The organism is Microbacterium sp. A20 (genome assembly GCF_004794515.1).
Taxonomy (GTDB): Bacteria; Actinomycetota; Actinomycetes; order Actinomycetales; family Microbacteriaceae; genus Microbacterium.
Window position 1 is genome coordinate 113,344 of the sequence record NZ_SSDF01000084.1, and the last position, 55,561, is coordinate 168,904.

Genomic DNA, 55,561 nt, shown 5'->3' on the forward strand with positions numbered 1-55,561 from the left:
CGCGACTTCGCGGGCCCGCGCGAGGAGAGCCTGGCCGCCATGGTCCGCGCCTTCGCCCGCCGCGAGGGATACCGCGGATGGATACCGGCCCTGAACGTGCCGGGACCGCAGATGGCGGGGATGCGCGCGGGGCATGCTCTGCCCGGGCCCGATGCGGACCTGGGCGTCCAGACGTTCGCCGAGTGGCTCGCCGAAGGGCAGCGGCCCTGAGCACCGTGGGAACAGTGCCGTGACCGCTGCTGTTGCACCACAGAGATCCGACGCCGATCCGAGGAGGTGCGCATGGAACTGACCCTGATCTCATCGTCCTTCTGCGGCGCGTGCGCTCGGACCAGGTCCGTGTTGGCCGACGCTGCTCGGTTCCTTCCGGATGCCACGATCACGGAGATCGATGTGGCCCGCGATCCCGATGCCGCCGAGGCGCTCGACATCGGCTTCACCCCGACCGTGATCATCCGCGATGCATCAGAAGTCGAGGTGTTCCGCGCGGAGGGCGTGCCGACGGTCCCCCAGGTGCTGACCGCCGCGGTCAAGGCACTCCCGGACTGAGGCGATTCCATCCTCGTCGGCCCCTTGCGAACGCAGGTTTCCGGGCGCAGACTGAGCGTCAGCGATGCCGTCACTTCACTCACACCTTCTGGAGTCCGCATGCCTGCTCTCAACCCGTATCTCTCGTTCCGCACCGAAGCCCGCGAGGCGATGGAGTTCTATCAGAGCGTGCTCGGTGGTGAGCTCGTGATCAGCACCTTCGGAGAGTTCCCCGACATGGTGCAGGATCCGAGCCAGAAGGACCTCGTCATGCATGCCCAGCTCGATGCCCCCGGCGGACTCGTGCTCATGGCGTCCGACTCTCCCGACGGCATGCCCTATGAGAAGCCGCAGGGGTTCTCGGTCTCGCTGAGCGGCAACTCGCAGGACGCCACCCGGACGGTGTGGGAGAAACTGGCCGAGGGGGCGACGATCACGATGCCCCTGGACGTGCCGCCGTGGGGCGGACTCTTCGGCATGCTCATCGACCGCTTCGGCATCCCGTGGATGCTGCACGGCGACCCGGAGGACTGAGCGGGAAGACTGAGCACGCTGCTCAGCGCGGCTGCACGGCGCGACACGCGAGGTGCAGGGCGAGCCTCGCCTCGGGATCGGTCATGTCGATGCCGAGGAGTTCCTGCACGCGCCGGATCCGGACCATGACCGTGTTGCGGTGCAGGCCGAGCGCCTGCGCCGTCGCTGCGATGCCCGACTCGTGGTCGAGGTACGCCGAGAGCGTGGTGAGCAGCTCCCCGCCCCCGACGCGCAACGGCGCCAACAGTGATTCCGCCGCCGGGACGAAGGTGTCGTTCCCGGTCCAGGCGAGAAGCAGCTGCTCCAGGCCGAGGCTGTCGACCCGCACGAACCATCCCGTCGCGGAGCGCGATGCCGCGATACGCGCCGCGTCGCCGGCCTCGTCCAGAGTCGTGGCGAGGCCTTCCGCCCCGGCCTGCAACGAGCCCACACCGGTCGCCACGGTGAAGTCGCGCAGGACTCCCAGGTGCAGCGCGCGCAGAGCGGCCACGGCGCGCTCCACCCGATCCGGGTCCGGGGCCTCCGGGAACGACAGCCATCCACTGAGCCCGCGGCCGGCCGTCGTCGCATGCGCTTCTCCGTCGATCGCCGAGAGAGCAGCGCTGACCGAACGCAGCAGCGAGAACGAATCGAGCCGTCCCCTCGCCACCACCCGGAAGCCGATGTGATACCCGCCCGTGCGCCAACCGCGCTCCGCCATGCGGCGCTCGACATCGGCATCGGCCGCCCCGTGCAGGTCGACGAAGTCGCGAAGGAGACCCGAAGACACGGCGACGTCGTTCACGGCCGCGACCTCGTCGATCAGGATGCGCGCCGCGACGGCCGGCATCGCGATCTCGGCGGCGACCGAGAGGGACTGCACCTGCGCCTCGCCGAGCCCGCGCCCGAAGAGCACGAGCCGCAGACCGCTGCGCCCCGGGCTGTCGACGCGCACGGACGCCGCCGCTGAACCGTCCGCGCTCGCCTGATCGAGCCAGGAGTCGAAGCCGATCGCGGCATGCAGGCGTTCGTCGAGATGGGCACCCGCCTCCTGCAGCACACCGGACGAGTCGATCAGCGCGGCCCCGACACCGAGGTTCGCCGCGATGTGCCCCAGCAGGTCGGCGAGGTCGTCGGCGGCGTACTCGAAGGACTGGGCGACCTTTCGCACCTGGCTGAGCGTCAGCGCATCGCGGGCCTCGATCAGCATCCAGCAGGCCTTCGCGAGCTGCACCGGTCGCTCGACGTCGAGCAGGCACAGACCGATGCGGTCCGCGAGCCGGAACGCGCCCGCGTCGAAGCCGACCGCACCGGGGATCGCGAGTCCCGTGAAACCGCGGTCGCGCAATCGACGCAGCAGCGCGTCCTGCTGCCAGGTCGCGCTCGGGGCAGCCGATGTGACGATCGCCAGCCGGTCTGCACCGCTCTCGGTCAGCTCCGCCTCTCCCGCCCCGACGGCGACCGCCTCCCACGCGGCATCCGAGGGGCCGGCGACTCTCCGCAGCCCGCCGTTCTCTGCATGGGCGAGCAGGGCAGGCAACCGCAGCCGCTCGATCACGCCGCATCCAGATCGTCGAGGCCGTAGGCCGACGGCAGCACCTTGGCTCGCCGATCCGACCGCGCGTTCCACCATGCCGGCGCGGGGACGGCGAAGACCGCCACGTTCCGGGCGAGACCCAGCTCGGTGGCCTCGAGGATCTCCCGGGACACCGCGTCGACGATCACGATGATCGTCGGGGCCGAGGCGACGAGGAGTCCGTCGGTGAGCACGGCAAGCGCCTCGGATCGGGTGACGACCCGGTGCACCGCACCACCGAGTCCGCTGATCTCGACCGCGTTCACGTGCGGGTCCTGGAGCGAGGGCACGACCGAGACGATGCGTCCTTCGGCGAGCAGTTCGGCCCCCAGGGCGTCGGCGAGGAGCGGCAGCGGCGCAGAGGCGTACTCGAGATAGGCCCTGCCGAGTTCGAGCGCGTGCGCGAGGTGGCCGCCGATCGCGTGCTCCCGCAGGTCGCCGACGGTGAAGCCGCCGAGCACCGCGCACCCGACGCCGCCGGCCTGGACGATCGCCGAGCGCACGACCCGTTCGGCATCGATGGCCCGATGCGCCTCCACGAGCGCGACTCCGTCGGCACCGGTGTCGCACGCGAACACGAGCCCCGGCACGCTGTCGACGAAGAGCGACATCTGATCCAGCCCGGGCACCGCGCGACCGGTGCAGTCCGCATCGACCACGACGTGCGATCCGGCGAGCGTCAGCGGCGCGAGCCCGTTCATGCCCCCGCCCTCGAGCGAGCAGACCGCGGGGATCGGATGCCCGACCCACCGCTCGACCGCGGCGAGGAGCCGGGCGAACGGCTCTTCCGCCGGAAGCCGCTCGCCGAGCAGCATCGTCGAGCCGACGAACGCGACCCCGAGGCAGGGCGTGTCCGGGTCGAGCGATGAGATCGGCGACACCTCGATCGGCCAGTCTCCGGCGCGCGCGAGCATGAGTTCGAGCATGGTCGTGGAGCCGCCGCCGCCCGAGCCGAGCAGCGCATACCCGCGGGCGAGTGCCGTGAGGTCGTCGCGCTGCAGCATCATGCGCTCCAGCCTAGGGAGAAACGCCCTCGCCTGCGGACAGGGCCTCGACCGGGACGAACTCCGCCGAGAGCCCGAATGCCGACGGGCCGAAGGCGGCGAGCGCATCGGGGGTGCGCATCATCTCGGGGGTCGAGATGCCCAGCACTCGCACGCGCTGTCCGTACCGGAGCCCCTCGGTCGTGATCGGCTCCGCCGTCTCGTGGTCGACCACGCAGATGAGGTCGGGCACGATCGCCACGAGGGTCTCTCCGCGATGCGCGATGAGGTTCTCGTTCTGGAACGCGATCTCGAACGTGTCGCCCTCCTCCGCCCCGAGCGGTGCGATGACCGCCCGCCCCTTGGCGAAGCCCTCGGTCGTGCGCCGCTCGACGTCGATGACCTTGCCCACGCAGAGCTCGCGCAGGTGCGGGTAGAGCGTCGTCGCGAGCGTGTCGGCGATCGCCTCGAACGGGGAGCGGTGGTCCTCGCGGGCGATCCGGATGGCGCGGCCCAGCGCGAGGGCCATCGAGATCGTGCGCGGCACCGCCGTCCGCCGCACGTCGGCTCCGGTCATCGCATACTCCGCGATGTGACCGACGCCGCCGAGGCGGATCGTGATGCCGCGGGCGAGCCACTCCATCTGCCGGTCGTCGTCGCCGGTGTCGATCACGACCTTCTCCCCGCGTTCCCCGGCGAGCGCCAACGGCGACCCGTGCACGCCGTAGACGGCGAAGGTCTCCATCGAGAGCTCGGGGAATGCGCGGCCCATGCCGTCGGCATCCACCACCGGGAGCCCGGTCTCGGCCGCGACGATGAGCGGGATCATGGAGTTGATGCCGCCGCACTCGATCGGCATGGTGGCATCCGCCTTCCGGCCGAGGTGCTCCTCGAGGGTCCGCAACGCGAGGGTGGGCTCGGTGCCGGCCGGGATCTTCTCGATCATCACGGTCGGCGCGCCCATCTGCGCGGTCGGGATCACGAACAGGTCGTCGGCGAGCTCGTCCGGGTCGAGGATCGTGATGCTCCCCTCCCCCAGCACCCGCTCGACGAGCATCTTGCCGATGTAGGGGTCGCCGCCACCGCCGGTACCGAGCAGCGTCGCGCCGCGGGCGAGGTCGGGGAGGTCCGCGGCGGTGAGCTGCCAGCTCATGCCGCGACTCCCGCCGATGGCGTTCCGGCGGAGATGCTGCCGTCGTAACGGTGCGCCGCCATGTCGTAGCCGAAGTAGCCGGGCCCGACCATGGCGAGAGCGGCCTCCGAGTGCCAGCGCTCGTCGGCCGGGGCCGCGATCACCCGCACGCGCTGGCCGTACCGCAGGCCCTCGGTCGTGATCGGCTCGCCGGACTCGCCGTCGAGCACCATGATCAGATCGGGGGTGGTCGCGAGCACCACCCCGTCGGCCTCGGCGACGAGATGCTCGTTCTGGAACTGCAGGGTCAGCGTGGTGCCGGCGTCCCCGTCGATGCGCGCGCGACCCCGGGCGAATCCGGTGGTCGTGGCGCGGTGCACGTCGACGACCTTGCCGTCGAAGAGCTCGCGCCCGCCGAGCAGGTCGACGACCGCGTCCACCGGGTCGGTCTTCTCGTCACGCGCGATGGCGATGCGCTGCCCGATCTCGATGCAGCGCGACAGCGAGCCCGAGACGAGCGACTCCCGCGCGGCTGTGCCCGACATGGAGAACCCGGAGATCATGACCGAGCAGCCCATCTCGACGCAGGCCACGCGGGCGATGCGCTCGGTCCAGGAGTTGTCGGCCGTCTGCAGCACGCCGGTGTTGCCCTTCTCGTCGCTGAACGCGAGGGGCGATGCGGTCACGCCGTACAGCGTCGGGAGCACCATCTGCAGCTCGGGGAACGCACGCCCCATGCCGTCGGCGTCGACCAGTGGCAGTCCGAGCGCGGCAGCGGCGGCGATCGGGATGGTCGAGTTCACGCCGCCCACCTCGGCACAGGCGATATGCGTGATCGGACGGCCGAGATGGACGCTGAGGGCCTTGACCGGTTCGATGACCTCGGCGAGGCTCGGCAGCTTCTCGACCATGACGGTCGGGGCACCCATCATGGCGACGAAGAGCGCGAGGGCGTCGTCGGGCACCTCTTCGAGGCCGACGACCGTGACATCACCGGAGGCGAGTGCCTGACGGGCGAGGAGGGCACCGATGTACGGGTCTCCTCCACCGCCGGTCCCGAGCACGGCGGCGCCGCGGGCGAGTCCGTCGATGTGGGCGGGGGTGATGGTCCAGCTCATGTCACGCCCCCATGTCGAGGTCGCCGACGGCCTTGACGCGGATGCGCGTGGCGTTGCCGGGGAGATAGGGAATGGGCACCTCGTCGAAGTCGATGATCGAGACGGTCGAGGGCCTCGCACCGGCGGCGATGGCTTTGTCGACGGCCTCGGCCCGTACCTCGGCGAGCGTCTCCTCACGGCGGCCGGGTTCGATCGCGTAGACCTTGTCGATCTCGCCGCCGACCTGCGCGATGGAGGCGCCGATGGCGTTCGCGACCGCGTAGTTCTCGGGGCGGTGCACGGTGCCGAACAGCGGCAGCTCATCGGGGAGCAGGATGGATCCACCGCCGACCGCGACCACCGCGATGGGCTCGGGCGAGGTGCGCATGCGGTCCACGGCCTCGGACACGCGCTCGGCGATGCGCGCCAGCACCCGTTCGACGAACGCGGGGTCGAGGTGGGCGACCTTGCTCGCATCGCCCACTTCGGCGCGACCGGCCGCCACGGCGATGTCGGTGGCCGTCAGGGTCGAGCCGCCGAAGACCAGGGCTTCCGTCGTCAGCTTGTATCCGACGGAGGCCGGACCGACCTCGGCCGTCTCCTCGTCGACGATGCTGCCGCCGCCGATGCCGAGCGAGAGCACGTCGGGCATCCGGAAGTTGGTCCGGATGCCCGCGACCTTGACCTCGTTCGCCGTCTCGCGCGGGAATCCGTTGATCAGCAGACCGATGTCGGCGGTGGTGCCGCCCACGTCGATCACCGCGCAGTCGTCGAGCCCGCTGGTCGCCGCGGCACCGCGCATCGAGTTGGTCGGGCCGGAGGCGAAGGTCGCGACCGGATAGCGGCGCACGTACTCCTCGTCCATGAGCGTGCCGTCGTTCTGGCTGAGGAAGATCGGCGCTTCGATGCCCTGGGCGCGCACGGCCGAGGTGAGACCGTCGACGATCTCGGAGGCGAGCTCGCGCAGCGCGGCGTTGATGATCGTCGAGTTCTCGCGCTCGAGCAGACCGATCCGCCCGATCTCGTGCGACAGTGAGATGGCGGCATCGGCACCGAGCACGTCGGCGACGATCTCGGCCGCCCGCACCTCGAGATCGTGGTTGACCGGGCTGAACACCGAGGAGATGGCCACCGAGCGGATGCCGTGCGCTTTCATGTCCTCGGCGTGCGCCCGGATCTCGTCGGGGTCGAGCGGTGAGATCGGTCGGCCGTCGAATTCGTAGCCACCGTGCGCGAGGTAGCTGCGGGCCTGAGTCGCCTCGACCAGCACCTCGGGCCAGTCGATCAGCGGCGGCAGCGCCCGCGTGGCCGGAAGCCCGAGCCGGAGCGCTGCGACCGGAGCCAGACGGCTGGCCTGCACGAGCGCGTTGATGAAGTGCGTCGTGCCGATCATGACGGCGTCGATGTCGGTGCCCTCGAAGGCGTGTCCGGCGCGCAGGTCCTCGATCGCCTGGATGATGCCGCTGGTGACATCGGGGGTGGTCGAGTGCTTCACCCCCGCCAGTGTCCGGGTGCCGTCCATGAGGACTGCGTCGGTGTTGGTGCCGCCGACGTCGATGCCGATGTGCATGATTCTCGCTTTCCTGTGAGGGGTGTCTGTCTCTGGTGGCTCAGGCCGCTGCGGTCTCTTCGACCGGTGCGGCCTGGCGGGTGGTCGCGACGCCGACGCCGCGGACCCAGCCGAGCTTGCCCGCCACGATGTACAGCGCCATCGAGAGGAAGAGGCTGAGCAGCGACGGGATGCCCCACGTGACGAAGTAGCCGACGAGAGCGGAGACCAGCCACACGACGATCGTCGCGGGGACGATGCGCGGCGCCGTCGTCGGGAGGGTGCCCGCCTCGCGCGTCGCGTCGAGGTCGGGACGCCAGCGGCGCACCACGTAGTACTCGGCGACCATGATGCCGGCGATCGGCGGGAAGGCGACGCTCAGCACGATCAGGAACTCGGTGAACTGACCGAGGATGCCGACCGCGGCGAGGACGGATCCCACGACACCCAGGACGATCGTCGTCGTCACGCGGTGCAGGTTCTTGCCGAACGCGGTGGAGATGAAGTTCACCAGCCCCAGCGTCGAGGAGTACAGGTTCCAGTCGTTGATCTTCAGGGTGCCCGTGAGCACGATGAACAGGCCGATGAAGCCGACCGACGAGGTCACGATCGCGACGATGTCACCCGTGGCGGCGGCATGGGCCAGCAGCACTCCGGCGAGGCCGATCACGAACTCGCCGAGCGAGACGCCCAGCACGGTCTGCTTGATGACGTCCGCGCGTGAGCGGTTGAAGCGGGTCATGTCGCCGGTGATGATCGCGCCGACGATGAGGCCACCGGCGACGATGCCGGTTCCCGCCCAGACGCTCATGCTCGGTCCGGGGGCGGGGCCCGTGAGCAGCTCGCCGATGTCGTGACGGCTCAGCTCGGTGATGACCGACCAGCCGACGAGGATCAGGAACAGCGGCACGGTGATGTTCGCGAGCCACTGCATCCCGACGAACCCGAAGGCCACGATCGCGGTGACGGCGAGTCCGAAGATGAGGCTCCATGCCCACACCGGCAGTGCGCCGGGCATGAGGGCGTCGAGGGACTGCGCGGAGATGGCCGACTGGATGCCGAACCAGCCGATCAGGCTGATGCCGATGGCGAGCCCGACCAGCGATGCGCCGATCTCACCGAAGCCGGTCCAGCGGGCCAGGAGTGCCGTGTTGAGGCCCTCGCGCTGGCCGATGAAGCCGACCACGCACATGATCACCTCGAGGATGAGCGAGCCGAAGAGGAAGGCGAGGACGGCCTCGCCGAAGGTCATGCTGTATCCGAGGGTCGCGCCGAGGAGGAACTGCGAGAGGGCCGAGACCTGTCCGAATCGCTGCACTGCGATGCCGAACCAGGGTTTGCGGGCCTCGGGAGTCACTCGGGAGAGCGCGAAGTCGTCTGCGTGCGCCGTGCGTGCCATGAGGGTCCTTCGGGGGGAGGGAACGGGTTGTGGGCCACAGTAGCCACGCCCTCCGGCCCGAGGATATGTGCACATCGCACGAGAATCACGTCGGTATGTGCGCATTGCACGAGACTCTCGCGCGGCGCTCGCGCCCGGGAGCCTCCCGCCGAGACCCCGACGAAACGCCGAGACCCCCTCCTGCCGACAGCGACAGGAGGGGGTCTCGGCGGGAAAGCGGGGCTTCGACGACCGCCCCGACGATCAGTGCAGCGCGTTCGTCTCGATGAAGGCGCGAAGAGCCTGCTCGTCGTCGGCCATCTCGGTCACGTGCTGGGGTGCGTCGAGCATCTCCTGCAGCTCCGGCGCGTAGCCGAGCTCGACGCCGATGGCCTCGTGGATCGTCTCGGCGAACTTCTCCGGCTTGGCCGTCTCGAGCACGAGCATCGGAACGCCCGGCTCCACATACTCGCGCGCGACCTTGACGCCGTCGGCCGTGTGCGGGTCGATGACCTCACCCGTGGTCTCGTACACCGAGCGGATCGTGGCCAGCCGGTCGGCGTGCGTCGAGGTTCCGCTGACGATGCCGAACTCCTCGAGGAAGCGCTCCTGCTCGGCCGAGAAGTCGAAGTACCCCTGCGCTTCGAGGTCGTCCCACGCCCCCACGACGCGGGCGGGGTCGCGGCCGACGAGCTCGAAGATGAAGCGCTCGAGGTTCGACGCCTTGGAGATGTCCATCGAGGGGCTGGAGGTCGCGAGCGTCTGCGCGGCGCTGCGCGGGCGGTAGACGCCGGATCGGAAGAACTCGTCGAGCACGTTGTTCTCGTTCGCGGCGAGCACCAGGCGGCGGATCGGCAGTCCCATCTGCTTCGCGAAGAAGCCGGAGAGGATGTTGCCGAAGTTGCCCGAGGGCACAGTGAAGGAAAGCTCGGTCCAGCCGCCGGCATCCGTCGCCCGCAGCCACGCCCAGAAGTAGTAGACGGTCTGCGCGGTGATGCGCGCGAGGTTGATCGAGTTCACCGCTCCCAAGTGCTGCGCGCGCTTGAAGTCGAGGTCGCCGGCGAGCTTCTTCACGAGGTTCTGGCAGTCGTCGAAGACGCCCTCGACCGCGATGTTGTGCACGTTCGCGTCGTCGAGCGAGAACATCTGCGCCCGCTGGAACGCGCTCATGCGCCCCTGCGGCGACAGCATGAACACCGCGACGCGCTCCTTGCCGCGGAGGGCGTGCTCGGCCGCGGAGCCGGTGTCACCCGAGGTCGCGCCGAGGATGTTGAGCACGGCGTCGTTGCGCTCGAGCGTGTACTCGAGCACCTGCCCGAGGAACTGCATCGCCATGTCCTTGAACGCGAGCGTGGGGCCCTCGGAGAGCCCGACGAGCGTCAGTTCGTCGTCGATCGCGCGCAGCGGCACGACACCGTCGGGGAAGTCGGCGTAGGCCGCGTCGGTCATCCGCGCCAGGTCGGCGCGCGGGATGTCGGTCGCGAACAGGCTCAGCACCTCGGTTGCGAGCTGCGGGTAGGTCAGTGCACGCCAACGCTCGAGCGTCTCGCCGTCGACGGTGGGCATGACCTCCGGCACCGCCAGTCCGCCGTCGGGCGCGAGGCCCTCCAACAGCGTCTCGCTGAACGACTGCGGCTGCATGCCGCCGCGGGTGGAGATGAACTGCACGTTGGCTCCTCGGCTCGGGACTCGGCACGTCCATTCTCGCAGGGTGTTCGCCGGCGAGATGACGGGATGACGGATGCCGCCGCTTCTGCTCAGAACAGGGAGGTCGGCAGCGCCCCCTCGTGCTCCAGCAGCCAGCGCTTGGTCTCGAGCCCGCGACCTTCGTCGCCGCCCGAGTATCCGCCGAGGCCGTCGCCGGCCACGACCCGATGGCAGGGCACGATCAGCGGGACGGGGTTCGCCCCCATGATCGACCCGATGCCCCTGGCCGGGACGTCGGTGCCGCTGCGCGCGGCGAGGCCGCCGTACGTGATCGTCTCGCCATGCCCGACCGTCCCGTGCAGAGCCGTGAGCACTGCTCTGGTCGCCGCGGTCTGCACGCCGAGGTCGACGGGAACGTCGAATCGGCGCAGCGTGCCCGCGAAGTAGGCGGCCAGCTGCGCGAGCGCCTCCGCGAGCAGCGCATCGGACTGTGCGGTGGCGTCTTCGGGCGGAGCGGACCGCCACGTGACCCGGGTGATCGCCACGCCGTCGCTGACGATGCCGACGACACCGACCGGGGTCTCGAGCGTTCCGAAAGCGGACATGCGTCGAGGTTACCCGGGTGCTCCGACTTCGGGCTCGACACGAGCGGGCCGGACCGTCGCGCGCGGGGTGTGCGGGACGGCCCGGTCATCTCACCCGCGGGAGACGTGGCGCCAGAGCGCCGCCCAGTGCTCGGGGCGGAGATCGCGGGGAAGACGCCGGTCCTCGGCGCCGGCCGCCGCGACCGCCTGCCGACCCCGGGACAGGGGTGTGCGCGCCGCCGTGGCCACCACCGCAGCGAGGTTCGAGCCTCGGCCCGTGAACATCGCCCCCACGAACGCCTCGTACGCCCGGCGATCGGATACCGGGACGAGCGGTGAGCCGCGGCGGCTGATGGCGAGGACCCCGCCGTCGACGCTCGGCTGCGGCGAGAACCCCCATGCCGGGACGCGGCCCTCCAGAGAGAACTCGAACCAGGGCGCGGACTGCGCGGTCATCATCGTGCCGCCGCCGACGCCGGCCCGCTTGCGCGCCACCTCCCACTGCGTCAGCAGGACCGCGTGGTCCCACCCACGGCTCGAGAGCAACCGCCGCAGGATGGGCGTGGTCACATGAAACGGGATGTTGCCGACGACGACGTCCGCGTCGAGCGGATGGCGGGTCGCATCCGCGACCTCGATGCGCACGCCGGGCAGTGCCCTTCGGAGCCGATGCACCCGGTGCTCGTCGATGTCGATCGCCGCGAGGGGTCTGCCGAGGGTCGTGAGCGAGCGGGTGAGTGCGCCATCACCGCACCCGAGCTCGAGGATCGAGCCGGAGGTGCGCCCGACGAGGTCGGTGATGCGGGCGAGGGTCGGACGATGGGTGAGGAAGTTCTGGCCGAGTTCGTGACGGCCACCATGGATTGAACGAGGCATGAGTGCGCTCCAGAAGAAGAATCGGAGCACCTCGAAGGAGGGGAGGACGCGAAGAGGCGTCGGTGAGGACTGCCCGTCCCGAGGTGCGATGACATCTCGGTGGACGGCGCGCAGATGCGTGCGAAGAGCGAGCGCGCCGTCAGGCGCGGCGGTCGCGGAACACGAGGTTGCGCCCCATCACGGGCGCGGCGCATATTGTTCCCATGCCGGACAGCATATCGGCCATCAGATCCAGCCGCGATCCTCGGCGATGAGCACGGCCTGCTGCCGCGTGCCGACGGACAGCTTCCCGAGGATGACCGAGATGTGGTTGCGCACAGTCCCCGGGGCAAGAGAGAGCGCCCGGGCGATCTGCCCCGTTGTCTCGCCACGACGACCGGCGCGCAGCACGTCGAGTTCACGGTCTGTGAGCGGCGAGCGCTCGTCGCTCAGAGCGTCGGCGGCGATCTCGGGATCCACGTAGCGGGCGCCGGCGGCGACCCGGCGGATGACGGCGGCGACCTCGTCGGCGCCGCGGGACTTCGGCAGGAAGCCCGAGACCCCCGAGGCCAGAGCGCGACGGAGCACGCCCGGGCGCGCATGACGGGTGACGACCACGCACCGCGTCGCGATCGCCCTGTTCAGCTTCTCGGCGACCTGCACGCCGTCGAGGCCCGGCATCTCGAGGTCCAGCAGGCACACGTCCGGCTGCAGGCGCAGGGCTTCCGCGACGGCCTGCTCGCCGTCGGCACATTCGGCGATGACCTCGATGTCCTCCTCCAGCCGCAGCAGGGCGGCAAGGGCAGAGCGGATCATGCCTTCGTCATCGGCGAGCAGCACGCGGATCATCGAGCATCCTCCCCCTGCGTCGGCACGGCCACGACGACCACGAACTCGTCAGAGTCGCGCCGTACCTCGAGGGTGCCGTGCGCCTCCTCGATCCTGCGGCGCACACCCTCCAACCCGGAGCCGTCATGCTCGACCTCGGCCCCCGCGATCACATCGTTCGCGATCTCGTACCGCCAGGCATCGCCGGTTCGGGCCAGCAGGAGACGCGCATGGCGCCCGCCGCCGTGTCGCAGGACGTTCGTCGTCGTCTCCCTGATCACGGGGCCCAGAGCGGATGCCGGAGCCGAATCGGCATCCGCATCGATGACGGACTCCACGTCCAGCCCCGCCGCCGTCAGCAGGTCGCGGGCATTGGCGAGCTCGTCCCGCAGCGGCACCGAGCGGAAGCGGGTCGCGAGGTCCCTGGTGCCCTGGCGTGCCTCGTCGACGCTCACCCGCGCTGCGCGGAGCTGCTCCATCCCCGCGTCGGCGTCGGTCGGCAGCAGACGCTCCGCGAGTTCCAACTGCAGGGCGATGACCTGGAGGTGATGACCCTGCAGATCATGCACATCGGTGGCGACCCGCAGCCGTTCCTGCGTGGCGGCGAGCCTCGCCTCGGATGCGCGGGCGCGATCCAGCGTGATCAGCACGTCCCACCACCACAGCGAGGTCACGGTCATCACGGGCAGGAACACCGTGTAGACGACGGGAACCAGGAGCGGGATCTCGTCCGAGACGTCGAGCGTGGAATCGACGACGGCGACGGCGGCGAGGACGATCGTGGCGGCGATGACCACCTTGTACCGCACTCCGCGCTGCCAATTGAGCAGCACGAGCGACTGCACGATCGGCATCAGGGCGAGCTGCCAGCTGCCGACCACCGCTCCGGCGGCGACTCCGTAGACCACGGCGACGAGGAACGGCACGGCCAGACGCAGCCATCGCACGCCCGGCTCGGCGTCGAGTCGGTGCCGATAATCGGCCAGCAGCGGGAGCGTGGAAGCACTCCAGAGCAGTCCGCCCCCGCCGACGACCAGAGCGGAGAAGCCCTGACGGTCGATCGCGAGCGTCACGAGCGTCCACGCGGCCACCAGGGCGAGCTCGAACATGACCACGGCGCTCGCCGTGTACCACCACGTGGCCGTCACGCCACGGGACAGCTGTCGCGCCCCCGGACTCGGCTCGACGGGGGCGAGGGGCTCGGCGCGGCTGCTCACGCTCCCACGATAGGGCCGTGACAGTTGTCACGGATGCGTCATGCGATCCACCCGGGAAGCGGTGACGGCCCGACACTGCCGCGGTGACCGCCTGTCGAGTGGACTGGAGTCATCGCAGCGGAGACACCGCTGGCACCGACACCAGGGAGCACCCCATGAACCTCATCGAGACCTTCCAGAACCTGGTCGCCCAGGTTCCCGAGCTCGTGCAGCCGCTCATCGTCGCCCTCGCCGGCGCGATCCCCTTCATCGAGGGCGAGGGCGCGGTGAGCATCGGCATCATCGGCGGCATCCCGCCCGTGGTCGCCGCGATCGCCGCGATCGTGGGCAACTTCCTCTGCGTCCTGGTCGTGGTGCTGGTGAGTTCCGGAGCACGACAGGCCGTCGTGAATCGCTCGCGGGCCAGGGCGGTCGCACTCGCCGGCGGCGGCACGGCAGACGAGGTGCCGGCGGACACGGCCGATACCGGGCGCGGTACTGCGCGTCGGGAGAAGTTCCAGCGCGCGTTCGAGCGCTACGGCGTTCCCGGAGTCAGCCTGCTCGGCCCGCTCCTCCTGCCGACCCAGTTCACCGCGACGATGCTCGCAGCGTCCGGCATCGGCAAAGCCCGCATCCTCTTCTGGCAGGCGCTGGCGATCATCGGCTGGACGACCATCGTGGCCGTCATCGTCGGCAGCGCCGTGTACGCGATCCGCTGAGCTTCCTGAGGCGGGGGTGCGACGAGCCCGTCGCCCCCCCGCCTCATGTCCATCATTTCCTGAATTCATGATTTTCTGTACAGTGGGTTCGTGACCACCGCGCTCGCCTCCTCCCCCACGCACACGGCCGCCGTCGCCCGTCTCGGACACGCACTCTCCGATCCCACCCGCGCCGGCGTGCTGCTCGCGCTGAGAGAGTCCCCGCGCTATCCCGCCGACCTCGCCGAAGCGCTCGGCGTCTCACGCCAGGCCATGTCGAACCATCTCGCGTGTCTGCGCGGATGCGGCCTCGTCGAGAGCGTGCCCGACGGCCGCCGCAGCAGCTATCGTCTGGCGGACCGGCACCTCGCACCCGCGCTCGACATGCTCATGCGGGTGACACTCATCGTGGAGCCGGACTGCTGCTCCGGCGAAGGCTGCACCTGCTGATGACCGCCACACTCACCCTCACCCGCCGCGAGACCCTGCATCGCCGCATCCGCCTCATCGTCGGCATCACGATCGCCTACAACCTGATCGAGGCGGTCGTCGCGATCGCCGCGGGATCCGTCTCCTCCTCGGCGGCGCTCATCGGGTTCGGCCTGGACTCCACGATCGAGGTCCTGTCTGCGGCCGCTGTCGCCTGGCAGTTCACCCGCCGTGATCCGGAGCGCTGGGAGAAGCCGACCCTGCGCGTCATCGCGGTCTCCTTCTTCGCCCTCGCCGCCTACGTCACCGCGACCTCGGTGGCGGCGCTGGTCATGGCCGAGCGTCCGGAGCACAGCACCGTCGGCATCGTGCTCACCGCCGTCAGCGTCGCCGTCATGCCCTTCCTGTCGTTCGCCGAGCGCCGTGCGGGTCGCGAGCTCGGCTCCGCCACGGCCGTCGCCGACTCGAAGCAGACGCTCATCTGCACGTACCTCTCTACCGCGGTGCTGATCGGACTGGTCGCGAACTCGCTGCTCGGGTGGTGGTGGGCGGATGCCGTCGCCGGACTGGTCATCGCGGCCTTCGCCGTGCGCGAGGGCGTCGAGGCGTGGAAGGGCGATGCCTGCGCGACGTCGGTCGGCATGCTCCTCGAGGATGAGCACGACGAGCACCATCACTGAGCGGGGAGCATCCGCGCGGCCTAGGTTGGGGGAATGGATTCCGCCAACCTAGGCCGCGACCTGCTCGGACGCACGATGCTCGTCACCGGCGCGAACGCCGGGATCGGGTACTGGTGCGCGGAGCAGCTCGCCGCGCGGGGTGCGCGGGTGCTGCTCGGATGCCGCTCCCCCGAACGCGCGGCGACGGCGGTGACGGCGATCCGCACGCAGGTGCCGGACGCCGACCTCCGGATACTGCCCCTCGACCTCGGCTCCCTCGACAGCGTGCGCGGCGCTGCGACGGGAATCGGCGAACGGATCGACGCAGTGATCTGCAACGCCGGAGTCAAGGCGGCCGACCGCTCGGCCCGCACCAGCGACGGTCTCGACCTCATGGTCGGCACGAACTTCCTCGGACACTTCGCGCTCGCGGCGCAGCTCGAGCCCGCCCTCGCCCCGGACGCCCGCGTCGTCGCCGTCGGCTCGATCGCCCACCGTTTCGCGACGCTGGATCCGGCAGCCCTCGACGCCCCGTGGACCGGTTCCTCGCTCCGGCAGTACGGACGGTCGAAGGCCGCGCTGATGTCCTTCACCTTCGAGCTGTCCCGACGCTGGTCGGGCTCCTCCCGAATGGCTGTCTGCGCACATCCGGGCTATGCGGTCGACCCGCTCACCCCAGCGCGTCCGGGTCTCGCCGAAGTCTCGGGCTTCGTCCGCGCCCTTTCCGCGCCGACCCGCCTGCTCGTGCAGGGAAAGGACGGCGGCGCGCTGCCCGTCGTCCATGCGGCCACGGCCGCAGAGGTGAGGAACGGCGACTACTGGGGACCCGGCGGTCTGCTCGAGTTCCGTGGAGCACCGGCACGGGTGGCAGCGTCGGACGAGGTGCGCTCCGCGGAGATCGGGCCGGCGCTGTGGGCAGCGGCGGAGAGCATCACCGGGGTGCGCTTCCCGGCCTGATCCCCGCGCGAATGTCCGACCCCCGGGGCAGGATGCAGGCATGATCACGCTGCTGTCGGCTCCCTCGAACCTCGGCCTCCGTCCCCCCGAGCCGGGCAGCGTCCCCGGCGCTGCGAAGGCTCCGGAGGCACTGCGCGAAGCCGGGCTTTTCGCACGGTTCGCCGAGCTCGGCGCCACCGACTCCGGCGTCGTCCTGGCCGGCCGTTACGTCGACGACGACGCCACGAGAGCGTCGGGGCGCGTGCGCAACGAAAGCGCGAGCATCGACCATTCGCGGCGCCTGGCCGCACGCATCGGCGCCGCCTTCGACAGGGGCGAGGCGCCGCTCGTGATCGGAGGCGACTGCGCGATCCTGCTCGGTGCGGGTCTCGCGACCGTGCGCCGCGGCGGCATCGGACTGGTGCACGTCGACGGCCACACCGACTTCCGCCATCCCGGCAACAGCGACGAATGCGCGAGCGTGGCCGGAGAGGCTCTCGCCGCGGCGATCGGCAGACACTGGCCGGCCGTCGCCGACATCGACGGGCTCGGTCCCTCCTTCGCGGCCGAGCGCACCGCGCACATCGGCCACCGCGACGATGACGAAGACCTGCCGGAGGTGCGCGGCGCCCTGGGCGGTGTCTTCTCCTCCGCCGACGTCCTCTCCCGCGGCGCCGCCCATGTCGGGGCCGCGGCCGCCGCCGTGGCGGGCTCTGCATACTGGCTCCAGGTCGACGTCGACGTGCTCGATGCGGCGATCATGCCCGCCGTCGACAGCCCCGACCCCGGCGGGATCGGGCCGGCCGAGCTCACCGCGCTGCTGCGCGAACTCGCCCCGCACGCGGTCGGTGCCTCGATCACGGTCTTCGATCCCGACCTCGACCCCGACGGGCGCTACGCCCGCCTGCTGGTCGAGATCCTGGCTGAGGGCCTCCGCGACCTGGGTAGCCGCGTACCTCAGCCCTGACCGCCCGCCGACCGCGCGATCAGGCCTGGGGCTCCACGACCTGCGCGGGGGTGACTCGAACACGCGAGATCCGTCGACGATCCAGCTCCGCGACCTGGATCGTCGCGCCCGGCACCTCGACCGTGTCGCCGACGACGGCGAGTCGGCCCAGCTGCTCGGTCACGAACCCGGCGATCGTGTCGGACGAGCCGCGCGGCATGGCGAGCCCCGTCGCCTCCTCGAAGTCCTGCAGGTTGAGGCGCCCGTCGAGTCCGTCGTCGGCGGAGAAGAACACCTCGGCGTCGTATTCGTCGAAGATCTCGCCGACGACCTCCTCCACGAGGTCTTCCAGGGTGACCAGGCCGTCGGTGCCGCCGTATTCGTCGACGACGACGGCGATGTGGTGCCCCTCCGCGCGCATCCGGGTCAGGGTCGGCAGTACCCGGGCGGACGACGGGATGTAGGGGATCTCGCGCATGAGCGCGCTCAGCGGACGGGTCGGGTCGTCGGATGCGGCCTCGAACAGGTCGCGGACATGCACGAATCCGGTGATGTCGTCGATCGAGGTCTCCGAGACGGGGTAGCGCGAGTACGGAAGGTCTCGCACCTGGGCCAGCACCTCGCCGACTCTCGCCGCCTCGTCGAGGGCGACGACCTCGGGGCGCGGTCGCATGACCTCGCTGACCTGCCGGCCCCGCAAGGAGAGCACGTCGTCGAGGATCCGTCGCTCGTCGTCCGGCAGACCCTGATGGCTGGCCACGATGTCGCGCACCTCCTCGTCGGTCATCTCGTCGCTGGTCTTATGCGGGTCGCCGCCGAGCAGACGCACGAGGGCGTTCGTCGACACCGAGAGCAGCCAGATCACGGGACGCATGACCGTGGCGAAGCCGTTGAGGGCGGGCGCGACCGCGTAGGCGAACTGCGCGTTGCGCTGGATCGCGAGGCGCTTGGGCACGAGTTCTCCGAGCACCAGCGAGAGGTAGGCGATCACGAGCGTGAGCACGAGGGTCGCGATCGTGAGCGCGATCGCGGGGGCCAGACCCCACGACTCGAGCACAGGCGCCAGCGACGGCGCGATCGAGGTCGCACCGTACGCGGCCGAGGCGAACCCGGCCACGGTCACACCGATCTGCACGGCCGAGAGGAAGGTGTTGGGGTTGCGCGCGAGGTCCGCGACCTTCGCCCCTCGGCGTCCGCGTTGGCCGATCGCGTTGATCTGGCTCTCGCGCAGCGTGACCAGTGCCATCTCCGTGGCGGCGAAGACACCGCCGATGAGCACGAACGCGAAGACGAGGGCGATGTTCCAGAGCAGGTCGCCCATCAGCGGGCCGCCTCGTCTGTGGTGGGGTGAGCGCCCGGGATGAACCGGGCGCTCGTACTGTCAGAGTCCGAAGAGTCAGAACAGCGCTGCGCGCTCAAGAGTGCTCCTTCTGCGTGATGGTGGGGGTGGTGTCGGTGGAAGCGGTGACGGCGCCCGGCGTGCGACGGGTCTTGATGAGACTCGCCGCGGTGGCCACCGCGATGGTGGCGCCGATGAACAGCAGCGAGAACCAGATCGGGATTTCCGGCGCCCACTCGACGCCCTGGCCGCCGTTGATGAACGGCAGCTCGTTGACGTGCAGCGCGTGCAGGACGAGCTTGACGCCGATGAACCCGAGGATGACCGCGAGGCCCTGGGCCAGGTAGACGAGCCGCTCGAGCAGTCCGCCGATGAGGAAGTAGAGCTGGCGCAGACCCATGAGCGCGAAGGCGTTGGCGGTGAAGACGATGTACGCCTGGTCGGTGAGACCGTAGATGGCGGGGATCGAGTCGACGGCGAACACCAGGTCGATGAACCCGATCGCGATGATCGTCAACAGCATCGGCGTGACGAAGCGCTTGCCGTTCTTGACGACGGTCAGCCTGTCGCGGTTGTACTCGTCGCTGACGGGCAGGTGTCGGCGGACGAACGTCATGAAGCGGCCGTTCGCCGGGTTGCTCTCGTGGTTGCTGAACGCCTGACGGTAGGCGAGCACGAGCAGCAGAGCGCCGAACAGGTAGAAGATCCAGGAGAAGTTCTCGATGAGCGTCGCGCCGACGGCGATGAAGATGCCGCGCAGGATCAGCGCGATCACGATGCCGATCATCAGCACCTTCTGCTGATAGATCTTCGGCACCGCGAAGCCGGTCATCACGATGAGGAAGACGAACAGGTTGTCGATCGACAGCGCCTTCTCGGTCAGGTAGCCGGCGAAGTACTCGCCGCCGAACGTCCAGCCGGAGAAGATGCCGATGCCGACGCCGAACAGCAGGGCGAGGCTGATGTAGAAGATCGACCAGCGCGCCGATTCGGCGATCGTCGGTTCGTGAGGCGTGCGCACGTGCGCGAAGAACTCGTAGACGAAGAAGGCGATCGTGACCGCGATCGTGATGATCCAGATCAGGGGGGTGATATCCAAACGGGTACTCCAGACTCGGGGCGCGAAAGCGCCGCCAAAGTCTTCTCCATTCCTGAACAGGAACCGGTGGCCCGGGATGCGACGTGCATCCGTAATGACGACCCGACCGTATCGGAGTACTCCCCTTGGTTTCTCCAGGCTAAGAGACGACCCTTTGCGGTTCCTGTGGGTTCGCCTGGAACGGCGTGGCTCGGTCGAGTGGGGCTCCTCCGCGGGCGCGCCGGTTCAGCGCGCCCGCACAGGCCGCCGTCAGTTCAGAGTGAACGTGACCGTCGTCGTGTTGCCCGCAACGTCCCTGACCACCATCGTGTTCAGTCCGGCTACCGCACCGAACACCCCGGGCTTCAGGAAGTTCACGTCGGACCAATGGTTGTCGACGAGGTCCTTCATGACGCCGTTGATCGTGACGGACGCGACCTTGCCCGCGTCGAAGAGCTTGTAGCTCACCCGGTCGTACGCGCCGTCGGCACCCACCGTGAAGGAGGCGCCTTCCTTGATCGTCGCGGTCGGCGCGGTCGTGTCCCCGGGTGCTGCCGCCTGGCCCAGTGCGACCCGGTCGACGACCCAGAATGCGCTGTTGGTGCCGGTGTAGTGGAAGCGGAACTGCGCGGTGCGCGCCCCGGCCGGAACGTCGAACGCGAGCTGCTCGTTCGCGTTCGTGTTCGCGGTGTACGCCTTCAGCGACTGCGGCTGGCCGCCGTCGAAGCTCACGAGCACCTCTGCTGACTGCGGGCCGTCGATGAAGTAGTTCGTGGCGTACGACAGGGTCGCCGTCTTCGCGCCGGTGAGCGGGAATGCCGGGCTCACGAGCGTCGAGTCGAACGCCCCGGCGGAGTGCGCCTTGTCGTCCCACTCGTCGGAGTCGGCCACCGCGAAGACGTCGCGAGCACGCACCGAGGTCTCCCGACGTTGGCCGAGTTCGACATTCGTCCAGAAGTCGTCGGTCGCGAAGGACCAGCCGGACCACTCCTTCACACCACCCGCCGGCATGCGCGAGTTGTCGATGCTCCACCCCTCGGGCGCCGCATGGGTCCAGCCGAGCACGTCCGCCCCCGGGCGCGTCTCGTCGGCGCGCGTCTGCAGCGAAGGCCGCAGCGAGTCGAAGGCATCGGGTTTGAGCGACGGTACGGCCGTACCGTCGAGCTTCCACGTCGGGTCGGCGGCGATGCCGACCGCGGAGAGCACGGTAGGCGCGATATCGGAGATCTTCACATCGTGACGCACACCGGGCTCGATCCCGGGTCCTGCGGCGACCACGAACACCTCGCGCTCCGCCGGGCTGCTGCCGCCGTGTCCGCCCGTCGGGGTGTGGCCGTGGTCGGCAGTCACGACGACCAGCCATTCCTCGCCGTCCGGCCGGGCCTCGACGGCGGCGAGGATCTGCCCGAGCTCCCCGTCTGCCTTCGCCAGTGCGCGTCCGTATGCGGCGGCATTCGTTCCTCCGCTGTGGCCGGCACCGTCGACCTCGTCGAGGTGCACGAACACGTCGTCCGCCCCTGCGGCGATCGTCTCGACGGCCTTGGCCGTCGTGCCGACATCGCTGCCACCCTGGACACGCGAGTCCACGGCTGAACCGAACACCGTGGTCGCGATCGGAGCCCAGGTGGCGACGACGGCCGTGGAGCGCGCCGGTCGGGAAGCCTCGATGCGTGTGAGGTAGTCGGGGTACAGGTCGTATCGCGGCGAGGAGAAGTTGTTGTCGACCACGTTGTGCTTGTCGGGCCAGACACCCGTCGCGATGGTCGACCAGCCGGGCCCGGAGATGGTTCCGGCCATCGGCGTTCCGTACAGGTTGCTCGACGAGACCATGCCGCGCGCCATGAAAGCGTCGAGGTTCGGCATGTCCGCATCGTCGAGGAAGTCGAACGCAGCACCGTCGATGCCGACGACCAGCGTCTTGACGGGCGGGGCGTCGGCGGCAACAGCGGCGGGCACGACTGAGAGGGAGGACACGAGACAGGCGGCTGCAGTTGTCACGACAACCGCTCGCGTGCGGAACGAGGACATTTGATCTCCGAGACTGTGGGGTTCACCGGCATGGGGAGGTCCATGCCCGGAGCCCAGTCTCGAACGTCGATCGCCGGCGCTCGCCCTTTCAGACGAAGGTGTCAATACAAGTTGGCACGCCGTTCACTCACGTGTGCCGACGGAGGTACTCATCTTCGTGAACGCCCGGAGATGGCGGCGCTCTCGTGGGACCTCAGTCCTCGTCGATCCCGGGGAAGCCTGCGGCTTCCGCGCGGTCGATCGTGGCGAGGAGCACGTCGTCGAAAAGCGTGACGAGCACCGCACGGGTCTGGACCGCGTCGCGCGCATTCATCGCCTCACGGAGGGCGACCGCGAACGCCTCGATCTTGTCCCACTCGAATGCGTCCCGCGAGTGCTCGCCGAAGCGTCGGATCTGCGGCCCGAGCCGCTCGATGACGACTGCTCGTGCGGAGTTGCCCTCGATGCGAGCGAATCCGGTGGCGATGGCACGCAGAGCGACACCGAAGCCCGCGACGTCGCGGGACTTGACCGCCCTCGCCATGTCGTCCGCGAGGTCGGTGAGGTAAGCGACGTCGTCATCCTGGATCACGGGCATGACGTGGCGCACGGAGCCGATCCAGATGTCGCCGAAGAGGTCGACGGCGTTGCGGACACGATCGAGATCGATCGGCGCCACCCGCGTGTAGCGGTTGCGCTGCATCTCGACCAGGCCGTGATCGGCCAAGCGGTCGAGCGCGTGACGGATCGGCGTCTTCGACGTGCCCAGTCGCTCGGCGAGTTCGTAGTCCCGCAGACGCTCGCCCGGACGCAGCTCGCCGCTGATGATCGCGTCCTGCAAACGGGCGTACGCCTCGTCACTCATCGACCTGCGCTCGAGGGGTCCGCCTGAGAGTGCCAATTTCCTCCACTGAGCTTGCAGCGACGTAGAGCCTGAAGTTCTACCTACCATGCAATGTATCGCATCCAGAGCAATGTCCCGTGTAAAACCCTCGTTCGATTGTGCGCCGATAGCTGAGAGCGCACGCAGGTTCGCGGCGTAGCCTGACGCTGAACCCACCAGCGAGGGCCGCTTTCGACGACGACCGGGAATCGCTGAGGATCGGTTCGCACAACGGTGCCGCCGTCGAGGTCGGCGCCGGAGAAGAGGTCATCATGGACGGCATCCGTCCGACCATCCGCACTCGCCCGCGTGACAGCGCATCGCGTGCATCGAGCGCCTTCACCGAGTTGGCGCAGCAGGTCCGCAGTCGCGGGCTGCTGCGCCGTCGGTACGGCTACTACTGGACCAAGCTCATCGCCGCCCCCGTGCTCCTGGGCGCCTGTCTCCTCGCCTTCGTCTGGATCGGCGACACCTGGTGGCAGCTGTTCACGGCCGCCGTTCTGGCGATCGTGTTCACGCAGATCGCTTTCCTCGGGCACGATGCCGCGCACCGGCAGATCTTCGTGTCGGGTCGCTGGAACGACTGGATCAGCCTGATCCTCGGCGACCTCCTCGTCGGAATGAGCTACGGCTGGTGGCAGCACAAGCACACCCGCCACCACGCGAACCCGAACAAGCTGGGCTCCGATCCCGACATCGAACTCCCGGTGATCGCCGTCTCCGCCGAGGCCGCGGCCCGGCACCATGGCCCGGTCATCACCTGGCTGCGCGGACATCAGGGAGTGGCGTTCTTCCCGATCCTGCTCCTCGAGGGCCTGTCGCTGCACGCATCGAGCGTGCGGCGCATGTTCGCGCGCGGGCGGCTGGAACGCCGGTGGGCGGAGATCGCCTTCCTCAGCATCCGCATGATCGGCTACCTGGTGCTGGTGTTCATCGTGCTCTCCCCCGGCGTCGCGTTCGTCTTCCTCGCGGTGCAGCTGGGACTGTTCGGCTTCTACATGGGCATCGCCTTCGCCCCGAACCACAAGGGGATGCCGGTGGTGCCGAGGGAGATGACCCTCGACTTCCTCCGCCGGCAGGTGCTGATGAGTCGCAACGTCCGTGGGAGTCGCTTCCTCGACATCGCGATGGGCGGCCTCAACTATCAGGTCGAACACCACCTGTTCCCTTCGATGCCGCGTCCGCACCTGCGCCGCGCCTCGCCTCTGATCGCCGACTACTGCCGGGCCCACGGGGTGGCCTATACCCAGGTCGGCTTGTTCGCCTCGTACGCGATCGTCGTGCGCTACATCAACCGCGTCGGACTCGGCGAGCGCGACGTGTTCGCCTGCCCGCTCGCGGAGCAGCGGCTCACGATCGGGGTGCCGCTCCGATCCTGAGATTTCCGTGACCAAACCGTTGCATTCGTTATCTCGCCGTTATACAGTGATCACACGGTGAATGTTTGCTGTGGCATACACCGCATGTGATTGCAGGACACTCTTGGTGCAAGGGACAAGGGCCGGTCGGGAGCCTCTCCGACCGGCCCTTTACTGTTCCCACTATCCTGTGAGGATGACCGATCGCAAGCTCGCCCTGGAGGCCTGGGAGAGCCTGTTCCGCGCGCAGCACGAGCTGTTCACCGAGATGATGACGGACTTCGAGCACAGCGACCTGGCTCAGGCCGAGTACGACGTCCTGCTGACCGTGACCCGCTCCCCCGGCATGACCGCGCGGCTGCGAGACATCACCGCGAACATGCTGATCAGCCAGCCGAGCGTCTCGCGCCTGGTCGACCGTATGGTCACGCGCGGGCTCGTGGCGAAGTGCGCCGACCCCGACGACGGCCGCGGCGCCCTGATCCGCGCGACGGATGAAGGTGCACGGGCGTTCCGCTCGCTCGCCACCGTGCACGGACGCTCGATCGCCGACCGGATGTCGCGCCTCGACGACGACGAGCTGCGTGCGCTGCGTGACCTCGCGGAGAAGCTCCGCACCCGCTGACGCACTGCTACGACGCTCCGGCTCGTCCCCGTCGGGAGGAGATCTCGGCGTCGGGCGGAACTATTGCTGCGGAATCTCCCCCTCATCGCGAGTTCTCCGCCCATCAGGAGGCCGCGGGAACGACCCGCTTCCGTTTCTGGCAGGGTGGGGGCGTACGCCTGCACCGCCGCGGGCACGTCAGACCGCCCCCTCGGGGGGAACCAGGGAGGTCATCCATGGAGATCGCCGGAATCGTCGGCATCCTCGTCATCGTCGGTATCGCAGTCGTCGTCGCCGTCGTCCTGCTGCTCATCCTGCTGCTGTTCGCGCGCAGCTGGATCAAGGTCGCCCGAGCCGACGAGGCACTCGTCATCTCGGGGCGTAAGCAGAAGATCCAGCGCGCCGTCATCGCCGCCGACGGGACGACCAGTTCCGAGATGGCCGAATCGCCGGTCACCGTGATCGTGAACGGCAAGTCGCTGGTCAATCCGATCACGCAGCGCCACGAGATCATCTCCCTGCGCTCGCGCCAGGTCTCCCTCAACGCAGAAGCGCAGTCCCTCGACAGCGTGACGCTGAACGTCGACGGCGTCGCGATCGTGAAGATCGGCTCCGACCCCCTTTACGTCCGCCGTGCGGCCGAGCGCTTCGCCTCGCAGGACAAGGCGATCGAGCAGTTCACCACCGAGCAGCTCGAAGGCGCCCTCCGTGGAATCGTCGCCACGCTGTCGGTCGTCGAGCTGATGCGGGAGCGGAAGAAGTTCTCCGACCAGATCGCCGCCGATGTCTCGCAGGAGCTCGCGGAGCAGGGTCTGATCCTGGACTCCTTCCAGATCAAGGGCATCACCGACAAGGTCGGCTACATCCAGTCCCTCGGCGCCCCCGAGATCCAGGCGAAGCGTCAGGCAGCCGAGATCTCGCAGACCAACGCCGACCGCGCGATCAACCAGAAGAACATCGCCAACAAGGAAGCCAACCTGATCGAGCAGACCGCGCTCGACACCAACACGGCCAACTCCGACTCCGGCATCGGTCGCGCTCGCGCCGAGGCGGAGCAGGCGGAGGCCCTCGCCCGCGCCCAGGCCGAGCAGGCGGTTCTGCAGCAGCAGGCCGAGAACAAGCAGGCCCAGCTCGACGCCGACGTCAAGCGCGTCGCCGACGCGCAGCGGTATGAGGCCGAGACCCGCGCACAGGCCGAGCTCTACACGCGCGAGCGCGCCGCCGAGGCCGCCGCGATCGAGCAGGTGAAGCAGGCCGAGGCCCGCACCCGCATCGCCGAGCAGCAGGCTCAGGCCGACAAGGCCCGTGCCGATGGTGAAGCGGCCGCGGCGATCGCGAAGGCCAGCGGTGAGGCGAACGCCCTGCGCGCCCAGGCCGAGGCCGAGGCCGAGGCCCGCCGACTGCGTGCCAGCGCCGAAGCCGACGCCATCCGTGCCGAGGGTGATGCCCGTGCTGCCGCCCTCGAGGCAGAAGCCAAGGCCATCGCCTCGAACCAGGACGCCTTCCTCTCGCAGCGTGTGCTCGAGGTGCTGCCGTCGATCATGGCCGAGTTCTCGAAGGGCTATGCAGCGATCGGCAACGTGTCGATCATCGGCAGCTCCGGCGAGGACGGCGCCTCCAACGTCGTCGGCGCCGACAGCGCGAAGGCACTGCGCTCGGTGTTCGACAGCGTCCACTCGGCCACGGGGCTCGACCTCGCCGGCATCATCCAGGGGCAGGCCGTCGGCCGCGGCTTCGGGGCCGGAGTCGCGGAAGCCACGCCAGCGGCAACCGCGCCGCGCGTGTCGACGCCGACCACCCCACCGCCGCCCGCACCGCCGGCTCCCGCAGCGGAGTAGTCGCACCTTCACGACAGCGGATGCCGCGGCCGATCTCGGTCGCGGCATCCGCTGTTTCGTCGGCACGACCGGGCAGACTGGACGGATGACGTCCGCCGCCTTCGATCTCGCCGCCATCGGCGCGGGGCTGTCGTTCGCGGCCGCACTCGACGAGCTGTCGGCAGCACTCGATGCGAGCGGATCGGTCGTCGTCACCGCCCCACCCGGCACGGGCAAGACCACCCTCGTGCCACCGCTCCTCGCCTCGCGGAGCACCGGTCGCGTGATCGTCACCCAGCCGCGCCGGGTCGCCGCCCGCGCGGCCGCCCGGCGCCTCGCCCACCTCGACGGGTCGCCCCTCGGCTCGCGCGTGGGTTTCACCGTCCGCGGCGAGCGCTCGGTGGGAGCCGAGACGCAGATCGAGTTCGTCACGGCCGGAGTCCTGCTTCGACGGATGCTCGACGACCCGGGGCTCGACGGTGTGGATGCCGTGATCCTCGACGAGGTGCACGAGCGCGCGCTCGAGACCGACCTCCTGATCGGGCTGCTTTCGGAGGTGCGCGAGCTGCGGGACGACCTCGTGGTCGTCGCCATGTCGGCCACCCTCGACGCCGCGCGCATCGCCGCCGTCATCGGCACGGACGACTCCCCGGCACCGGTCATCGACCACGATGTCCCAGCCTTCCCGCTCGCCGTGCACTGGGCTCCGAGCCCCGTGCCGCGCCTCGACGAGCGCGGAGTCACCTGGGGATTCCTCGATCACGTCGCGCGAGTCACGACATCCGCGGCCCAGGAACTGGTGCGCGAAGACCCCGAGGCGGACGTGCTGGTCTTCGCGCCGGGTGCGCGCGAGGTGTCGGAGATCGCCCGCCGCGTCCGTGATGCGACCGAGGCCTTCGATGTGCGGGAGCTGCACGGCCAGATCCCGCCAGCCGAGCAGGATGCCGTGATCCGCGGCCGCACACCGCGGGACCTTCCGCGCATCATCGTCACGACATCGCTCGCCGAGTCCTCGCTCACCGTGCCGGGGGTGCGCCTGGTCGTGGACAGCTGCCTGTCGCGGCACCCGCAGCGCGACGCCGGCCGCGGCATGACGGGTCTGGTCACCACCGCAGCCTCTCGTTCGTCGTGCGTGCAACGCGCGGGACGCGGCACCCGTCAGGGGCCCGGTACGGTCATCCGCTGCGTCGACGAGCGCACCTACGCGGCGGCGCCCGCTCGTCCCGTGCCCGAGATCGCGGTGATCGACCTCGCGGATGCCGCGCTGCTTCTCGCCTGCTGGGGCGCCCCGAGCGGCACCGGGCTGCGGATGATCGACCCGCTGCCCGCCGAGAACCTGGCCGATGCGATCTCGGTGCTCCGTGGTCTCGGTGCGATCGACGAAGACGGTCGCGCCACCGCCGAGGGCCGTGTCCTGGCACGGATTCCGACCGATCCTCGACTGGCCCGAGCCCTTCGTGACGGCAGCCCGGTCGTCGGCAGCCGGCTCGCGGCGGAGGTCGTCGCCCTCCTGGGTGGTGACGTGCGAATCGCGGACGCCGACGTCGCCCAGGCCCTCATCGCGCTGCGAGGCGGTCGGACTCCGGAAGCCCGCCGGTGGCACGACGATGCGAACCGCCTCGAACGCATGGTCTCGGCGACACCGGGCGTCCGGTCAGACCTCGACGGAGTCGGGCTCGTGATCGCGCTGGCGTTCCCAGAAAGGATCGCGCTCCGCGTGGAGCGCACCGCCGACGGGGCGACCTTCCTGCTGGCATCTGGAACCAGGGCGGGGGTGAGGGGTTCGCTCGCCGCAGTGGAATGGCTCGCCGTCGCCGACGTCGCTCGTGCCACCGCGCGCGCGGCGGCCGGGTCCGGCGCGATCATCCGATCGGCTGCCGTGCTCACCGAAGCGCAGATGGAGCAGGCCGCGAGCCTCCTGATGACCGACCGCGTCGAGGCGGAGTTCGTCGGAGGTCGCGTCCAGGCCCGACGCGAACGGCGCATCGGCGCCATCCTTCGGTCCGCTGCCCCCGTGAAGGCATCGGCTCAGGAGGGCCGCGACGCCGTGCGCCGAGCCCTCCGCCGCGACGGGCTCGGCATGTTCACCTGGTCCGACACCGCAGACGCGCTGCGCCGGAGACTGGCTCTGCTGCGGCGGGAGCTCGGCGACCCCTGGCCCGATGTCTCGGACGCCGGGCTGGTCGACTCCCTCGACGCGTGGCTGGCGCCTGAGCTCGATCGCCTGGCAGCCGGCACCCCCGCGTCGCGGCTGGAGCTGTCATCGCCGCTTCGGCGTCTGCTGCCGTGGCCCGAAGCAGCGCGCCTCGATGAGCTCGCACCGGAACGACTCGAGGTGCCCAGCGGATCCCGCATCCGCATCGCCTATCCGGAGCCCGACGGTGACCCGCACGCACGGCCGGTCGTCGCCGTGAAGTTGCAGGAGTGCTTCGGGTGGGCCGCGACTCCGCGGCTCGTCGACGGGCGGGTGCCGGTCCTGTTCCACCTGCTGTCGCCTGCGGGGCGTCCGCTCGCGGTCACCGACGACCTCGCCTCCTTCTGGTCCGGTCCCTACAGCCAGGTGCGCGCCGAGATGCGCGGACGCTACCCCCGGCATCCGTGGCCCGAGGATCCGTGGGCCGCCGTGCCGACGAAGCACACCAAGAACCGCGCGGCGCGCTGAGCCGCGACCGGAGTCGGAGACTCAGCGCGTGCGCCGCCGCAGCGTCAGCGACGCGAGCACGAGGGCGCCCACCGCGAAGGCGACGACGATCAGCAGCGGACCGAACACGTCCCAGCCCTCGTCGCCCGCGGCCACTGCGTTGATCGTGTCGATCGCGTAACTCAGCGGGAGCCAGTCCGAAATGGCGTACAGCACATCCGGCATCTGGTCTCGAGGCATGAACAGGCCGCCGAGGATGATCTGCGGGAACACCAGCAGCGGCATGAACTGCACCGCTTGGAACTCGGTCTGCGCGAAGGCGCTGGCGAGCAGCCCCAGCGCGGTGCCGAGCAGAGCATCGACCACCGCGACGAGCCCCAGCTGCCAGAGCGGCCCGTCGACGTCGAGGCCGCAGACCCCGACCGCGAACGACACCGTGATCACTGCCTGCAGCAGTGCCATCAGCCCGAAGGCGAGTGCGTAGCCGAGGATGAAGTCGGCCTTCTCGAGCGGTGTCGTCATCAGGCGCTCGAGGGTTCCCGACCGGCGCTCGCGCAGGGTGGTGATCGACGTGATGAGGAACATCACGATGAACGGGAACAGCGCCAGGATCGCGCCGCCGAACTGGTCGAAGACGCCCTCCTGGTCGCTGAACAGCCAGGCGAAGAGGCCGACCAGCAGGCTCGGTGCGATGAGCATCAACGCGATCGATCGCGGATCATGCCGCAGCTGCGCGAGCACACGCCCCGCGGTGGCGAGCATCCGGCGGCCGTTCATTCTGTGGCCTCCTCGCGGTGTTCCCGCGCTTCACGACGTGTTCGTGGGGTGTCCGCGTCACCGTTGCGGTCCCGCTCTATCAGCGCCAGGAACGCGGACTCGGCATCGGTCGTGCCGGTGTCGGCCCGGAGCGATGAGGGTGTGGTGTCGGCGATGATCCGCCCTTCCCGCATCAGGAGCAGCCGGTCGCAGCGGACCGCCTCGTCCATGACATGGCTGGAGACGATGAGCGTCACGCCGCGGTCGGCGAGACCTCGGAACAACGCCCACAGCTCGGCGCGCAGCACGGGGTCGAGGCCGACCGTCGGCTCGTCGAGGACGACCAGCTCGGGTGAGCCGATCAGCGCGACCGCGAGCGACACGCGCGTCGCCTGGCCGCCGCTGAGCGCGTCGACGAGCTGCCCCGCCTGGGCCCGCAGCCCGACCTCATCGATGACCCGGTCGACGTCCCCCTTCGGCGCCTTCAGCAACGAGGCGAAGTACGAGAGGTTCTGGCGCACGCTGAGGTCGCCGTACACTGCGGCCCCTTGCGTGCCGTAGGCGACGCGGTGGCGGAGCTGCCGGGAGCCGCCGGGCTCTCCGAGAACCGTGACGTCTCCCCCGGCGATCCGCTGCACGCCGACGATCGAGCGCATGAGGGTGGTCTTGCCGCACCCCGACGGCCCGAGCAGACCCGTGATCTGTCCGCGCGGGATCGTGAGGTCGATCCCGTCGAAGACCTGCACTGCTCCACGGTGCACGCGCAGCTGGGCGATCTCGACGGCCGAGTTATTCATCATGTGATGAATTATGCGCCCGCAGATCGATCGCGTCAACGGGATACTCGGGTGCCCCACCTCCGCCCGTGCCCACGCCCCGCCCCCGCACAACTTCGGAGATCGGAGCCGACACGCCGGCTGGTCGACCGCCAGCCCCGCGTGTCGGCCGGGGAATCCGAAGTTGTGTCGGCAGCTGCCGGGAGACGGCGGATGCCGGGGGAGGATGCCGGGGGAGGGCAGATGCCGGGAGACGGCGGATGCCGGGGGAGGGCGGATGTTGGGGGGGATTCCGGGGCCGGCGCGGCGGATCCCGGGGCTGGTCAGTCGAAGAGGTAGCGCTGCACGGTCGGGCCGACGCGGGTGACGAGCTCGTCGACCGACGCCGCGGCGAGCGCGGGGAGCCGCAGCACGTAGCGGGCGATCAGCATCCCGGCGATCTGCGACGCCACGAGCGATGCCCGTAGATCGGCGTCATCGGCCTCGAGGCTGCGGGCGACACGGGAGAGCAGTTCGCGCGAGAGGAACCCCGCCAGCAACGGGGTCGTCAGCCGGCTCCCCAGGGCGGTGCGGATCAGCATGACTCCTCGTCGACGCACCTCCGGCTGCTCGAACGCCTCGAGCACGTAGCGGATCAGCCGCTCACCGACCTCCTCACGCGGACCCGCGAGGATCTTCGGCACGTCGACGTCGGGTCGCAGCGGGATGCCCACAGCCTCCGCGAAGAGATCGGCCTTGGTGCCGAAGTAGTGGTGCACGAGTGCCGAGTCCACGCCGGCTCTGGCGGCGATGGAGCGGACCGTCGCCCCGTCGTACCCCTTCTCGGCGAAGTCGTCGACCGCCGATGCGATGATGCGCGCCCTCGAGTCGGAGCCGCCCCGGGGGCGCCCTCGCCGGCGCGGCGCCTTCTGCTCGGTCATGACCGCCAGCCTATGACGCGTGCCGACGGCGCGGGGCTCGGCCCTCAGTCGAGCAGATGACGCAGGTAGCGCGTCGGATGCTCGAGGAACGAGCGCCAATGGTTCACGATCTCGAGGTCGCCCCACTCGGCCGGACGGACGCCCCACTCCCCCACCTCGAGGATCTTCGCGCCGGGCAGGGCCGCGAGCACCGGCGAGTGCGTCGCGCACAGCACCTGGCCGCCTTCGTCGGCGATGCGTCGGAGCACCGCGATCAGGGCGAGCGTCGAGTTGAACGACAGCGCCGCCTCGGGCTCATCGAGACAGTAGAAGCCGGGCTCGTCGAATCGGCTCTCCAGCAGAGCGAGGAACGATTCGCCGTGGCTCATCTCGTGGAACGCGACATCGCCGCGGGGTGAGGGGTTCTCTTCCAGGTAGGTGTAGAAGGAGTGCATCGTCTCGGCGCGGAGGAAGAAGCCCCACCGGTTCGCTCCCACGCCCCGCTGCAGCCGCAGCCAGTCCGACAGCGGAGACTCGGTCGCGCGCGTGGTGTGCCGCGCCTGCCGAGAACCGCCCTCCGGAGAGAGCCCGTAGGCGAGCGCGATCCCTTCGACGAGGGTGGACTTGCCGCTGCCGTTCTCACCCACGAGGAACGTGACCCCGGGGTCGAGATCGATCCCCTCCCGCAGCACCTGGGCGACGGCGGGAATGTTCGTCGGCCATCCCGCTCCGGGCGTCGGTGCGTCGTCGTTCGGGCGCACCGCCACGACCGGCTGCTGCCGCCGTTGCCGAGAGGTCGGCTCCCAGAACGCATCCATCGTGATCCCTCCGCGCACTTCTCGTGGAGGTTACCGGCATCCGCCGACACGGGATCGCGCGGGACCATCCCCGCGCGGGACCCATCCGCGCACGGCCGACCCGGCCCTTTCTGTGCGAACGGCCCCTCTGCGCGCGTACTCAAGGGGGCGGGTCGCACGCAAGCGGGCTGCTCGGCCGACGGGGTGAGGGGGGAGGGGAGAATCTAAGGAGGTGTCAGCACTCGATGACGTTGACCGCGAGGCCGCCCTCGCTGGTCTCCTTGTACTTGGTCGACATGTCGGCACCCGTCTGGCGCATCGTCTCGACGACGGCATCCAGCGAGACGTAGTGGCTGCCGTCTCCGCGCAGTGCGAGACGAGCGGCCGTGACCGCCGTCGATGCCGCGATCGCGTTGCGTTCGATGCAGGGGATCTGCACGAGACCGCCGATCGGGTCGCAGGTGAGCCCCAGATGGTGTTCCATCGCGATCTCGGCGGCGTTCTCGATCTGACGATTTGTACCGCCCATCACCGCGGTGAGTCCACCGGCCGCCATCGCGCACGCGGAGCCGACCTCGGCCTGGCACCCGCCCTCGGCTCCCGAGATCGACGCGTTCGCCTTGAACAGCGATCCGAGCGCGGTCGCGGTCAGCAGGAAGCGTCGGATGCCGCGGCGGCGGTTGGCCTCGGCGGTCTGCTCCTCGTCGAGGTCGCTCGCGGCATCCAGAGCTCTCACGTCCGGCTCGAACCCCAGCAGCGCACTGCCGACCAGCTCGCCGTACGGGGTGACGGCATTCCCCGCACCGAGTCCCGAGTCGGCGAGGAACCGCCACCAGTACATGGCGACGGCGGGGAGGATGCCGGCGGCACCGTTCGTCGGCGCGGTCACGACTCGTCCGCCCGCCGCGTTCTCTTCATTGACGGCCAGCGCGAAGGCGCCGAGCCATTCGCCCGGCAGTTCGCGATGCCCGTCGGCCTCGACCGCTTCGAGCTGGCCGCGGATCACTCCGGCCCGCCGCTTGACCTTGAGGATGCCGGGAAGCGTGCCGTCGGCGTGAAGGCCGGCCTCGACGCATCCCGACATCGCGTCCCAGATCGCGTCGAGCCCGGCCGCGACCTCCTCCTCGCCGCGGAGCGAGGTCTCGTTGAGCCGCGCGACCTCGGCGATCGACAGTCCGTTCTCGTCGCAGAGAGCCAACAGCGAGGCCGCATCCGCATACGCGTAGGGGAACCCCGCGGTCGTGAGCTTCGCGTCCTCCCCGTCCCTGCGGATGAAGCCGCCGCCGACCGAGTAGTAGGTCTCCTCGGCGACGATCCGCCCCTCGGGATCCCACGCCGTGATCGTCATGGCGTTGGGGTGCCCCGGCAGCCGGGTGCGCGGCGCGAACACGATGTCGTCCTTCGCGAACGGGACGTCGTGGATGCCGTCGATCGACAGCCCGCCACCCGCGGGGAAGTCCGTCCACGCCGACCTCACGTCGGCGGGATCGCACGTCTCCGGTGCGAGTCCGCGGAGCCCGGCGACGACGGCATCCGGTGTGCCGTGGCCTATGCCGGTCGCACCGAGCGATCCGTACAGCGTGCTGCCGACGCGCGCCACGCGCGGGAGGGCGCCCGTCGCGGTGAGCCGTCGTGCGAAGTCGAGGGCGGCCCGCATCGGTCCGACCGTATGGGAGCTCGAAGGCCCCACTCCGATGGAGAAGAGGTCGAAAGCCGAGACGTACGCAGTCACCCCTCCAGGCTACGCCGCATCCGCGCCTTCGGTTCACCCCGATTAACTCGGCGCCGCGTCAAGCCCCTTCAACCACATCAGCCGACGAGGCATCCTGATCGGACGACACCATGAAAGGGGCCATCATGACGAACGCCACTCCCGGACAGGATCCCGCCGAGGCGCAGACGCCCACTCCCACGCCCGCCTCCGACACGAGCGAGGGCGAGGCGACGACGCCCGACCAGGCCGAATCGCCCGAAGACGCCGACCCGAGCGAGGTGCCCAGCACCGAGGAGCTCGAGGAGCCGAGCACCGAGAAGGACCCGGGCCAAGAGCCGAAGGCCCCGAAGCGCGAAGAGCCCGAGCCCGACCACGAGGCCGTCGGCATCGGAGTGATCGACACGGAGGAACCGCAGGCCGGCTGAGCACCTCGCTGAGACCCCGGGCTACCGCCGAGACCCCGCCCTGCAGACATCAGCAGGGCGGGGTCTCGGCGCGAAGTCGGGGTCTCGGCGGAACTACTCGACGAGCTTGCCCTTGGTGTCGACCTCACGCATGAGCTCGGCGATCTCGGGCGAGATCTCGGGGATCTCCTCGCGCGTGACGCCCGCGGTCGGCGACCACACCAGGTTCACCTGCAGGGTCGGGTCGGTGTCGGGGAAGTCGCTGCGGTTGTGGCATCCGCGGGTCTCCCGACGCTCCAGCGCGGCCTCGAGCGTGGCACGAGCGGCGAGCGCCGAGGCCTTGAGATCGAACGCGTGGGCGAGGTCCTGGAACCCGGCGATGTCGGGGTGGATCCCCACGTCTTCCATGCGCCCCTCGATCATGTCGAGGTCGGCGAGTCCGGCGCGCAGCCCGTCTTCCGAGCGGACGACCCCGGCGTACTCGGTCATGAGGTTGCGGATGGCACGCTGCAGGGCGCGGACGTTCTCGCGCCCTTCCGCGGCGAGCAGATCGTCGATCTCGGCCCGTGCCGCAGCGACCGCCTCCGCCGACCGGCGCTGCGCATCGAGACCGGCCGCGTGCTCCATGGCCGCCTGCCCGACGATGCGCCCGTAGACCAGCAGCTCGATGAGCGAGTTGCCGCCGAGCCGGTTCGCGCCGTGCAGTCCGCTCGAGGCCTCGCCGATCGCGTACAACCCCTCGACGTCGGTCTGATGATCCTCCGGGCGCACCCAGACTCCACCCATCGAGTAGTGCGCGGTGGGCGCGATCTCGATCGGATCGGTCGTGATGTCGAGCATCTGCAGCTCCATCATCGTCTGGTAGACGCGCGGCAGCCGGGTCATGATCGTCTCGCGCGGCAGGTGCGACACGTCGAGCCAGACGCCGCCGTTCTCGGTGCCGCGTCCTTCCTTGATCTCGGTGTACGCGGCGAGCGCGACGCGGTCGCGGGTCGACAGCTCCATGCGCTCGGGGTCGTACTTCTCCATGAACCGCTCACCGAGGGCGTTGCGGAGGATGCCGCCTTCCCCGCGTGCCGCCTCGGAGATCAAGGTGCCGGCGGCGTTCTCCGGCTCGATGATTCCCGACGGATGGAACTGCACGAGCTCCGGGTCGCGCAGGCGTGCGCCGGCGTCGACCGCGAGACGGAAGGAGTCGCCGGTGTTCTCGTCGCGACGGGAGGACGTGCGGCGCCAGATGCGGTTGTGCCCGCCGGCCGCGAGGATCACGGCATCCGCGTGGATCAGGTAGCGGGTGCCGTCGGCCTGGTCGAAGCCGTAGGCACCGAACACGACGTTGTCGCGCACGAGCAGCCGGGTGATGTAGACGTGATCGAGGATCGGGACCTCGAGCTGCTCGGCCTTGCGCACGAGGGTGCGCTGGATCTCGAGGCCGGTGTAGTCGCCGGCGAACGCCGTGCGGCGGAAGGTGTGCGCGCCGAAGAACCGCTGCGAGATGCGGCCGTCGTCTTCGCGGGCGAAGTCCATGCCCCAGCGCTCGAGGTCGCGGATGCCGCGCTCGGCGCCCTGGGTGACGATCTCGACCGTGTGCGGGTTGGCGAGCAGGTAGCTCTCCTTGATGGTGTCGGCCGCGTGCTGCTGCCAGCTGTCCTCCGCGTCCATGGTGCCCAGTGCCGCGTTGATGCCGCCGGCGGCAAGGGAGGTGTGCGCGTCCTGACGCGGGCGCTTGCCGACGGCGAGCACGTCGACGCCGTGTTCGGCGATCTCGATCGCCGCGCGGAGGCCGGAGCCGCCGGTTCCGATGACGAGGACGGTGGTGGATATCTGACGTTCGGGGGTAGACATACGATTCACGCTAATTAGGCGACCCTAATAACTCCAATGCATAGTTCGAGTGGAAACGATGCCGGTAGGCTATGGCCATGAACCTCGAGCAGCTCCGCGGGTTCGTCGAGGTCGCACGCCTCGGACACTTCACCCGCGCCTCCGAGCACCTGCACCTGGCACAGCCGTCGCTGAGCCGCCAGATCTCGACCCTCGAGCGCGAACTCGGCGCCGAACTGTTCCACCGCGCACGCGGCCACATCGCGCTCACCGCCGCAGGAGAGACCCTCCTCCCCCGCGCACAGCGCATGCTCGCCGAAGCCGACGCCATCCGCGACGAGATGGGAGAGCTGGCCGGCCTTCGCCGTGGACGTGTGCGGCTGGGCGCGCCGCCGACCCTCTGCATCAGCCTCGTCGCCGAGGCGATCAGCGTGTTCCATTCGAGCCACCCCGGCGTCGATCTGCATCTGACCGAGAGCGGATCCCGTCGACTCGTCGAGCAGTTGGCCGTGGGCGCCGTCGACATCGCCCTCATCACCGAATCCGACGGTCCACCGCCGTCGGGCTTCAGCCTCACGCGCATGCCGCTGCTCGCCGAAGAGCTCGTCGTCATCTCGGCCGCGACAGAGCCGCCCGTCTCGACCATGCCCGCGATGAGCCTCGCCCACCTGGCCACACTCCCGCTCATCGCCCTCGACGAGACGTACGAACTCCGCGCGACCACCGACGCCGCCTTCCGCGCGGAGGGCCTCGTGCCCACCCACGTGCTCGAGGGGGCCGAAATGGATGCCGTGCTGCGCTTCGTCGAGCGTGGTGTCGGCGTCGCGGTGGTGCCGGCGATGGTGCTGCTCGATCGTCCCGCGCTGCGGTCGGTCCGACTGACGCACCCGATGATGACCCGCACCGTGAGCCTCGCCCACCGGGCGGACGTCACTCCCGCGGTCGCAGTCGCGGCCATCCGCGAGGTCATCGTGGCCACGGCCGCGGAGGTCGCCCGTCGCGACCCCGCGATCACGAGCCTGCTCTGAGCGGAGCCTCACCAGCAGTCGCGACAAAGCGGCCCGGATACAGCAGAATCCCCGCCGCTTTCGCGACGGGGATTCTGTACTGTCTCAACACAGTGTGCGCCCGAAGGGACTCGAACCCCTAACCTTCTGATCCGTAGTCAGATGCTCTATCCATTGAGCTACGGGCGCCCAGCCCGCTCAGCGGGCCGTGGAACAGCCTACAACAGTCCTGACGCGAAAGCGAAACGAGCGCTCAGTCGCTCGCCGCCTCGGCTTTCTGCTGCTTCTTGCGCCGCTTGGCCTTCGCACGCTGCTCGGACGAGAGCGCCTGCAGGTCGACGAGTCGCAGGGCCTGCATGCGTGCTTCGCGCATGCGGTTGTAGTCGGGATCCTGATCGGGACGCATGCCCTCGACCCGCAGTCGACGGTCGAGATTGTGGCGCACGTCGGCCCAGGCGGCGTCGCGCGCCTCTTCGACGATCTGCGCCAGACGTTCCCGGTCTTCCATCATCTCGCGCAGGCGCTGGCCGACCCCGGTGGACTGCTTGGCCCGGCGGCGCAGGTTTCGCACATCGCGGTCGCGGTAATCGTGCGTGCCCACGGGATCGGAGTGTCTGCCCCTCGCCCGCTTGCGCAGCGCGGTGACGTTGGCGGCCGCCTCTTCCGACTCCTCGGCCATCGCGCGCAGCGCCTCCCGCGCGTCGTCAATGTACTTCTCCATGTCGAAGACGCCGTCTTCGGCGATGGTGCCGATGAGGATGTGATTCTTCACCGCGAGGCGCGCGGCAGCCGTCGCGATCGCGACACCTTCGGCGATGGCATCCGCTGTCCGTACCAACCGGCACCTCCTCTCCACGAGCGTACCGGTATCACTGGAGCCCGGTGTCGGCCAGAATGGTTCCGGATCAGCATGCCCCACCCCTCCGACATCCGCCCCCACGGCCCCGGATCGCGCACCGCAGGAGACTCATGAAACACCTCGATCTCGCCGGCAGCACCACCGTGATCACGGGAGCGGCGAACGGCATGGGCGCCGACATCGCCCGACTGCTGACAGCCCGCGGCACGCACCTCGCGCTGCTCGATCACGACGGCGCCGCGCTCGCGCGCATCGCCGCGGAACTGGACGGCTCGACGGTCACCACGCACGTGGTCGATCTCCGCGACGACGACGCCGTGTTCGCCGCAACCGACGAGATCACCTCGGCGCATCCGCGGATCAACGCCCTGATCACCTGCGCGGGGTCGTCGATGCTCGGGAACCTCGACCAGCTCACGATGGAGGAGATGCGCTGGCTCACCGACGTGAACCTCTGGGGCACGGTGTCGATCACCAAGGCGCTGCTCCCTGCCCTGCGCGCCGCACCCGCCGCACACATCACCCACTTCGCGAGCGTGTACGCGCTCGCCGCTCCGGCGGGGCGCATCCCCTACGCGATGAGCAAGTTCGCCGTGCGGGGGTTCTCCGAGGCGCTGCGGCACGAGCTGGAGGGCACCACCGTCAGCGTCGGCGCCGTCTACCCGGCCGGCGTCCGCACCGGCATCATCCTGCACGGCCGCTACGCCGCGGCGATCGATCCGGACGTCGCCGCTCGTGCCGCCGCGGCACAGGCCGCGATGTACCACACCGATCCGGCGGATGCCGCGGCCCGGATCGTCCGAGCGACCGAGCGAAGGGCTGCGCGCACGATGGTCGGACGTGAGGCACGGCTGATCGACGTGCTCACGCGCATCGCCCCGTCGTCGTACTGGCGCGTGATGCGGCGGCCGCTGCGCGCGGCCGTCGACACGACCACGCCGGTCGCCTGACCGCACCGGGGCGGCGTCAGCGGACCGCGCCCACCCAGATGCCCGAGGCCCAGGCCTGCTGATCGCCGTTGCACCCGACCGAGCCGGGGTAGCCGCGGACGGCGGCCATGCAGTTGGCGAGGAACTCGGGGTCGTTGCCGAACATCGAGGCGTATGCGCTCGACGACGTGAGAGCGCCCCAGACCCGGAACTGGTAGATATGCGCGAGCTCGTGCGCCATGGCCCAGTTCAACCGACCCGCGCTCCAGTTCACGATGTCGGCGCGGTACTTGATGTAGCCGTTGCTGTTGGCGCAGGCCGGTGCGTTGCCACCCGCGCACGAGGACGACTCGTACAGCCCGACGCCCCCGCCGCCGACGAGGTCGAGCGCCGCCCGCACCCGCGCGTAGCCTTCGGGCCCGCTCGATGACCAGGCCGGGCCGCCCGGTCCTGCCCTCTGCGCGGCCTGCACGGAGGCGACCTGGGTGCCGACCTTCTCGGCGAGTGCGTGCACCGTGGCCGTCGCCGCGGTGACGACCGCGGGGTCGTCCGACTCGGCCAGAACGGTCTGCTGCGCCGACAGCGCGGCCGCCCGATGCGCGGCGGTGTCGACCATCCCCTCCGCGTTGTCGAAGGCACGGCTCAGCGCGGCGATCTCGGCGACGAACGCCGGACGGACGGCGAGCACCGAGGCACGATCAGCGGTGACCTGCTCTGCCTGCTCGATCGTCGCCTGGAGATATTCGGTGCGCTGAGTGGCCGCGTGGTACTGCTGCGAAAGGGTGCCGAACTCCGCCACGACCGCGATGCGCTCCCGTTCGAGGCCGTCCGCCCTCGCGAGCACTCCGGCGGAGAGCACGGTCGCCGCCGCGAGCGTGACCGCCAGCACCCGGCGCATCACCGGAGGAACCCCGTGGTGTCGCCGATCTCGGAATCCTGCTCGGCGATCTGCGACCGCAGCGCGGTGAGCTTCTGCGCGAGCTCGAGATTCTCCCCGTGGGACTCGTCCAGAGCGCGCTCGACGCGCACGATCTCCGCTTTGACGGCGGTGATGTCCGCTACCCGCTCCTGATCGGCGATCGCGACCAGCGCGACTCCCCCCAGAAGCAGCAGGCACCCGACCGCGACAGCAAGACTCCGCATCTCGCTCCCCAGAACAGCGCAACGTTTCCGGACCGACTCCGACCGGACCAATATACAACTGCACTCATCGTCGGTGTCCCCCAATGTGCGCGAGCGGTACGCCGGGGTTCAGACGAGCAGGTCGCTGCCGTCGGCGAGGCGCCGCTCCGCCGCCGACTGGCCGCTGGCGAGGTGAGCAGGAATGATGCGGCGGAGCGCCGCCGTATCGCGTGCGACCATCGCCTCGAGGATGATGCGGTGCTCGTCGGCCATGGCGAGCAGATCGTCGTGCTGTCCGAACAGCCACCGCAGACGGGTGAGGAACACCGCGATCAGCTCCCCGAGCATCTCGTTCCCGGCGAGTTCGACCGCGACCTCGTGGAACTCCGCCGCCGCGATGCGGGCCGCCTCCGAGTCGTCGGCTTCGGCCGCCGCGAGCTCGCGCTCGTAGGCCGCCGTGATCCGGGCGATACCCGCCTCGTCGTGCCGCTCGGCGGCGAAGACGAAGATGAGTGTCTCGATGGCCTCGCGCACCTCTGCGAAGTCCTGGATGTCCCGCGGGGTGAATTCGCGCACGACCGCCCAGGTGCGAGGGCGTGCGACGACGACTCCTTCGGACACGAGGGTGCGGATGGCTTCGCGGACCGGGAGGCGTGAGACGTTCAGCTCGGCCGCGATGTCGCGCTCGACCAGACGCGACCCCGGCACCCGTCGCCCCAGCACGATGTCGTCGCGCAGGATGCGCGTGACCCTGACCGATTCGAGTTCGCCGCTTGTCCCCATAGCCCCCGCCATCTGGGCATTCTCGCATCACGGGCCGGGTTACTCAACTTTTGGTATCCCAACACGCCCGGGATGCCCCGGTCCGGGACGAGCGCGCTCGCCGCGGAGAGCGCTCGCCCCGCGGCGCTCAGGGCAGACGGTTCGCGATCGCGATGTTCGCGGTCAGCTCCTCGGCGTTCTGCCGCACGACGTACGCCGGGCGATCGCGCTCGACCCGCCACGACTCGCTCAGCGACCCGACGTTGACCGTGTCGAAGCCGGCCTCGTCGTAGAAGCGCGTCGCGAAGGCGACGGCCTCGGCGTCGTCACCGGCGGTGGCCAGCGCGCGGCGGTCCAAGGCTCCAGCCGGCTTGCCGTCGGTCGTGATCTCCGAGGCGTAGATGTGGTTGAACGCCTTCGCGATCTTCGAGTCCGGGAGCGCGCGCTGCACCAGCTCCGACGTCGTCGTCTCCCCCTTGTCGAGTGCCTCGATGCGACCGTCGCGCTCGAAGTAGTAGTTGTTCGTGTCGAGCACGATCTTGCCGGCGAGCTGTGCGGAGGGGAGCGCGTCGATCGCGCGGAGCGGGACGGTCACGACCGCGACATCCGCGGCTGCCGCGGCGTCTTCCGCCGTCGCAGCCTTCGCGCGGGGCCCGAGCTCCTCCACGAGGGCCGCGAGCGTCTCCGGCCCACGCGAGTTGGCGATCACGACGTCGTAGCCGTTCGCCACCGCGACGCGCGCGACCTGGCTGCCGATGTGTCCTGCACCGATGATTCCGAGAGTTGTCATGTTGGGGGCAACGTCGAGCACACCGCACTATTCCCCTCGTGTCGTCCCGTGACCGGGCATCACAGTTCGCGGAGCAGCGTCTCCTCGGTGCGCCGGTAGCCGAGGCTTTCGTACAGCTCGACGGCGGCGGAGTTGAAGCCGAACACGTGCAGCCCGATCGAGTCGGCGCCGAGCCGGTGAGCCTCACGTTCGGCGGCGTGCATCAGCTCGCGCCCGTACCCCCTGCGGCGCTGATCCGCGGTGACCTCGATGTCGAGCACGAACGCATGCGGGCGTCCATCGCGCTCGCGCATGCCGAGCCAGAGGATGCCGACTTCGACACCGTCGACCGTGGCCGTGAAGAGCTCCTGCCCCGGGGTGGCCAGTCCGTCCGGCAGCTCCTCGACCAGCTGACGGTGGGACTCGGCGGCGGCTTCCTCCGGCGAGTAGCGGCCGGATTCCACGAGGTCGTGAGCGAACCCCTCTTCGGATGCCGCGAGGAACCGGGGGAAGTAAGCGTCGGACATCGGGGCCACGACGACATGCGACGAGACCTCACGCACCGGCACCGGCTCGAGCACCATCTGGATCGATCCGACCCCGAAGCCGCGACCGTCGAGCAGCGCATGGGCCGCGACCGCCTGCGGGAAGACGGGTGCGCTGATCTGCGTCGCGCCCATGTCGCGCGCGATGGTCACGATCCGTGCGACCAGCTCATCGTTCTGGGTGCCGGTCAGCTCGGCCTCGGCGGCGAGGTCGAGGAGGAACAGCTTCGCGCCTGCGAGCACCAGCCACAGGGTTCCGAGCTCGCGCTGTTCCGCGTCGACGATCCGCATGACCCGCGCCGTCGGCGTCGCCGCCCCGTGCGGCAGCAGCTCGTCGAGGTACTCGTCGGCGAATGCAACCGCATCATCCCCGACGCGCCTCCCGGATGCCCGGTTGCCGTCGATGAGGCGCCGCCTCGCCGCGGCCCGCCACTCGTCGAAGCGTCCGGCGGGCAGCGGCTTCAGATGCACGGGCATGCGTCCATCCTGCACCTCAGCTGCGGGTGAGGGCGTCCTCCGCCGCGACCCACGCGAGCATGGCGCACTTGACCCGCGCCACGTACTTCGACACCCCACCGAGGGCTGCGGCGTCGCCGAGCAGCTCCTCGTCGGGCTCGATCTTGCCGCGCGAGCGCATCGCCTCGCGGAACGCCGCGATGCGCACCTCGAGCTCCTCGACGGTGAGCCCCTCGGCGAGCTCGGCGAGGAGGGAGGCGGATGCCTGCGAGATCGCGCAGCCGTGTCCCTCCCAGGCGATCGCCTCGACACCCCCGTCGGAGCCGCGGTGCACCTGCAGCGTGATCTCATCGCCGCAGGTCGGGTTCAGCTGGTGCGACTGGGCCGCGATCTCCTCGCGCAAGCCGTAGCCGTGCGGGGTGCGCGAGTGGTCCAGGATCAGCTCCTGGTACAGGTTCTGCAGGTCGCTCATGCGCCCCTCCGGAAGAAGTCGATCGCCCCGGCGACGCCGTCGATCACGGCATCCACCTCGGCCTCGGTCGTGTACAGGTAGGTGCTCGCCCTGGTCGACGAGGTGACGCCCAGGCGCCGGTGCAGCGGCTGCGCGCAGTGGTGCCCGACGCGCACGGCGATGCCGAGATCGTCGAGGAACTGCCCCACATCGTGCGAGTGGATGCCGGCGACATCGAAGCTCGCGAGCCCCACACGCGGAAGATCGATGCCGGCACCGAGCACCCGCACCCCGTCGATCGCGTTCAGTCCGTCGACGAGACGGCGTCCGAAGGCGGCCTCGTGCGCGGCGATGCGCGGCATCCCCACCTCGGTCAGATAGTCCACGGCCGCGGCGAGCGCGATGGCCTGCGACACCCGCTGCGTGCCGGCCTCGAACCGCTGCGGCGGCGGCAGGTACTCGGCTTCGGTCGTCGTGACGGTGGTGATCATCGAACCGCCCGTGAGGAACGGAGGCATCGCGGCCAGGACCTCGCGGCGCCCGTAGAGCGCCCCGATACCGGTGGGGCCGAGCATCTTGTGGCCGGACAGCACGGCGAAGTCGACGCCGAGCGCGCGCACGTCGAGCGGCAGGTGCGGTGCCGACTGGCAGGCGTCGAGCAGGGTCAGGGCGCCCACCTCGCGGGCGAGCGCGACCAGACGCTCGACCGGGTTGATCACGCCGAGCACGTTGGAGACGTGCGTGAACGCCACGAGCTTCGTCCGCGCGGTGATGAGGTCGGCGGCGGCATCGAGGCGCAGTGCTCCGTCGTCGTCGAGCGGGATGACCTTGAGCGTCGCCCCGGTGCGGGCCGCGAGCTCCTGCCACGGGATGAGGTTCGCGTGGTGCTCCATCTCGGTCGTGACGATCTCGTCGCCCTCACGCAGCCGGAGCCCCTCGGCAGCCGCTCCCCCGCGCCCGAGCGATGCGTTCGACAGCGAGTACGCGACGAGGTTGATCGCCTCGGTCGCGTTCGAGGTCCACACGACCTCGTCGTCGTGCGCCCCGATGAAGCGCGCGACGCTGCTGCGAGCATCCTCGAACAGCTCGGTCGCCTCGGCGGCGAGCGTGTGCGCCCCGCGGTGCACGGCCGAGTTCATGGTGGTCGAGAACTCGCGCTCGGCATCCAGCACGGCCGACGGCCGCTGCGACGTCGCCCCCGAGTCGAGGTACACGAGCGGGTGCCCCTGCACCTGCGTGTGCAGGATCGGGAAGTCCTCGCGGATGCGCTGCACCTCGGTCTCGCTCAGAGGGGCGATCACGTCGATACCGGAAGAAACGCTCATCGTTCCAGTTTCCCACCTGTGAGCCGGGGGTGGGCCCGCGGGTCAGCGCCCGTCGAGCGTCTTCGCGTCGGCGACCTCGTCGTAGCGGTCCTGCGCGTCGAGCACATCCTCCACGTGGGACTCCGCCCAGACCTGCAGCGCCTGGAGCGGTTCATGCAGGCTCCGCCCGAGCGGGGTGAGCAGGTAGCGCGAATGGCCGTCGTCGCCGATGGTGCGCTCCAGCATCCCATCGCGTTCGAGGGCACGGAGGGTGTCGACGAGCACCTTCTTCGTGATCCCGTCCATCCGGGTGTGCAGCTCGCCGAAGCGCAGCGGCTGCTCGTGCAGGAGGACGACGATCATCGCGGTCCACTTGTTCGCGATGCGGGCGAGCGACGCCCGAGACGGGCAGCTGGCGGAGAACACCGTCCACGTGCGCGACATGCGCTGCTCCTCCCGGTGACGTTGAAGTAACCGCGCCCTCGGCGAGACGCTGGATGCTCCAGAGTACCGACCACAGAGAAGGAGCATCATGTCGGCGATCGACGTTGTAGGACAGTACGGTGCGGCCCTGGCCGCCGGAGACATGGGGGCACTGGCGGCCACCTTCCATCCGGATGCCGTGTGGCATCAGCCCGGCGCCAACCAGGCATCCGGCGACCACGTCGGCCCCGACGCGATCCTCGCGCACCTCGGCCGCTTCATGGAGCTCAGCGGTGGCACGTTCGTGCTCGAGACCGACTCGGCGACCGAGAGCGGCGACCTCGTGTCCGCGACCGTGCGCTTCCGCGCGCAGCGTGCCGGACACGACGACCTCGACCAGCACGGCGTCGACGTCTTCCGCGTCGCCGGCGACCGCATCGCCGAGGTCTGGCTCATCAGCGAGGACCAGGAGGCGGAGGACCGCTTCTGGGGTCCGGCCTGACCGACCGGCGTCGGGCGGCCGCACTCTCGACCGCCCGGCGTCCGCGCCCTGCTCACATGCGGGCGTAGCGCGACCGGGCGATGCAGAAGACCCCGTAGATCGCGAAGCCCGCTCCGACCGCACCCAGGACGAGTCCGCCGAGAGGCAGCTCGAGCAGACTGCGCAACGCCGCATCGAGCCCCGCACCCTTCTCCGGATCCTGCGTGACCGCGGCGACGACGAACAACACGCCGGTCACGGCCACCGCGATGCCCTTGCCGAAGTAGCCGATCACACCGAGCGTCACGATGCCCCCGCGTGCGACGCCCGTCGGCAGGTCGAGCAGCTTCTTGAAACCGCGCGTGAAGCCGCCGACGACGAAGCCGATCCCCACGCCCACCACGGACAGTCCGATGACGACGAGCAGAGCGACGCCGCCCGGAGCAGACAGCACCACCGCGCTCAGGGTCTTCGACGCGGTCTCCGACTCGGCATCGCCGCCCAGCGCATAGATGAGCGCCATGCCCGCGACCACGAGGTACGCGAGCGCGATGCCGAAGAGCTTGACGCGCTGCCCCCACTTCTTCGTCTCGGCGGGGTCGGCGGCGAGGAACGCGCTCGCGATCTGCCACACGGCCAGAGCGATCAGCCCGGTGGCGACGAGCACGAGCAGCAATCCGCCGACCGGGTTGTTCCGGAGCTGCTCCATCGCGCCGTCCTGGTCGGCGTCTCCCGAAGCCCCTGCGGCCATGGTGATGGCGATGGCGCCGATGATGACGTGGATCAGACCGAGGACGACGAACCCGACACGGGCGGTGCGACGGAAGGCCGTGGACCCCTGGGCGACGCGCGCAGCGTGCTTGACCGTGCTCATCGTTGAAGAGTATCGCCGACGGCCGACCCGGTGGAGGGGCTTGCTTTCCCGACGCCTTCTGCCCTCAGGCGCTCCGCGACACCGGCTGCCGGAGGATGGTGCGCAGCTTCGCCGGGTCGGTGCGACGCAGGTCGCTCAGGTAGATCTCGTGGTGCAGCCCGCTCATCGTCAGACCGTTCTCGGGGATGAAGCGGTGATGCAGGTCGTCGAGGACGGGCCCTTCGTCGTCGAACGGACCGACGTGCAGAGTCTGCACGCTCATCCCCTCGTCGAGGGTCTCCAGCCGCACGGATCCGAGTGCGGGCACCGGCTCTTTCTTCTTCGCGGCCTTCTGCGCCACGGACTCCACCGCATCGGCGAACATCGGTGCGGTGATGTGGCCGCCGACCATGATCAGCAGCGTCCACTGCCAGGCCGACTTGTCGCGACGTGTGGTGAACGTCGCCATGTCCGACGCGTGCCAGAGCCCCTCGAGGGGCATCACGACCGTGTCGATGCCGAGCTCGTTCCGGCTCGCGAACTTGAGCGTGTAGGCCAGGGGGAACAGCGCCGAGACGGCCTCCGCATAGGCCGGAGAGGTGTTCGGATCGCCCGCGCCGTCGACCATCAGGTACTGCATCGGCGGCACCTCGACGATGCGGAACTCACCGCGTTTCGCCCGGTATGCATCGATCGTCTTCTTGGGGTCGATCGCCGCCATGACGTGCCTCCCTGGTCCGTGCGATCAGTGTCGCACGAGGCACGGACAGCGGCTTCTCCGGTCTGTTTTACCTTCGAGTCTCGAAGCTAAAAGCCGCTCGTTCGCGTTCCATCCCCACAAAATCCCCGTGCTCGAGAAGAAATCCGGGAACGAAGCCACCTCGCATTCATCATCACGAATCGATCACGTTTCCTTGACTTCGAGTCTCGAACTCAAGAAAGTGATCCGAGGCGGATCCCGAATGGCCGGGGACGCTGACCCTCCGGACTTCGGCCGGGGGACGCATTGCACAGCAAAGGAGCTCGGAATGAAGAAGAAGTATGCACTCGCGGCCCTCGGCCTCGCGGGAGTCCTCGCCCTCGCCGGTTGCGGTGGAGGTGGAGCAGGCGCCGCAGGCGGCGGCGAGAAGGCCTCCGGTGACAAGGGCGATCTCCTGATCGGCGTCTCCATGCCGACCCAGACCTCGGAGCGCTGGATCGCCGACGGCGAGGCCGTGCAGGACGGCCTCGAAGAAGCCGGCTACCAGGTCGAACTGCAGTACGCCGGCGACGACATCCCGACGCAGGGCCAGCAGATCGACCAGATGATCACCAAGGGCGCAGACCTCCTCATCATCGCCGCGATCGACGGCACCGCGCTGTCCTCGCAGCTCGACGCGGCCGCCGCAGCGAACATCCCCGTGATCTCCTACGACCGTCTCATCCGCGACAGCGAGAACGTCGACTTCTACGTGACGTTCGACAACTACAAGGTCGGCGTGCAGCAGGCCACCTCGCTGCTGGTCGGCCTCGGCGTGCTCGACCAGGACGGCAAGGACACCGGAGAGAAGGGTCCGTTCAACATCGAGCTCTTCGCCGGCTCGCTCGACGACAACAACGCCCACTTCTTCTGGCAGGGAGCGATGGACACGCTGCAGCCCTACATCGACGAGGGCGTGCTCACGGTGCCGTCGGGTCAGACCGACATCGAGCAGGCGGCGATCCTGCGGTGGCAGCAGGAGACGGCGCAGAAGCGCATGGAGGATCTGCTCACCTCGACCTACGGCCGCGGCACGAAGCTCGACGGAGTGCTCTCCCCCTACGACGGGATCTCACGCGGCATCATCACGGCGCTGCAGGGCACCGGCGGTCTCGGCGCGACCATCGCGGACGGGCTCCCGATCGTCACCGGACAGGATGCCGAGATCGGATCGATCGCCCTGATCGACCAGGGCGTGCAGTTCGCGTCGATCTTCAAGGACACGCGCAAGCTCGCCGAGCAGTCGGTCGTCGTGGCCGAGGACATGCTCGAGGGTGAGGAGCCCGAGGCGAACGACACGGAGACCTACGACAACGGTGTGAAGGTCGTGCCGTCGTACCTCCTGCAGTCGGACATCGTCTACAAGGACAACATCACCTCGCTGCTGGTCGACTCCGGTTACTGGACTCAGGCCGAGGTCGACTCCGGCGTCGCCGAATAGTCATCGCTCCGGGGGCGTGACGTCGACACGACGTCACGCCCCTCTCGACGGAAAGGACCCGGTCCATGACGACACCGGTACTGCAGATGCGGGAGATCGAGAAGAGCTTCCCCGGAGTCAAGGCGCTCCAGGGCGTCGACCTCGATGTCCGCCGCGGCGAGATCCACGCGATCTGCGGCGAGAACGGCGCGGGCAAGTCCACCCTCATGAAGGTGCTGTCGGGTGTCTACCCGCACGGCGCGTACGAGGGCGAGATCGTCTACGAGGGCGAGGAGGCGAAGTTCGGATCCATCAGCGACTCCGAGCAGGTGGGCATCGTGATCATCCATCAGGAACTCGCGCTGATCCCCTACCTCAGCGTCGCCGAGAACATCTTCCTCGGCAACGAGCGTCGCGGCGCAGGCGGGCTCATCGACTGGGACCGCGCGAACTCCGAGGCCTCCCAACTGCTCGCCCAGGTCGGTCTCGACGAGAACCCCGCCACGCCGGTCGGCCAGCTCGGCGTGGGCAAGCAGCAGCTCGTCGAGATCGCGAAGGCACTGTCGAAGAACGTGCGTCTGCTCATCCTCGACGAGCCGACCGCGGCGCTCAACGACACCGACTCGGCGCATCTGCTCGACCTCCTCCGGCGCCTGCGCGACGGCGGGATGACGTCGATCATCATCTCGCACAAGCTGAACGAGATCGATGCGATCGCCGACCGCACCACGATCCTCCGCGACGGCCGGTCCATCGAGACTCTCGACATGAGCGATCCGGCCTCCACGCAGGACCGGATCATCCGCGGCATGGTCGGCCGCGACCTCGCCCATCGTTTCCCGGAGCGGGTACCGGAGCTCGGCGAGGAGGTGCTGCGGATCGAGAACTGGACCGTGCATCACCCGACCCAGCCGGGACGGATCATGGTCGACGACGCCTCCCTCACCGTGCGTGCGGGAGAGGTGGTGGGCATCGCGGGGCTGATGGGTGCAGGACGCACGGAACTCGCCATGAGCGTCTTCGGCCGCACCTACGGACGGAACGCGAAGGGGCGGGTCCTCGTCCGCGGCAAAGAAGTCGACACGTCGACCACGAGCGCGGCCATCCGTGCCGGGATCGCCTACGCGACCGAGGATCGCAAGAAGTTCGGGCTGAACCTCATCGACGACATCCGCCACAACATCACGCTCGCCTCGCTGCGGATGATCAGTCCCGGCGGCTGGATCGACGCGAACCGGGAACTCCGGATCGCGGAGCAGTACCGGGCCGAGATGAACATCAAGACGCCCAGTGTGCTCCAGCTCGTGGGCAACCTCTCCGGCGGTAACCAGCAGAAGGTCGTGCTCAGCAAGTGGATCCAGACGGAGCCCGACGTGCTGATCCTCGATGAGCCCACCCGCGGCATCGACATCGGCGCCAAGTACGAGATCTACACGATCATCAACCGCCTGGTCGCGGCGGGGAAGGGCGTGCTCGTCATCTCGTCCGAGCTGCCCGAGCTGCTGGGCATCTGCGACCGCATCTACACCCTGGCCTTCGGCAGGATCACCGGTGAGCTGCCGGCCGCCGAGGCCACCCAGGAGAACCTCATGCAACTCATGACTGTCGAAAGGACGGCCGAACGATGACCGGCGTCACCAACCTGTTGAGCCTCGCCACGCGCAACCTGCGCCAGAGCGGCATCCTCGTCGCCTTCGTCGCGATCGTGGCGTTCTTCGCCATCCTGAACCCGACGTTCCTCTCCCCCGGGAACCTCACGAACATCGTGCTGCAGTACTCCTACATCCTGATCCTCGCGATCGGCATGGTGATCGTCATCATCGCCGGTCACATCGATCTCTCGGTCGGCTCGGTCGTCGCCCTCACCGGCGCCACGGCCGCGGTCCTCGTGATCCGGATGCAGCTGCCGTGGTGGGTCGGCGTCATCGCCGCGCTGGTGGTCGGCCTCCTGGTCGGCGCATGGCAGGGCTTCTGGGTGGCGTTCGTCGGCATCCCCGCGTTCATCGTGACCCTCGCGGGCATGCTGCTGTTCCGCGGCCTGACCTTCATCGTGCTGGGCAACGTCTCGCTGTCGCCCTTCGGCGGCACCTACTACTCGATAGCCAACGGATTCTTCAACGGTCTCTTCGGCGGCTACGGGGTCGACGTGTTCACCCTCGTGATCTTCGCCATCGGCGTGGGCGGTTACGCGGTGTGGCAGGTGCGCAGCCGCCGATCGAAGGTCGCGCACCAGCAGTCGGTCGAGGCGCTGGGATGGTTCATCGCGAAGATCGTGCTGATCGCGGCCGTCGTGATGTGGTTCGGTTACCAGCTCTCGACCAGCCGCGGCCTCCCCTTCGTGCTGATCCTCCTCGCGGTCCTGATCATCGCCTACTCGGTCATCACGCAGAAGAGCGTGTTCGGGCGTCACGTCTACGCCATCGGCGGCAACCTGCACGCCGCACTGCTGAGCGGCGTGAACGTGCGTCGGGTCAACTTCTGGATCTTCGTGAACATGGGGCTCCTTGCCGGCGTCGCCGGCGTCGTGTTCTCCTCGCGCACGAACGGCGCGCAGCCGGGAGCGGGGAACATGTTCGAGCTCGACGCGATCGCCGCCTGCTTCATCGGCGGTGCCGCCGTCACCGGCGGTGTGGGACGCGTCGGCGGAGCGATCGTCGGCGGTCTCATCATGGCGGTTATGAGCAACGGCATGCAGCTCATGGGTCTCGACCAGGCGACGCAGCAGGTCGTGAAGGGTCTGGTGCTCCTGATCGCCGTGGCGTTCGACGTCTGGAACAAGCGTCGGGCGGGGGCCGCACGCTGACCCCGGCGGTGCCGATCCGAGGCGATATGCTCCCGCTATGAGCAGATGGTCGAGCGGTTCCCAGTCGGGATTGCGCGAGGCCAACACGGCCAAGATCGTCGATGCGGTCAAGCGCTTCGGCGGGCTCACCCAGGTCGAGCTCGCCGAAGCGACCAGCCTGTCCACCGCGACGGTGTCGGCGATCGTGAAGGAGCTGTCGCTCTCCGGCCTCGTGGAGACGCACCCCACCTCGCGGAGCGGCCGGCGCGCGCAGCTCGTCACCATCGCCCGGCGTGCGGGCCTCGTGGCCGCCGTCCACATCGGAAGTCGCAGCATGCGTGTGCGCCTCAACGACGTGGGGCAGTCCGTGCTCGCCGACCGCTCGATGCCGCTGCCGGCGGATCACGCCGAGGACACGGTGCTCGATCGCATCACCCTCCTCATCGTCGAGATGCTCGAGATGATCGCGGCGCAGGCCGACGAACTGATCGGCATCTGCATCGCCGTTCCGGCGCCCATCGACCCCGACACCGGTCTGGTCTCGTATGCCGGCGTCATGAGGCGGTGGGAATCGCAGCCCATCGCCACGGTCGTCGAACAGCGTCTCGGATGCCCCGTGCTGGTGGAGAAGGACGCCAATCTCGCCGCTCTCGCCGAGGCGACGCTCGGTACCGCGCGCGACGTCTCGGACAGCCTGTTCATCAACGCCTCGTACACGACGAGCGCCGGCGTGATCCTCGATTCGAGGCTCTACCGCGGACGCGGGGGCACGGCGGGCGAGATCGGACACGTGCAGGTGGACCCCGCCGGATCCATCTGCCCCTGCGGCCAGCGCGGTTGCCTCGAGACCGTCGTCGGAGCCGAGGCCGTCACCGCGCCGCTGCGCGCCACGTACGGGCAGGTCACCTTCAAGGACGTCATCGCCCGGGCCGCCGCCGGAGACCCCGGCTGCGCGCGAGTCGTCTCCGATGCGGGCGCGACGCTCGGACGCGTGGTCGCGGGTGTCTGTCAGACCCTCGACCCCGAGACCATCACGATCGGCGGCGAGCTGACCGACGCCGGCCCGGTCTTCCTGCTGCCGTTCGCGGCGGCCCTGCGCGAGCACGCGCCGCAACGTCGCGCTCCTCGCCGCGAGCCGATTCCCGCCTCCTTCGGCAAGGACACGGTTCTCGTCGGCGCGACCATCCACATCCTGCAGTCGACCGACCCGTCCCAGCTTCTCGAGGGCCGCTCATGACTCTCTCGGCGTCGCAGGCCGAGCCACTGCTCACCCTGCGCGGGATCACGAAGCGCTTCGGCGCCGTCGAAGCCCTCACCGACGTCGATTTCACCGTGAACGCCCGCGAGGTGGTCGGCCTCGTCGGCGACAACGCCGCGGGCAAGTCGACGCTGGCCAAGGTCATCGCGGGCGCCCTCACACCGACGTCCGGCGAGATCCGCATCAACGGCGAGCGCGTCGACATCTCCTCCCCCGCCGAAGCCAACCGACTCGGCATCGCGACGGTCTTCCAGGACCTCGCGGTCTGCGAGAACCTCGACGTCACCGCGAACGTCTTCCTCGGACGCGAGCTGCGCACCTCCAAGGGGATGCTGCGCGAGGGCGAGATGGAGAATGCGACCAGGCAGGCTTTGAGCGATCTCGCTGCCAACATCCCCTCGACCCGCACTCCGCTCAACGCCCTCTCCGGTGGTCAGCGACAGGCCGTGGCGATCGCGCGCACTCTCATCAGCCAACCTCGACTGGTCGTGCTGGACGAGCCGACCGCCTCCCTCAGCGTCGCTCAGACCGCCGACGTGCTCACCCACATCGAGCAGCTCCGCGAACTCGGGCTCGGCGTCGTGTTCATCAGTCACAACATCGCCGACGTGCAGGCGGTGTCCGACAGGGTCGAGGTGCTGCGACACGGCCGCAACAACGGCAGCTTCTCCAGTCAGGATGCTGCTTACTCCGACCTCATCGCCGCGATCATCGGCACCTATCGCCCGCCGATGAAGGGCGGTGCCCCGCGCTGAGCGATCCCCGCGCGGGGCACCCGGTTCAGCCCTGTTCGACCGGCAGCCAGAGCTCGCACGACGCGAAGTCGCCGGTGAACTCGAGGTAGCGGACGATCGAGGGTCCGGGCCGCAGTCGCCAGGGGTTCGACGGGAACCACTCGGTCGCCGTCGCCGCCCACAGGTTCTGCAGCGTCGCCGGGAACGGGCCGCGCGCGGCGAAGACCGCCCAGGACCCTTCGTCGAGGCGCAGGGAATCGAGGTCGTCGGGCACCGCGGTGCTGTCCTGCAGCGCGACGCCGTGCAGATACGTGAGCAGCGTGCCCTCCGGCGCATCCGGCTCGACGTCGGCCGTGACTGCGAGGATCCCCGCTGGTTCGGCGTCGCCGAGCGCCTTGAGGCGCGCATGCTCCTCGGCCGGGATCGCGGCGATGTGCGCCTGGATGTGGGGGTTGACGCCCTCGTGGATCAGCGGGACCTCGGCGGCGTGACCGGCGAGGACGAATGCGGGACGGTGGGTGATGGTGACGTCCATCGGGATGCTCCCTTCGACGCTCAGGCGGAACCGGAGCGTGGGTTGTGTACGGAGAGGGCCCCCTTCTCGGCGCGCGTCGGCCGGGCCGATGCCGTGCACCGCACGGAAGGCGCGGCCGAAAGCCTCGACCGAGCCGTACCCGTGGTGCACGGCCACATCGAGCAGGCTCGAGGCGCCGGCGGCGAGCTCCGCACCGGCGAGCGTCATGCGACGCCGCCGCACATACTCCGATAGCGGCATGCCGGCCAGCGCCGAGAACATCCGACGCAGGTGGTATTCCGTCGTGCCGTGTTCGCGCGCGAACCCGGCGACGTCGATCTCATCGGAGCCGGTGGCTTCGACCAGGTCGACCAGGGCGTTGAGCGTTCCGATCATGAGATCCTCCTTTCCCCACCATCGTCGCCGCGCCCCGGCCATCGGAACCCGACTTCTGCGGTCCGATTCGATCGGCTCGGGCTCCTGCCGCCCGGGCCGGCCACGCGGGCGAGACTATCGGAAGGTTGCGGCCGTCGCAGTGCCCTGAGCAGCATCGAGCGGCGCTCCGGAATCCCCGTTCACACTCGGCGCACAGAGTATGTGAACCGCGATCACATATTCTCGAAGGGTCGGGGGACTGGGGAGACGATTCGACATGATGGTTAACGACCTGCTCATCGGCGTCCCCGGCGAGCTACCGCCGCTCCCGCGCGAGGAGAATCCGTTCCTGAACACGGACGCTCTCGTCGGCGCACAGATCACCCGGATCCTCGTCGATGTCCTGGGCGGAGTCGTGGGCGTCCTGCTCGAGCTGCGACAGTCCTCGCGCCTCCGCGGCACCACCGCCCTGCTGAGGGTGACCGGTGTGGTGCAGCAGAACTGGCTGAGCACGCGCACGGCGAACGAGTTCACCGCCTGGTCGATCTCCGGAGCCGCCGTGCACCAGGGCGAGAAGGAGTTCCAGCTCGTGGTGGACTGCCTCCCGGTCGGGACGCTCCGCGTCGTCGGCTCCGCGGCCGATTTCACCCTTCTCCAGGCCAGCGCGCTCGATGTGCCGCCTCCGGACTACCGGTCTGATCCACGCGCGCTGATCCGATTCGGCATCGCCAACGAGTCGACGGAGGTCGATCCCATCGGCGTCGCCCGCTCCGCAGGAAGTCGCTGAGACAACGAGATCGGCGCCCGTGAAGCACGGGCGCCGATGAAGAAAAAGTGCGGAGACGAGGGGATTTGAACCCCTGGTCCCCGTGAGGGGACTCCACCTTAGCAGGGTGGTGCACTCGGCCGGACTATGCGACGTCTCCGTGGATCCGACCCGAAGATCGGATGCACTCAGCCATCATAACGGGTTCGGCGAGCAGTCTCGAACCGGGTCGAGGTTCCCGTTCCCGCCGACGCGCACCCGCCCTGAGACGGGATGCGCTCCGGCGCTGGGATACTGGCCGCACATCGTGGACGACGGCGTCCACCGCACCGGAGTGGAGTCGACATGCCCCTGACAGAAGCGGTGGACGAGCAACGCGCCACAGGCCGGCTCGGCCGCCGGTGGGATGACCGCGCTCTCGGGTACGGGATCGTCCTGGTCCTGCTCATCGTGTCGTACGGCCTGTGCGCGATACAGCCCAGCACCGACCCGAGCTCGTGGGCCTTCCTCCCCATGCTCGCGACGGTCGCCATGGTCTTCCATGTGACCAGGGCCCGACCGATGGTCCAGCGGGTCTCCTG

The 55,561-nt window shown here is 69.5% G+C and carries 56 protein-coding genes and 2 tRNA genes (2 of these 58 running past the window's edge); 23 read left to right on the top strand and 35 right to left on the bottom strand.

What is annotated here, in order from left to right:
- The 3 genes from DW298_RS13675 to DW298_RS13685 form a co-directional block, all read left to right on the top strand.
- On the top strand, positions 1-210 hold the end of the coding sequence (locus DW298_RS13675) for an NAD(P)H-binding protein (RefSeq protein ID WP_136043018.1). 540 nt of this gene lie to the left of the window's left edge; 210 of the gene's 750 nt are visible here — the last part of the coding sequence; its start codon lies beyond the left edge, outside the window; it ends in the stop codon at positions 208-210.
- A gap of 72 nt (positions 211-282) precedes the next feature.
- Positions 283-549 carry a thioredoxin domain-containing protein gene (locus DW298_RS13680; protein WP_136043019.1) on the top strand — a complete coding sequence of 89 codons (267 nt, stop codon included), beginning with the start codon at positions 283-285 and terminating at the stop codon, positions 547-549.
- 99 nt (positions 550-648) lie between these two features.
- Positions 649-1,062, top strand: coding sequence for a VOC family protein (locus DW298_RS13685; protein ID WP_136043020.1), 414 nt, complete (start codon positions 649-651; stop codon positions 1,060-1,062).
- A gap of 22 nt (positions 1,063-1,084) precedes the next feature.
- On the opposite strand, the gene DW298_RS13690 is transcribed toward DW298_RS13685, so the two are convergent.
- From DW298_RS13690 to DW298_RS13740, 11 genes are all read right to left on the bottom strand, one after another.
- Positions 1,085-2,599: a helix-turn-helix domain-containing protein gene (locus tag DW298_RS13690; protein WP_136043021.1), complete on the bottom strand. Its 1,515-nt coding sequence runs from the start codon at positions 2,597-2,599 to the stop codon at positions 1,085-1,087.
- The gene (locus tag DW298_RS13695) at positions 2,596-3,624 is read right to left on the bottom strand and encodes a DUF917 family protein (protein ID WP_136043022.1); all 1,029 of its coding nucleotides are present in this window, start codon (positions 3,622-3,624) and stop codon (positions 2,596-2,598) included. The genes DW298_RS13690 and DW298_RS13695 overlap by 4 nt, the downstream gene beginning before the upstream one ends.
- Before the next feature lie 10 nt (positions 3,625-3,634).
- Positions 3,635-4,753, bottom strand: coding sequence for a DUF917 domain-containing protein (locus tag DW298_RS13700; protein WP_136043023.1), 1,119 nt, complete (start codon positions 4,751-4,753; stop codon positions 3,635-3,637).
- On the bottom strand, positions 4,750-5,850 hold the full coding sequence (locus DW298_RS13705) for a DUF917 domain-containing protein (protein WP_136043024.1): 1,101 nt from the start codon (positions 5,848-5,850) through the stop codon (positions 4,750-4,752). Before DW298_RS13705 ends, DW298_RS13700 begins: the two co-directional genes overlap by 4 nt.
- 1 nt (position 5,851) lies before the next feature.
- The gene (locus DW298_RS13710; RefSeq protein ID WP_136043025.1) at positions 5,852-7,399 is read right to left on the bottom strand and encodes a hydantoinase/oxoprolinase family protein; all 1,548 of its coding nucleotides are present in this window, start codon (positions 7,397-7,399) and stop codon (positions 5,852-5,854) included.
- 40 nt (positions 7,400-7,439) lie between these two features.
- Complete coding sequence (locus tag DW298_RS13715) at positions 7,440-8,777, bottom strand: cytosine permease (RefSeq protein WP_136043026.1); 1,338 nt, start codon at positions 8,775-8,777, stop codon at positions 7,440-7,442.
- Positions 8,778-9,020: 243 nt separating this feature from the next.
- Complete coding sequence (thrC, locus tag DW298_RS13720; protein WP_136043027.1) at positions 9,021-10,424, bottom strand: threonine synthase; 1,404 nt, start codon at positions 10,422-10,424, stop codon at positions 9,021-9,023.
- A gap of 89 nt (positions 10,425-10,513) precedes the next feature.
- Entirely contained in the window at positions 10,514-11,008 is a 495-nt protein-coding gene (locus DW298_RS13725) for a methylated-DNA--[protein]-cysteine S-methyltransferase (RefSeq protein WP_136043028.1), read from the bottom strand.
- Between the two features lie 90 nt (positions 11,009-11,098).
- Positions 11,099-11,863: an rRNA adenine N(6)-methyltransferase family protein gene (locus tag DW298_RS13730; RefSeq protein WP_136043029.1), complete on the bottom strand. Its 765-nt coding sequence runs from the start codon at positions 11,861-11,863 to the stop codon at positions 11,099-11,101.
- A gap of 225 nt (positions 11,864-12,088) precedes the next feature.
- Entirely contained in the window at positions 12,089-12,691 is a 603-nt protein-coding gene (locus tag DW298_RS13735; protein WP_136043030.1) for a response regulator transcription factor, read from the bottom strand.
- Complete coding sequence (locus tag DW298_RS13740; RefSeq protein WP_240745134.1) at positions 12,688-13,887, bottom strand: histidine kinase; 1,200 nt, start codon at positions 13,885-13,887, stop codon at positions 12,688-12,690. Before DW298_RS13740 ends, DW298_RS13735 begins: the two co-directional genes overlap by 4 nt.
- A 155-nt stretch (positions 13,888-14,042) precedes the next feature.
- On the opposite strand from DW298_RS13740, the gene DW298_RS13745 reads away from it, so the two are divergent.
- The 5 genes from DW298_RS13745 to DW298_RS13765 all read left to right on the top strand — a co-directional run bounded on the left by DW298_RS13745 (position 14,043) and on the right by DW298_RS13765 (position 17,555).
- Positions 14,043-14,585 (top strand): small multidrug efflux protein, encoded by a 543-nt coding sequence (locus tag DW298_RS13745; protein ID WP_136043031.1) that lies wholly within the window; start codon positions 14,043-14,045, stop codon positions 14,583-14,585.
- Positions 14,586-14,675: 90 nt separating this feature from the next.
- On the top strand, positions 14,676-15,014 hold the full coding sequence (locus tag DW298_RS13750) for a metalloregulator ArsR/SmtB family transcription factor (RefSeq protein ID WP_136043032.1): 339 nt from the start codon (positions 14,676-14,678) through the stop codon (positions 15,012-15,014).
- On the top strand, positions 15,014-15,673 hold the full coding sequence (locus DW298_RS13755; RefSeq protein WP_136043033.1) for a cation transporter: 660 nt from the start codon (positions 15,014-15,016) through the stop codon (positions 15,671-15,673). Before DW298_RS13750 ends, DW298_RS13755 begins: the two co-directional genes overlap by 1 nt.
- Positions 15,674-15,706: 33 nt before the next feature.
- On the top strand, positions 15,707-16,609 hold the full coding sequence (locus DW298_RS13760) for an SDR family NAD(P)-dependent oxidoreductase (protein ID WP_136043034.1): 903 nt from the start codon (positions 15,707-15,709) through the stop codon (positions 16,607-16,609).
- Positions 16,610-16,649: 40 nt separating this feature from the next.
- Entirely contained in the window at positions 16,650-17,555 is a 906-nt protein-coding gene (locus DW298_RS13765) for an arginase family protein (protein ID WP_136043035.1), read from the top strand.
- A 19-nt stretch (positions 17,556-17,574) separates the two neighbouring features.
- Here the strand turns inward: DW298_RS13765 and DW298_RS13770 are convergent, their stop codons facing one another.
- From DW298_RS13770 to DW298_RS13785, 4 genes are all read right to left on the bottom strand, one after another.
- Complete coding sequence (locus DW298_RS13770; RefSeq protein WP_136043036.1) at positions 17,575-18,855, bottom strand: hemolysin family protein; 1,281 nt, start codon at positions 18,853-18,855, stop codon at positions 17,575-17,577.
- 94 nt (positions 18,856-18,949) lie between these two features.
- The gene (locus DW298_RS13775) at positions 18,950-19,972 is read right to left on the bottom strand and encodes a TerC family protein (RefSeq protein ID WP_136043037.1); all 1,023 of its coding nucleotides are present in this window, start codon (positions 19,970-19,972) and stop codon (positions 18,950-18,952) included.
- Positions 19,973-20,221: 249 nt separating this feature from the next.
- A complete protein-coding gene (locus DW298_RS13780) occupies positions 20,222-21,907 on the bottom strand; it encodes an alkaline phosphatase family protein (RefSeq protein WP_240745135.1) in 1,686 nt (561 codons plus the stop codon).
- A gap of 265 nt (positions 21,908-22,172) precedes the next feature.
- Positions 22,173-22,823: a GntR family transcriptional regulator gene (locus DW298_RS13785; RefSeq protein ID WP_136043039.1), complete on the bottom strand. Its 651-nt coding sequence runs from the start codon at positions 22,821-22,823 to the stop codon at positions 22,173-22,175.
- Between the two features lie 290 nt (positions 22,824-23,113).
- Here DW298_RS13785 and DW298_RS13790 point away from each other — a divergent pair, with 290 nt between their 5' ends.
- The 4 genes from DW298_RS13790 (at position 23,114) to hrpB (ending at position 29,282) form a co-directional block, all read left to right on the top strand.
- Positions 23,114-24,220 (top strand): acyl-CoA desaturase, encoded by a 1,107-nt coding sequence (locus tag DW298_RS13790; protein ID WP_136043040.1) that lies wholly within the window; start codon positions 23,114-23,116, stop codon positions 24,218-24,220.
- A 175-nt stretch (positions 24,221-24,395) separates the two neighbouring features.
- Complete coding sequence (locus DW298_RS13795; RefSeq protein ID WP_136043041.1) at positions 24,396-24,824, top strand: MarR family transcriptional regulator; 429 nt, start codon at positions 24,396-24,398, stop codon at positions 24,822-24,824.
- Positions 24,825-25,039: 215 nt separating this feature from the next.
- Positions 25,040-26,641: a flotillin family protein gene (locus tag DW298_RS13800; RefSeq protein ID WP_136043042.1), complete on the top strand. Its 1,602-nt coding sequence runs from the start codon at positions 25,040-25,042 to the stop codon at positions 26,639-26,641.
- 85 nt (positions 26,642-26,726) lie between these two features.
- A complete protein-coding gene (gene hrpB / locus DW298_RS13805; RefSeq protein ID WP_136043043.1) occupies positions 26,727-29,282 on the top strand; it encodes an ATP-dependent helicase HrpB in 2,556 nt (851 codons plus the stop codon).
- Between the two features lie 21 nt (positions 29,283-29,303).
- Here hrpB and DW298_RS13810 read toward each other — a convergent pair whose 3' ends face one another.
- The 5 genes from DW298_RS13810 to DW298_RS13830 all read right to left on the bottom strand — a co-directional run bounded on the left by DW298_RS13810 (position 29,304) and on the right by DW298_RS13830 (position 34,221).
- Positions 29,304-30,038: an ABC transporter permease gene (locus DW298_RS13810; protein ID WP_136043044.1), complete on the bottom strand. Its 735-nt coding sequence runs from the start codon at positions 30,036-30,038 to the stop codon at positions 29,304-29,306.
- Complete coding sequence (locus DW298_RS13815) at positions 30,035-30,817, bottom strand: ABC transporter ATP-binding protein (RefSeq protein ID WP_136043045.1); 783 nt, start codon at positions 30,815-30,817, stop codon at positions 30,035-30,037. The genes DW298_RS13810 and DW298_RS13815 overlap by 4 nt, the downstream gene beginning before the upstream one ends.
- A gap of 299 nt (positions 30,818-31,116) precedes the next feature.
- Positions 31,117-31,713: a TetR family transcriptional regulator gene (locus DW298_RS13820; protein ID WP_136043046.1), complete on the bottom strand. Its 597-nt coding sequence runs from the start codon at positions 31,711-31,713 to the stop codon at positions 31,117-31,119.
- 44 nt (positions 31,714-31,757) lie between these two features.
- Positions 31,758-32,510, bottom strand: a complete 753-nt coding sequence (locus DW298_RS13825; protein WP_136043047.1) for an AAA family ATPase — start codon at positions 32,508-32,510, stop codon at positions 31,758-31,760.
- 214 nt (positions 32,511-32,724) lie between these two features.
- Positions 32,725-34,221: an L-serine ammonia-lyase, iron-sulfur-dependent, subunit alpha gene (locus DW298_RS13830; protein ID WP_136043048.1), complete on the bottom strand. Its 1,497-nt coding sequence runs from the start codon at positions 34,219-34,221 to the stop codon at positions 32,725-32,727.
- Positions 34,222-34,346: 125 nt separating this feature from the next.
- Here DW298_RS13830 and DW298_RS13835 point away from each other — a divergent pair, with 125 nt between their 5' ends.
- Positions 34,347-34,628, top strand: a complete 282-nt coding sequence (locus DW298_RS13835; RefSeq protein WP_136043049.1) for a hypothetical protein — start codon at positions 34,347-34,349, stop codon at positions 34,626-34,628.
- A gap of 93 nt (positions 34,629-34,721) precedes the next feature.
- Here the strand turns inward: DW298_RS13835 and DW298_RS13840 are convergent, their stop codons facing one another.
- Positions 34,722-36,452, bottom strand: a complete 1,731-nt coding sequence (locus DW298_RS13840) for an FAD-binding protein (RefSeq protein ID WP_136043050.1) — start codon at positions 36,450-36,452, stop codon at positions 34,722-34,724.
- Between the two features lie 77 nt (positions 36,453-36,529).
- Between DW298_RS13840 and DW298_RS13845 the strand changes: the two genes are divergently transcribed.
- Positions 36,530-37,459 carry a LysR family transcriptional regulator gene (locus tag DW298_RS13845; protein WP_168429497.1) on the top strand — a complete coding sequence of 310 codons (930 nt, stop codon included), beginning with the start codon at positions 36,530-36,532 and terminating at the stop codon, positions 37,457-37,459.
- A gap of 95 nt (positions 37,460-37,554) precedes the next feature.
- Here DW298_RS13845 and DW298_RS13850 read toward each other — a convergent pair.
- Together DW298_RS13850 and DW298_RS13855 are read right to left on the bottom strand one after the other, a co-directional pair.
- Positions 37,555-37,627, bottom strand: a tRNA-Arg gene (locus DW298_RS13850).
- 64 nt (positions 37,628-37,691) lie between these two features.
- A complete protein-coding gene (locus DW298_RS13855) occupies positions 37,692-38,276 on the bottom strand; it encodes an asparagine synthase (RefSeq protein ID WP_136043052.1) in 585 nt (194 codons plus the stop codon).
- A gap of 131 nt (positions 38,277-38,407) precedes the next feature.
- Between DW298_RS13855 and DW298_RS13860 the strand changes: the two genes are divergently transcribed.
- A complete protein-coding gene (locus DW298_RS13860; RefSeq protein WP_136043053.1) occupies positions 38,408-39,247 on the top strand; it encodes an SDR family NAD(P)-dependent oxidoreductase in 840 nt (279 codons plus the stop codon).
- Positions 39,248-39,263: 16 nt separating this feature from the next.
- On the opposite strand, the gene DW298_RS13865 is transcribed toward DW298_RS13860, so the two are convergent.
- From DW298_RS13865 to DW298_RS13900, 8 genes are all read right to left on the bottom strand, one after another.
- Complete coding sequence (locus tag DW298_RS13865) at positions 39,264-40,124, bottom strand: hypothetical protein (protein WP_136043054.1); 861 nt, start codon at positions 40,122-40,124, stop codon at positions 39,264-39,266.
- Positions 40,124-40,369, bottom strand: a complete 246-nt coding sequence (locus DW298_RS13870; RefSeq protein WP_136043055.1) for a hypothetical protein — start codon at positions 40,367-40,369, stop codon at positions 40,124-40,126. The genes DW298_RS13865 and DW298_RS13870 overlap by 1 nt, the downstream gene beginning before the upstream one ends.
- Before the next feature lie 108 nt (positions 40,370-40,477).
- Positions 40,478-41,143 carry a GntR family transcriptional regulator gene (locus DW298_RS13875; RefSeq protein WP_136043056.1) on the bottom strand — a complete coding sequence of 222 codons (666 nt, stop codon included), beginning with the start codon at positions 41,141-41,143 and terminating at the stop codon, positions 40,478-40,480.
- A gap of 115 nt (positions 41,144-41,258) precedes the next feature.
- On the bottom strand, positions 41,259-41,900 hold the full coding sequence (locus DW298_RS13880; protein ID WP_136043057.1) for an NAD(P)-binding domain-containing protein: 642 nt from the start codon (positions 41,898-41,900) through the stop codon (positions 41,259-41,261).
- Positions 41,901-41,959: 59 nt separating this feature from the next.
- Entirely contained in the window at positions 41,960-42,901 is a 942-nt protein-coding gene (locus tag DW298_RS13885; protein WP_136043058.1) for a GNAT family N-acetyltransferase, read from the bottom strand.
- Between the two features lie 16 nt (positions 42,902-42,917).
- The gene (gene sufU, locus DW298_RS13890; RefSeq protein ID WP_136043059.1) at positions 42,918-43,352 is read right to left on the bottom strand and encodes a Fe-S cluster assembly sulfur transfer protein SufU; all 435 of its coding nucleotides are present in this window, start codon (positions 43,350-43,352) and stop codon (positions 42,918-42,920) included.
- Positions 43,349-44,656: a cysteine desulfurase gene (locus DW298_RS13895; protein WP_136043060.1), complete on the bottom strand. Its 1,308-nt coding sequence runs from the start codon at positions 44,654-44,656 to the stop codon at positions 43,349-43,351. The genes sufU and DW298_RS13895 overlap by 4 nt, the downstream gene beginning before the upstream one ends.
- 42 nt (positions 44,657-44,698) lie before the next feature.
- Positions 44,699-45,079 (bottom strand): helix-turn-helix domain-containing protein, encoded by a 381-nt coding sequence (locus DW298_RS13900; protein WP_136043061.1) that lies wholly within the window; start codon positions 45,077-45,079, stop codon positions 44,699-44,701.
- Between the two features lie 88 nt (positions 45,080-45,167).
- On the opposite strand from DW298_RS13900, the gene DW298_RS13905 reads away from it, so the two are divergent.
- A complete protein-coding gene (locus tag DW298_RS13905) occupies positions 45,168-45,560 on the top strand; it encodes a nuclear transport factor 2 family protein (protein WP_136043062.1) in 393 nt (130 codons plus the stop codon).
- 52 nt (positions 45,561-45,612) lie between these two features.
- Here DW298_RS13905 and DW298_RS13910 read toward each other — a convergent pair whose 3' ends face one another.
- The gene (locus tag DW298_RS13910) at positions 45,613-46,413 is read right to left on the bottom strand and encodes a DUF1206 domain-containing protein (protein WP_136043063.1); all 801 of its coding nucleotides are present in this window, start codon (positions 46,411-46,413) and stop codon (positions 45,613-45,615) included.
- A gap of 64 nt (positions 46,414-46,477) precedes the next feature.
- Positions 46,478-47,113 carry a GyrI-like domain-containing protein gene (locus DW298_RS13915; protein WP_136043064.1) on the bottom strand — a complete coding sequence of 212 codons (636 nt, stop codon included), beginning with the start codon at positions 47,111-47,113 and terminating at the stop codon, positions 46,478-46,480.
- Between the two features lie 307 nt (positions 47,114-47,420).
- Here DW298_RS13915 and chvE point away from each other — a divergent pair, with 307 nt between their 5' ends.
- From chvE to DW298_RS13940, 5 genes are all read left to right on the top strand, one after another.
- Positions 47,421-48,572, top strand: a complete 1,152-nt coding sequence (gene chvE / locus DW298_RS13920) for a multiple monosaccharide ABC transporter substrate-binding protein (RefSeq protein ID WP_136043065.1) — start codon at positions 47,421-47,423, stop codon at positions 48,570-48,572.
- Between the two features lie 65 nt (positions 48,573-48,637).
- Positions 48,638-50,179 (top strand): multiple monosaccharide ABC transporter ATP-binding protein, encoded by a 1,542-nt coding sequence (gene mmsA / locus DW298_RS13925; RefSeq protein ID WP_136043066.1) that lies wholly within the window; start codon positions 48,638-48,640, stop codon positions 50,177-50,179.
- Entirely contained in the window at positions 50,176-51,354 is a 1,179-nt protein-coding gene (gene mmsB, locus DW298_RS13930; RefSeq protein WP_136043067.1) for a multiple monosaccharide ABC transporter permease, read from the top strand. The genes mmsA and mmsB overlap by 4 nt, the downstream gene beginning before the upstream one ends.
- A gap of 37 nt (positions 51,355-51,391) precedes the next feature.
- Positions 51,392-52,570: an ROK family transcriptional regulator gene (locus DW298_RS13935; protein WP_136043068.1), complete on the top strand. Its 1,179-nt coding sequence runs from the start codon at positions 51,392-51,394 to the stop codon at positions 52,568-52,570.
- Entirely contained in the window at positions 52,567-53,346 is a 780-nt protein-coding gene (locus DW298_RS13940) for an ATP-binding cassette domain-containing protein (protein ID WP_136043069.1), read from the top strand. The genes DW298_RS13935 and DW298_RS13940 overlap by 4 nt, the downstream gene beginning before the upstream one ends.
- Positions 53,347-53,371: 25 nt before the next feature.
- Here the strand turns inward: DW298_RS13940 and DW298_RS13945 are convergent, their stop codons facing one another.
- Positions 53,372-54,235 carry an AraC family transcriptional regulator gene (locus DW298_RS13945; protein WP_136043070.1) on the bottom strand — a complete coding sequence of 288 codons (864 nt, stop codon included), beginning with the start codon at positions 54,233-54,235 and terminating at the stop codon, positions 53,372-53,374.
- A gap of 256 nt (positions 54,236-54,491) precedes the next feature.
- On the opposite strand from DW298_RS13945, the gene DW298_RS13950 reads away from it, so the two are divergent.
- Positions 54,492-55,001: a hypothetical protein gene (locus DW298_RS13950; RefSeq protein ID WP_136043071.1), complete on the top strand. Its 510-nt coding sequence runs from the start codon at positions 54,492-54,494 to the stop codon at positions 54,999-55,001.
- A gap of 50 nt (positions 55,002-55,051) precedes the next feature.
- Here the strand turns inward: DW298_RS13950 and DW298_RS13955 are convergent.
- Positions 55,052-55,140, bottom strand: a tRNA-Ser gene (locus tag DW298_RS13955).
- Between the two features lie 185 nt (positions 55,141-55,325).
- Here DW298_RS13955 and DW298_RS13960 point away from each other — a divergent pair.
- Positions 55,326-55,561 carry the 5' portion of a potassium channel family protein gene (locus DW298_RS13960; RefSeq protein ID WP_136043072.1) on the top strand. It continues 475 nt past the right edge of the window, so the window shows 236 of its 711 coding nt (coding positions 1-236); the start codon lies at positions 55,326-55,328; its stop codon lies off the right edge, out of view.

Excerpts from the sequence above, each read along its gene's own strand:
- DW298_RS13680 (WP_136043019.1), top strand. The coding sequence starts at position 283 with ATGGAACTGACCCTGATCTCATCGTCCTTCTGCGGCGCGTGCGCTCGG.
- DW298_RS13685 (WP_136043020.1), top strand. The coding sequence starts at position 649 with ATGCCTGCTCTCAACCCGTATCTCTCGTTCCGCACCGAAGCCCGCGAG.
- DW298_RS13695 (WP_136043022.1), bottom strand. The coding sequence starts at position 3,624 with ATGATGCTGCAGCGCGACGACCTCACGGCACTCGCCCGCGGGTATGCG.
- DW298_RS13700 (WP_136043023.1), bottom strand. The coding sequence starts at position 4,753 with ATGAGCTGGCAGCTCACCGCCGCGGACCTCCCCGACCTCGCCCGCGGC.
- DW298_RS13705 (WP_136043024.1), bottom strand. The coding sequence starts at position 5,850 with ATGAGCTGGACCATCACCCCCGCCCACATCGACGGACTCGCCCGCGGC.
- DW298_RS13710 (WP_136043025.1), bottom strand. The coding sequence starts at position 7,399 with ATGCACATCGGCATCGACGTCGGCGGCACCAACACCGACGCAGTCCTC.
- DW298_RS13715 (WP_136043026.1), bottom strand. The coding sequence starts at position 8,777 with ATGGCACGCACGGCGCACGCAGACGACTTCGCGCTCTCCCGAGTGACT.
- DW298_RS13725 (WP_136043028.1), bottom strand. The coding sequence starts at position 11,008 with ATGTCCGCTTTCGGAACGCTCGAGACCCCGGTCGGTGTCGTCGGCATC.
- DW298_RS13730 (WP_136043029.1), bottom strand. The coding sequence starts at position 11,863 with ATGCCTCGTTCAATCCATGGTGGCCGTCACGAACTCGGCCAGAACTTC.
- DW298_RS13735 (WP_136043030.1), bottom strand. The coding sequence starts at position 12,691 with ATGATCCGCGTGCTGCTCGCCGATGACGAAGGCATGATCCGCTCTGCC.
- DW298_RS13745 (WP_136043031.1), top strand. The coding sequence starts at position 14,043 with ATGAACCTCATCGAGACCTTCCAGAACCTGGTCGCCCAGGTTCCCGAG.
- DW298_RS13755 (WP_136043033.1), top strand. The coding sequence starts at position 15,014 with ATGACCGCCACACTCACCCTCACCCGCCGCGAGACCCTGCATCGCCGC.
- DW298_RS13760 (WP_136043034.1), top strand. The coding sequence starts at position 15,707 with ATGGATTCCGCCAACCTAGGCCGCGACCTGCTCGGACGCACGATGCTC.
- DW298_RS13765 (WP_136043035.1), top strand. The coding sequence starts at position 16,650 with ATGATCACGCTGCTGTCGGCTCCCTCGAACCTCGGCCTCCGTCCCCCC.
- DW298_RS13770 (WP_136043036.1), bottom strand. The coding sequence starts at position 18,855 with ATGGGCGACCTGCTCTGGAACATCGCCCTCGTCTTCGCGTTCGTGCTC.
- DW298_RS13785 (WP_136043039.1), bottom strand. The coding sequence starts at position 22,823 with ATGAGTGACGAGGCGTACGCCCGTTTGCAGGACGCGATCATCAGCGGC.
- DW298_RS13790 (WP_136043040.1), top strand. The coding sequence starts at position 23,114 with ATGGACGGCATCCGTCCGACCATCCGCACTCGCCCGCGTGACAGCGCA.
- DW298_RS13795 (WP_136043041.1), top strand. The coding sequence starts at position 24,396 with ATGACCGATCGCAAGCTCGCCCTGGAGGCCTGGGAGAGCCTGTTCCGC.
- DW298_RS13800 (WP_136043042.1), top strand. The coding sequence starts at position 25,040 with ATGGAGATCGCCGGAATCGTCGGCATCCTCGTCATCGTCGGTATCGCA.
- hrpB (WP_136043043.1), top strand. The coding sequence starts at position 26,727 with ATGACGTCCGCCGCCTTCGATCTCGCCGCCATCGGCGCGGGGCTGTCG.
- DW298_RS13810 (WP_136043044.1), bottom strand. The coding sequence starts at position 30,038 with ATGAACGGCCGCCGGATGCTCGCCACCGCGGGGCGTGTGCTCGCGCAG.
- DW298_RS13815 (WP_136043045.1), bottom strand. The coding sequence starts at position 30,817 with ATGATGAATAACTCGGCCGTCGAGATCGCCCAGCTGCGCGTGCACCGT.
- DW298_RS13820 (WP_136043046.1), bottom strand. The coding sequence starts at position 31,713 with ATGACCGAGCAGAAGGCGCCGCGCCGGCGAGGGCGCCCCCGGGGCGGC.
- DW298_RS13825 (WP_136043047.1), bottom strand. The coding sequence starts at position 32,510 with ATGGATGCGTTCTGGGAGCCGACCTCTCGGCAACGGCGGCAGCAGCCG.
- DW298_RS13835 (WP_136043049.1), top strand. The coding sequence starts at position 34,347 with ATGACGAACGCCACTCCCGGACAGGATCCCGCCGAGGCGCAGACGCCC.
- DW298_RS13840 (WP_136043050.1), bottom strand. The coding sequence starts at position 36,452 with ATGTCTACCCCCGAACGTCAGATATCCACCACCGTCCTCGTCATCGGA.
- DW298_RS13845 (WP_168429497.1), top strand. The coding sequence starts at position 36,530 with ATGAACCTCGAGCAGCTCCGCGGGTTCGTCGAGGTCGCACGCCTCGGA.
- DW298_RS13860 (WP_136043053.1), top strand. The coding sequence starts at position 38,408 with ATGAAACACCTCGATCTCGCCGGCAGCACCACCGTGATCACGGGAGCG.
- DW298_RS13865 (WP_136043054.1), bottom strand. The coding sequence starts at position 40,124 with ATGCGCCGGGTGCTGGCGGTCACGCTCGCGGCGGCGACCGTGCTCTCC.
- DW298_RS13870 (WP_136043055.1), bottom strand. The coding sequence starts at position 40,369 with ATGCGGAGTCTTGCTGTCGCGGTCGGGTGCCTGCTGCTTCTGGGGGGA.
- DW298_RS13875 (WP_136043056.1), bottom strand. The coding sequence starts at position 41,143 with ATGGCGGGGGCTATGGGGACAAGCGGCGAACTCGAATCGGTCAGGGTC.
- DW298_RS13880 (WP_136043057.1), bottom strand. The coding sequence starts at position 41,900 with ATGACAACTCTCGGAATCATCGGTGCAGGACACATCGGCAGCCAGGTC.
- DW298_RS13885 (WP_136043058.1), bottom strand. The coding sequence starts at position 42,901 with ATGCCCGTGCATCTGAAGCCGCTGCCCGCCGGACGCTTCGACGAGTGG.
- sufU (WP_136043059.1), bottom strand. The coding sequence starts at position 43,352 with ATGAGCGACCTGCAGAACCTGTACCAGGAGCTGATCCTGGACCACTCG.
- DW298_RS13895 (WP_136043060.1), bottom strand. The coding sequence starts at position 44,656 with ATGAGCGTTTCTTCCGGTATCGACGTGATCGCCCCTCTGAGCGAGACC.
- DW298_RS13900 (WP_136043061.1), bottom strand. The coding sequence starts at position 45,079 with ATGTCGCGCACGTGGACGGTGTTCTCCGCCAGCTGCCCGTCTCGGGCG.
- DW298_RS13905 (WP_136043062.1), top strand. The coding sequence starts at position 45,168 with ATGTCGGCGATCGACGTTGTAGGACAGTACGGTGCGGCCCTGGCCGCC.
- DW298_RS13910 (WP_136043063.1), bottom strand. The coding sequence starts at position 46,413 with ATGAGCACGGTCAAGCACGCTGCGCGCGTCGCCCAGGGGTCCACGGCC.
- DW298_RS13915 (WP_136043064.1), bottom strand. The coding sequence starts at position 47,113 with ATGGCGGCGATCGACCCCAAGAAGACGATCGATGCATACCGGGCGAAA.
- chvE (WP_136043065.1), top strand. The coding sequence starts at position 47,421 with ATGAAGAAGAAGTATGCACTCGCGGCCCTCGGCCTCGCGGGAGTCCTC.
- mmsA (WP_136043066.1), top strand. The coding sequence starts at position 48,638 with ATGACGACACCGGTACTGCAGATGCGGGAGATCGAGAAGAGCTTCCCC.
- mmsB (WP_136043067.1), top strand. The coding sequence starts at position 50,176 with ATGACCGGCGTCACCAACCTGTTGAGCCTCGCCACGCGCAACCTGCGC.
- DW298_RS13935 (WP_136043068.1), top strand. The coding sequence starts at position 51,392 with ATGAGCAGATGGTCGAGCGGTTCCCAGTCGGGATTGCGCGAGGCCAAC.
- DW298_RS13940 (WP_136043069.1), top strand. The coding sequence starts at position 52,567 with ATGACTCTCTCGGCGTCGCAGGCCGAGCCACTGCTCACCCTGCGCGGG.
- DW298_RS13945 (WP_136043070.1), bottom strand. The coding sequence starts at position 54,235 with ATGATCGGAACGCTCAACGCCCTGGTCGACCTGGTCGAAGCCACCGGC.
- DW298_RS13950 (WP_136043071.1), top strand. The coding sequence starts at position 54,492 with ATGATGGTTAACGACCTGCTCATCGGCGTCCCCGGCGAGCTACCGCCG.